The following is a 57,671-nucleotide window of genomic DNA, read 5'->3' as shown; positions in this document are numbered from 1 at the left end:
AAAAACAAAATATAAGGTCACTTTCAGCATTGCATGGATAAAGGGGATGATTCCTTCGTTGTTCGCATTATTGAATCGTGACAGTCAGCATGATAATTCATTTGTAAGAATTTGGAGTTTGTCATGTCTGAAGATAGTGATTTAGAACGTACGGAACCGGCTACGCCCAAGCGCATAGAGAAATCGCGGGAAGAAGGGCAGGTTGCGCGTTCTCAAGAATTGACCACATTCGCTTTATTAATGGTCGCTGCGGCCGGCATCTTGTTTCTGGGCGCCGATCTGATGGATAAGTTACTGAACATCATGAAAGTGGGCATGCAATTGGAACGAGAAATGGCATTCCAACCGGATTTAATGCTCACGCGCTTCTATGAGCTAGCTTTTGAAGGCCTGATCGCAATCGCACCATTACTTCTGTTACTGATCATCGTAGCGTTTTTTGCACCCATGTTATTAAGCGGTTGGATGATTAGCGCCAAGGCGCTGCTGCCCAAATTCGATCGTATCAATCCCATTAAAGGCTTCGGCAGAATATTTTCAATGCGCAGCTTGGTTGAGCTGGTAAAAGCAATTGCCAAAACCATCGTCATTGGCGGTGTTGCAGCGTTGATCATTTGGCACAACAAAGAAGAAGTGATGGCGCTATTGACAGTGCCAGTGGATTCCGGGATCCAGCGTACTGGCGAGTACTTGGTGATGAGTTTTCTGTTAACCGTTGCCGCAATGGCATTAATCGCCGTGATCGATGTGCCATTCCAGCTCTGGGAGCATGCGAAGCAACTGCGCATGACTAAGGAAGAAATCCGCAAAGAGCATAAAGAAGATGAGGGTGATCCTTTTGTGAAAGCGCGGATTCGTGGTTTGCAACGTGAAGCTGCGCGTCGTCGCATGATGGCGGAGATACCGAACGCGGATGTCATTGTGACCAACCCGACGCATTATGCGGTGGCGCTTAAGTATAAAAGTGAAACCATGCGTGCACCTACGGTGGTTGCAAAGGGCGTGCATTTGTTAGCGGCACGTATTCGCGAAGTGGCCGAAGAGAATCGCATACCGATTCTTGAAGCGCCGCCGCTTGCACGTGCTTTGTACTATCACGCCGAACTTGAAAGTGAAATACCTGAAAAACTGTATACCGCAGTGGCTGAGGTATTGGCCTACATATTTCAGTTAAAACGTTATAACGAATATGGCGGTGATGCTCCTAAACCGCCAACGGATGTGCCAGTGCCTGATGGATTGGATCAACCCAAGTACGCTGTTTAGTGGACACCAATAAGATGAATCATTTATCAACCGATTTCTCAATATAGGCGCTTAACTGCAAACGATATGAATAATGCAGCTACCTTATCATCGTTAGTCGATACGAATAATCTCAGGGCGCTTGCCGGTCCGATATTGATTATCATGATTCTGGCTATGATGGTGTTGCCTTTGCCGCCATTTGTGCTGGATCTATTATTTACCTTCAATATTGCGGTATCCATCATCGTACTGATGGTGAGCCTTTACACCAGGAATCCACTGGATTTTGCGGTTTTCCCTACCATACTGCTGATCACAACCTTATTAAGATTGTCACTCAATATTGCTTCGACCCGGGTGGTATTGCTGGAAGGACATACTGGTCCTGATGCAGCAGGTAAAGTGATTGAAGCGTTTGGGCACTTTCTGGTCGGTGGTAATTATGCCGTTGGAATAATCGTATTTATTATTCTGGTCATTATCAATTTTGTGGTGATTACCAAGGGTGCAGGGCGTATTGCAGAGGTGAGCGCACGTTTTACGTTGGATGCCATGCCTGGTAAACAAATGGCTATTGACGCCGACTTGAATGCCGGATTGATCGGTGAAGATGAAGCGCGTAAACGCCGGGCCAACATCTCACAAGAAGCGGATTTTTATGGATCGATGGATGGTGCCAGCAAGTTTGTGCGCGGCGATGCCATTGCCGGCATATTGATCATGCTGATTACCATTATTGGCGGATTGATTGTCGGCGTACTGCAGCATGATATGGAAATGGGTGCAGCAGCCAAGAATTATACGATGCTGACAATTGGCGATGGTCTAGTGGGACAGATTCCTGCGCTGATTATTTCAACAGCCGCCGGTTTGGTGGTGAGCCGTGTCACTACGGACGAAGATCTGGGTGAACAAGTTTTAAGTCAATTATTTAATCAGCCGCAAGTATTAGTGATTACTGCAGGCATTCTTGGTGTCATGGGAATGATTCCAGGCATGCCCAATTTTGTATTTCTGCTGATCGCTTCTATTCTGGGTGCGATCGCATACTTCAAGGGAAGAAGTGCAGCAAGTACTCAATTAACAACGGCGACTGCTGTTCCGGAAGCTCCGTTGGTCGAGAGAACGGATGCAAGCTGGGATGATGTAACTCCGATTGATACGTTGGGGCTGGAAGTCGGTTATCGATTGATTCCGCTGGTCGATAGAGCCCAACAGGGCGAGCTGTTAAAACGGATTAATGGCATACGTAGAAAATTTGCGCAAGAAATTGGTTTTCTACCGCCGGTTGTGCATATTCGCGATAACCTTGAGCTGCGGCCTAATGGTTATCGTATCACCCTAAAAGGTTCGGTCATCGGTCAGGGCGAATCCTATTCGGGGATGTATCTGGCCATCAATCCTGGACGAGTCACTATGCAATTGCCCGGCACTGTGACCAGTGATCCGGCATTTGGGTTGCCTGCCGTATGGATTGAAGCCTCTTTGCGAGAACAAGCGCAAGCCAATGGTTATACCGTGGTTGATGCCAGTACCGTGGTAACGACGCATATTAATCATTTGATCCATTTACATGCTGCTGAATTGTTAGGCAGACAGGAATTGCAAAAACTATTGGATCATTTGAGCACGCAATTTCCAAAACTGATCGAAGATCTGGTTCCAAAGCTATTACCTTTGTCTGCGGTACAGAAAGTCTTACATAACTTGTTGGAAGAAAGTGTGCATATCCGGGATATGCGTACCGTGATCGATGTGCTGACAGAGAACGCGGTACATACGCAGGATGCTAACGAATTGACTGCGGCTGTCAGAAACGCTTTAGGTCGTGCGATCGTCGAGCAGCATTTCCCTGCAGGTGCCGAGTTGCAGGTAATGAGTTTGCATCATGAATTGGAAAATATACTCGCGCAAGTGATGCAAACAGGGGGGGCACAGGGAGGTGCGGGACTAGAACCCGGACTTGCCGATACTTTGCTTAAAGAAGCTCGCAGTGCAGCGCAACAGCAGGAGAAGCTGGGGTTACCTATCGTGCTATTGGTACCCAGTGCGATCCGTTTCTTATTAGCCAAATTTTTACGGCGTGCATTGCCACAATTAAGTGTGCTTTCCCATTCAGAAATTCCAAGTTCCAGAAAAATCAAAATCACTGCTGTTATTGGAGGTAGCAAATGAAAGTAAAACGATATATTGCTCCCACGTCGAAAGAAGCATTACGTCAGGTTAAAGAAGAGCTTGGTGTTGATGCGGTGATACTTTCAAACAGAAAGACAAAGGATGGCGTAGAGATCATGGCACTTGCGGACTCCGAGATGTCCAGCCTCGTGGAAACGCCATCAACGGTACCTAATATTCCGCAGTATGAACACCATAAAGCGCTGGATACGACAGAATCGTATCCAAAATTATTGTCTTTGATTCATGAGCCGGCAGAAGCCCAAAAGGTATCTTCCGATGCCATGTCTGCGTCATTAGCGCATGACATCATTGCAGAAATACATGCCATGAAAAGTACGCTGGAAGACCAATTGGCCACCGTTGCATGGGGAAATTTTACGCAGCGCAGGCCGGAAAAAATGAAGTTATTGCGTGCCATGCTGGATGCCGGTTTTAGCCCTTCGTTATCACGCCGTCTGGTAGATAAATTAACCGTGGATTTTGATTATGAACAGAGTTTGAAACAAGCAATGTCGGCTTTGGCGTTTAATTTGCATACGGTTGCCAGTGATGAAATAGTGGAAAAAGGCGGGGTGTATGCATTGATCGGTCCTACGGGGGTTGGGAAAACGACTACCACCGCAAAGTTGGCAGCTCGATGTGTCATCAGGCATGGTGCGGACAAAGTGGCGTTACTGACTACCGATAGCTATCGTATCGGAGGTCATGAGCAATTAAGAATTTATGGACAATTATTAGGTGTTCCGGTGCGCACCATCAAAGATACGGATGATTTGCAACTTACGTTATCGGAGTTGAAGAACAAGCACATGGTACTGATTGATACCGTTGGCATGAGTCAGCGTGATCACATGGTGACACAGCAGATTGCAATGTTGAGTAATTGTGGCGCAGATGTAAAGCGCATGCTCGTCTTGAGCGCCGCGTCGAATGGCAAAACTTTGGATGAAGTGATTTCCGCCTACCAAAAGAACGGTATTTACGGTTGCATTATCACTAAAGTGGATGAAACGGCGAGTCTTGGAGTGGCTTTGGATGCAGTTATTCGTAGAAAGCTGATGCTGCATTATGTGGCAAACGGGCAAAAGGTTCCGGAGGATATTCATGCGGCCAATCCTCGCTATTTGTTACATCGTATTTTTAAATCATCTCCAGGGGATTCTGCGTTCACGCTGCAAGATGCTGAATTTGCTTTGATTATGGCAAGTAAGAATAACGCAGAATCATCGCGTACTGGCGAAAAATCATTAGCAGGATTCAGTCATGACTAAGATGATTACACAGGATCAGGCTGCTGGCTTACGTAATTTGGTGCCATTTCAGACGCATGATTCAGCACGTGTTTTTACCATTGCTGGCGGGAAAAGCCGGGTAGGAAAAACCAGTGTTGTGGTGAATCTTGCCGCAGCATTGGCTAGGAATGGCCAGCGCGTGCTACTGATTGACGAGAATTCGTGTCATAACAATATTTGCACTAACCTGGGGCTGCAAGCACGCTTTGATCTACTTCACGTCATCAACAGGGATAAGAAGTTACATCAAGTTCTGCTGCAAGGCCCTGAAAATATAACCATATTATCCGCTATGCGCGGTATTCATGCGCTTAATAAGCTGAATTCATTAGAGCAAGATTGGATTATCGAGAGTTTTTCAAAACTGACTGAATCTGTTGATGTTGTGCTGATTGATACCGCGATGACCGGTACTACGCATGTTCTGCCTTTAAGTTTGGCTTCAGAACAGGTGATGATCGTGATTTCAGGATCGGCTGCTTCACTGACTGGCGCTTATGCACTGATTAAGATCATGAGTCAGGAATATGCGAGACAGCATTTTCTCATTCTGGTGAATAAGGTGGAATCGGAGGCGGAGTCACTGGCCATTTACCAGAATTTACATAAAGTGGCGCGCCAATATCTTTCTGTGACACTTGAGTTTATTGGTTATATACAAAGCGATGAAAAATTACGTAGCGCCACGCAGCTGTGTAAATCTGTTATTGAAGCATTTCCTACTTCGCAAGCCGCACTGTGTTTTAAGCAGTTATCTCATGACATTTTTTGCTCTTCATGTCCGGATAAGTATAACGGGGGTACTGATAATTTTATGCAACGGTTGATTCGAACAAGCCATCTTAGTATGGCAAATTTTACGGTGTAATTGATTATGTATACTGCGACTGGAACTAAAACGATTGATAAAGAACAATTTGTTATCGAATTCACGCCATTGGTAAAGCGCATCGCTTATCACATGATGACCCGTTTGCCGGCGAGCGTACAAGTCGATGATCTGATTCAAGCCGGAATGATCGGTTTGTTGGATGCGATCAGCCGTTATGAAGGTTCATATGGCCGGCAATTTGAGAGCTATGCGGCGCAACGCATACGTGGTTCTATTTTAGATGAATTGCGCGAAGCAGATTGGTTGCCGCGCAGTATACGAAAAAAAATGCGTCGTATAGAAGCTGCTGTCAATTTATTAGAACAACGTAAAGGGTGCGCGCCGAGTGAACTGGATCTGGCGTGTGAGCTGGATATGTCGCTGGATGAATATCATGAGACATTACAAAGCGCACGAGGCGCCCAGTTAATTTATTACGAGGATTTCCAACAAGATGATGAGGAGCCATTTCTGGATCGCCTATTGGTGGATTCAGAGGGAGACCCGCTCAATACATTGCTGGATGAGAATTTTAGAACTCAACTGATTGCTGCCATTGATAATCTTCCACCTCGAGAAAAACAGGTGATGGGGATGCATTATGAGCAAGAAATGAATCTAAGAGAGATTGGCGAGGTGCTTGGAGTCAGTGAGTCGCGCGTTTGCCAGCTACATACCCAGGCAGTAGCGCGTTTACGCAGCCGCTTAAGAAATTCTTGATATGTTATTTATAAATCATCCATTGTAATGAAGCGATTTTTCGATGAATAAAAAATCAAAAATGGATTTGAATAGCGTTGTTGGTATTTCGTTGGCTTTTGTTGCAATCATTGGCGGACAGATACTTGAAGGCGGTCATGCGGGTTCTCTAATTCAAACTGCCGCATTTTTAATTGTCATGGGTGGTACTGTTGGAGCTGTTTTGTTGCAAAGTCCGGTCAAAATTTTTCTGAATGGAATCAAAATGAGTGCATGGGTGTTTTTTCCACCCGATAACTCGCCACAAGCCTTAATCAAACAAATCATTAATTGGTCCCATATTGCTCGGAAAGATGGCTTGTTGGCCCTTGAGTCGCATGTATCAGTGGTAAAAGATCCGTTGGCAAAGAAAGGACTGCAGTTACTTGCTGATGGGAGTACTGCAGAGAAACTGCGAGAAGTTTTGGAAATTGATATCTCAGCCTTAGAAATGCATCAGCGCCAATCTGCTCGAATTTGGGAAGCTGCTGGGGGGTACGCGCCGACAATTGGCATATTGGGTGCTGTATTGGGTTTGATTCATGTCATGGAAAATTTAACGGATCCCGAGCTTCTGGGGAGTGGTATTGCAGTTGCCTTTGTGGCAACAGTATACGGAGTAGGGCTGGCAAACTTGGTTTGTTTACCTATCGCTAATAAGCTAAAAAGCATAATTAATGAGCAAGTGGTTATGCAAGAGATTTTGGTTGATGGATTTGTAGCCATCGCAAGTGGTGAGAATCCTCGGTTTATTGAGAACCGGTTGGAAGGTTATTACATTTAGCACCAGCCTAAATTTAAGTATTGTTCTGATCTTTTGAGTATTTCATGTTAAAAAGAAGAAAATTAAGAAGTGATGAATCTACCGAGAATCATGAGCGCTGGCTCGTTTCATACGCGGACTTTATCACATTACTATTTGCATTTTTTATAGTGATGTATGCGATTTCTTCAATTAATGAAGATAAATATCGCGTTCTAAGCCATTCATTAGTTAGTGCGTTTAAAAGTAGTAATTCATCAAGTTTAATATCTGCACAATCCACGGAATTTACACCTATTCACATTCCACAATCGGAGCAAGTTAATTCAATCAGACCTATTGATGAGCTAAGTTCTAGTAAAGCGAAAAAGCAAGAAAAAATGCGCAGTATGGCTAAGAGTATTCTTCACGCGCTGGAGCCTTTGGTAAAGGATGGTCAAGTAAGAGTTACGCAGAGCTCGCTTGGAATCACTGTGGAAATTAACGCAAGTGTTCTTTTTTCCCCGGGGCAAGCTAAGCTTGCTGACAATTCTAGCTTGGCGCTACAAGCAGTTGCTCATGTTATAAAAGACCACGAGCATGAAATTCAGGTAGAGGGACATACAGATAATTTGCCAATACATACTGAAAACTTTCCGTCAAACTGGGAGTTATCAGCAGCTCGCGCGAGTAGTGTGATCAGATTGTTTGTAGAAAATGGCGTCGAAGCGAGTCGATTGACCGCTGTAGGCTATGGTGAGAATAGACCGATGGAGACTAATGAAACGCCTGAGGGTAGGAAAAGAAATCGGCGAGTTGCTGTAATGATCTTAGCAACTGATCCTGATAAAGTAACTGAAATACCGATTGGTAGAGATACTAAAAATTAGAAAAAATAAAAATTAAATATAAGTTTGACCTTTGGATCCATATAGGGAAACGTTTCCTGCTGCACAGTGCAATGCAGCAAAAGCACGCTGATTATTTTGAAGGTGAGTTGAGATAATTAAACCGTTTGAGTGGTTAATTTTTTGGGCTATCTGTGCCAACGCTAATAGTTCATTCCATAAAGTTTGTATTCCAGGTTGATTTAAGAGTTGTTTTTCTAACCAGTTACTTATACTACTTTTCTCTAAAGCAAGACCTTGATTTTTTAAATATTCGTTACGATGACCATCAATTTGTATCAATTTTTCGATCAGGCGTGATTTATTTGAGGAGAGATAATCAATTTCCTCTATTTTCCCTTGAACCAAAGCATCTTCTTCTTCTTTAAGAATTTCAATAAATTTTCCTAAAGTACTTTTTTCAGCCTCTAAAACTGAGGTAAAGTTTGATGAATGTAAAAATGATGTCATTAAACAGCATCCTTTCTAGATTGTATTAGTTCTTTAACGGTTTCGAGAAGTCGATCAGCGATAACTTCTGGATTTATCCGAAAATTACCTTCACTGATGGCTTGTTTGATTTCCTGAACTCGGACCGTATTTACAATTGAATCACCAGCCGAAGTACCGTCTATATTTTGTAGCTTTGTGGCATTCGGACTCAGGTGTACATTATTTTCTTGTGTTGTATTAGGGCTAGATACGAGATCAGTGCGCCTTTTTCCATCATTAACAGAGACGGTGGTTACTGACTGTAATGATTTATCTATTTTCATTTTCCTTCCTTCTTAATGGGCTTTATTAAATATTTAATCGACATTTTTATATAAAACTTTAGTACTTAAACTTACTTTCATCTATTGTTGTAATGGGTTTGATTTGATTGATTTTTTCAATTTTCGACAATAGAGGAAAGCGATATTGATTCATATGTATTTTTATAGATTTAATTACGGTAGATTGTCAAATTTATTTACGATGTAGTAGCTATCATCTGAATTTAACTTGTCATCAATTATGTTAGCTATTCTTCTCGCTGGATTAGGATTAGTAAAACAGAATAATATCGTAGATAATTGCCATTTTAAGATCAAATATATATTCTTACTGTGAACTCAAAATATGCCCTCTGTATTTAAAGCAATTGTAAATGCACTCAGAGACCTAATACGATTCAAGGTTGCTTGGATTATAGTTTGGCCAATTTTAGTTGCAACGCTTTTTTGGCTCACAATCGGTTACTTCTTTTGGGATAATTTCTCAGAATTAACTTATCAAGCCTTCAGTGAGATGGGTATTGGCGAATGGCTCAAGAATGTTGAGTCTGACTGGGTCGCTGTCAGTATTCAAAGCTTATTGCATATTATTATATTTGTTCCACTCATCATAATAACGACATTAGTTATTACAACAATTTTTGTGATGCCTGCACTTATAAAATTGGTTGCCAATCGTAATTATCCGGGGCTGAAACGCGAGCATGGGGGCAGTATCAGTGGAAGTATTATTAATGCGATGCTTGCTATCGGTATTTTTATTCTTATGTGGGTTGTTACCTTGCCATTATGGACAATCGGGGCAGGCATTATTATTCCTTTTGTGGCAGCAGCTTTTATGAATCAACAGTTATTTCGTTATGACGCTTTATCTGAACATGCCAGTAAACAAGAGATCAAAATAATATGTGCTTCTAATAGATTTTCACTATGGGGACTAGGATTGCTGACAGGTTTTATTCAATTTGTACCTGTTATTAATTTGTTAGCACCAATTTTTACGGCACTTGCATTCATTCACTTTGGACTTGCGCATTTAAAGCTTTTGCGCGCAGAAAGTGAGAAAAGCATTCGTGATATAGCTATAGATCAGTAAATCATATCGACTGATTATGAACATTCAGAGTTGGGATTCCAATTTTATGGATATTTCTCCAATATTTGGATCCTTTCGGCATTTAAAGGAATATGTTGCAGCCATGCAGTATTGGCCCGAGCTTTCTGATTTGAATAATTTAAGCATTCAACAAAAACAGCGGATTGTGACTCGATCAGGAAAGAAAGTCTGCTTCGTACCCATAACACGCGGAAAACAATGTGTTGAACAAAACTATGAATCTACAATTTATTTAACAGGCCAGGTGCAGACAAGAACTAAAAATTGGCATGACTTTTTTAATGCGATGGTATGGCAAATCTTTCCTCGCGCTAAGTCGGCACTCAATCAATTACATTATCAAACTCAGTTATTTGAATCAATTAATAAAATCAAACAGCGCAGTGTATTGAGGGATGCCGCAACACTTTTTGATGAATCCGGTGTTATCGTTGTAAGTAGCCAGAAAATATTAATACAATTATTAAGGAATTTTGAATGGAAGCAGTTGTTCTGGCGAGAACGTGAAGCGATATTGTCATCCATGCGTTTTTTTGTTTTTGGTCATGGATTGTATGAGAAAGCATTAAATCCCTATATGGGTATGACGGGTAAGGGGATTGTTTTTAATGTTGATGAAACATTTCTTGATCAAACCTTATTGGATCAGTTCCAATCGATTGATTTGATGTTAGAGTCTTTTCTATTAAAATCCTTGTCGTCAAACGCTGATCTGACGCCTATTCCACTTTTAGGCTACCCTGGTTGGGTTGAAGATAATAGTAAGGAAACCTATTACGAGAACAAGAAATATTTTCGTGATCGCCATTAATCCGATTCCATAGTCGATAAATCCTATCTGATTTAATAACGAAGTGCTTGTCTGGATAAGTTTTTTCAAATAAGCGGCTTGCTTATCGCTTGATACGGTATGTTTTTTCGAATTGAGTCTGTGTTTTTTGTTAAAATACACGATTAATTTACTAATTTATTGGAGTATTTGATGGCAATTGAAAAGACATTATCCATTATTAAACCGGATGCTGTGGCGAAAAATGTAATTGGAGAAATTTATTCTCGTTTTGAATCAAATGGTTTAAAGATCATTGCGGCTCGTATGATGCATTTATCACAAGCTGATGCCGAGCAATTTTATGCAGTGCATCGTGAACGCCCATTTTTCGGTGATTTAGTAAAATTCATGACATCCGGTCCAGTAATGGTGCAAGTATTGGAAGGGGATGAAGCCATAAAAAAGAACAGGGATCTCATGGGCGCTACAGATCCTAAAAAAGCGGAAAAAGGAACTATTCGCGCCGATTTTGCAGACAGCATTGATGCTAATGCGGTGCATGGTTCAGATGCACCTGAAACTGCTGCGGTTGAGATTGCTTGCTTTTTCCCAACATTGAATATCTATTCTCGTTAAATCTCATAACTATCACGATAGTGACTACCAATCTGCTCAATTATGATGTTAAAGGCTTAACCGATTTTTGTAAGGAAATCGGAGAGAAGCCGTTTCGTGCAAAACAATTATTGCGCTGGATTCATCAATTTGGCATGACTGATTTTGTCGCTATGAGTGATCTGGCGAAAGGCTTCCGTGAAAAATTGACGGCATTGGCCGTCATTGAGTCGCCGCAAATTATTTCTGATCATGTGGCAGCAGATGGAACACGTAAATGGTTGCTATCAGTTGGGGCCGGCAACGGCATCGAAACTGTTTTCATTCCTGAAGTGAGCCGTGGTACCTTATGTGTTTCCAGTCAGGTTGGGTGTGCTCTGGCCTGTACTTTTTGCTCGACAGGTAAGCAAGGTTTTAATCGTAATTTAACGGTTGCGGAAATTATTGGGCAATTGTGGATTGCAAATAAGACGCTCAAAAGTGATTCAAGTGCTGCCATCACTGACGCGAACCGAGTAGTGAGTAATGTGGTCATGATGGGGATGGGGGAGCCGCTGGCCAATTTCGAGAATGTCGTCATGGCACTGGATTTAATGTTGGATGATCACGCATATGGGCTGTCACGGCGTCGTGTTACGGTCAGTACGTCGGGCTTGGTGCCAGCGATGGATCGATTGCGTGAGCGCTGTCCGGTAGCCCTGGCGGTGTCTTTACATGCGCCAAATGATAATTTACGTGATCAGTTGGTGCCTATTAATAAAAAATATCCAATCAAGGAATTATTGGCGGCTTGTCAGCGTTATCTGGCAGTAGCGCCCAGGGATTTTATAACGTTTGAATATGTAATGCTGGATGGTGTGAATGACAGTATCGCGCATGCCCGCGAGCTCATAAAGTTAGTGCAAGACATACCTTGCAAATTTAATCTCATCCCCTTTAACTCCTTTCCCGGATCTGACTTTAAACGCTCTCCGTCGGAGGCTGTCGATATTTTTAGAGATATATTGATGCAGGCAGGATTTGTTACAACGGTCAGGAAAACTCGCGGTGATGATATTGCGGCTGCTTGTGGCCAACTAGCAGGTCAAGTAAAAGATAAAACACGCCGCACAGCAGCGCATGTAAAAATGGAAGCAGTGAAGTGAAAAAATATCGCTTAGTTTCTTTTATAGCGCTGCATCTTCTATGGTTAAGTGCTTGTGTACAGCAAACGATCGAAAACGGAATGTCCGAGCAGGCTAAATTAGAGCGAGCGCACCAAAGCGCTAAAATTCACACAGAATTGGCTGCCGAGTATTTCCATAGAAGGCAATTTGATGTTGCGATAGAGGAGGTGGCGGAAGCACTCAAAGCTCAATCCAATTATGCGCCTGCATACAATGTATTGGGTTTGGTGAATATGGCGATCAATGAGGATAATAAGGCACTGGATAACTTCGAGCAGGCAATTCGGCTTGCACCTAAGAGCTCTGAAATAAATAATAATTATGGATGGTTTTTATGCCAGCATATTCCACAGCGTATGGACCAGGCGATAGATCATTTTATGGTAGCAACACAGGATCCGCTTTATTTAACGCCGGAAATGGCATTTACCAATGCGGGTCTGTGCGAACTTAAGCGCCAGAGATATCATGAAGCACAAGTATTTTTCCAGAAAGCACTGTCAATTCAGCCCAATTATCTGTCTGCGTTGATTGGATTAGTTGATATCGATTTTCAACGTGGTAATTTAGCGAGTGCAAAATCAAAACTGACTGATTTATTGCAAAGTAACTCATCTACTCCTGAGAGTTTGTTTTTGGCAATACAGATTGAGCAGGCAAAGGGCGATCAATTGGCTGCTGATAGCTATATTTTTCAGCTGCAGAAGCACTTCCCTGATTCTAAAGAAGCAGTCGCTATTCGAGAAGGAAAAATCAGATAATGAACAATAACAATCAGAGCAATAACAATAATGATCAACTTTCAGATGATTCAGTTAATATCGATTTAAATACAGCGATGCGGAATCATTTGCCACATACTGCGCATGACAATGCGCAAGATAATATTCAGCAAGATTTAACGATGAGTCAAGACATGCTGGCATCAGAAGAAATAGATGTGAGGGGATCAAACACAGAACGGATGACTGATTCCGGCACATTTTTGATCAATCAGAACAATAATATTGATTCTGCAAGTATTGTGCAAAGCGTCGGGCATATATTGCGTAGGGCGAGAATCGCTAAAGGTATGAGTATAGACGATGTGTCCCGGCAATTACGTATTTCAGTACAACAAGTTGAAGCGATTGAGAAAGAAGATTTTGGAAAATTACCGGGGCGTACATTCTTGCGTGGTTTTATCCGTAATTATGCGAATCTTGTTCAATTGGATTCAACCCCGCTATTGCAAATGCTTCCTGAGTCGGTTCCAGTAATATCAACCTATGAACGAACGCCACTTACAAATAAACAAATATCGTTCTCTTCAAACCGGGAAGGCTCTGGTAACAATCGACTCATCATTATCATTATCCTATTCGCTGTTATTTTAGGGGCTTACTTTACTTCTGAGTATGGTATCTGGAATAAAGCATCGGATAGTAGTAGTGCGATGAACAATGAAATAAAGAAGACTACTGAGAAGGCATCCGTTGAAATTCAGTTGCCTTTATCGCCAACCATTAAAAATGCGCCCAATACCCAAACTAACAAGGCACCGGAACCGAGTATCCAAATAAATAATGAGAAATCCCAGAATATCGAATCTGGTGTAAAAACTGAGACGCTGGCTGTCGCGGCAGAAAACAAATCTATTGTGCAAGATATGGAGAAGCCGGCTGCTGCATCCAGTGACTTAGGTAATTTATATTTTAAATTTACTGCGGATTCATGGGTCAAAGTAGTGGACGGCAAGGGTGCTTCCGTATTTGAGCAACTTAAGAAGGGCGGTAGTGAGCAAATGGTCGTGGGTAAGCGGCCATTGTCGATTGTTTTGGGCAATGCATCGGGAGTCAATCTCACCTATAATGATCAGGAAATTAATATTCCTTCCTACAAAAAGCAAGACGGAACCGCACGCTTTACACTCAAATAAAATGTTTGTAATCTTTTGATCTATATATAACATAAATTATGTCAGAAAATAATTTCTCTATAAAGCGTCGATCCAGTGTGGGTGTCAGGGTCGGGACTGTCATGGTGGGTGGCGGTGCACCGGTCGTAGTGCAGTCGATGACTAATACCGATACGGTCGATGAAATGGCTACCACCGAGCAAGTTGCACAGTTAGCGCGCGCAGGATCTGAATTGGTACGGATTACTGTCAATTCAATGGAAGCGGCAAGTGCCGTACCGGGAATTCGTGCGCGCTTGGATGATATGGGGTGTCATGTGCCGCTGGTCGGTGATTTTCATTTCAATGGTCATAAATTACTGACCAGTTACCCGGAATGCGCAAAAGCTTTAGCAAAATTTCGTATCAACCCTGGCAACGTCGGACAGGGTAAAAAGCGCGATGAGCAATTTACCATCCTGATTGAAACGGCCTGCAAATACGATAAACCCGTGCGTATCGGTGTCAATTGGGGCAGTCTTGATCCGGAGATGCTGGCGCGTATTATGGATGAAAATGCAGCTTCCAGTGATCCACAGGATGCCAAATATGTGATGCGGGAAGCATTGATCACATCAGCGTTGGAAAGCGCAGCCAGGGCGGAGGAGATTGGTCTTAATCGCGATAAAATTGTTTTATCCTGTAAAGTAAGCGGTGTGCAGGATCTGATCATGGTTTACCGTGAATTGGCTGCGCGATGTGACTATGCATTGCACTTGGGATTGACGGAAGCAGGCATGGGCTCTAAAGGTATCGTGGCGTCGACAGCGGCATTGGCAGTGCTTTTACAGGAAGGCATCGGGGATACCATTCGCATTTCGTTAACACCGGAACCGGGTGGAAGCCGCTCGCGGGAAGTGATTGTCGCACAGGAAATTCTGCAAACCATGGGACTGCGTGCATTCGTTCCGCTAGTAGCTGCCTGTCCGGGATGCGGTCGTACCACCAGCACTTATTTCCAGGAATTGGCCGAAAGTATTCAAGCGTATGTGCGAGATGAAATGATCGTGTGGCGTGGGCAATATGAAGGTGTTGAAAACATGACATTGGCTGTGATGGGTTGTGTGGTCAATGGTCCCGGTGAAAGCAAACACGCCAATATCGGTATCAGCCTGCCGGGTTCCGGTGAGACTCCGGTGGCACCGGTATTTGTCGATGGGCAAAAAACCGTGACCTTAAAAGGCGACAATATTGCCAATGAGTTTCGTCAGATTGTTGATAAATACGTCAGCGAAAAATATCCGAGAAAAACTGTCTGATGGTGAACGGAGTTAAAGCAATTCGCGGAATGAATGATGTTCTGCCGGATGAATCTTACCGGTGGATACATTTCGAACAGATCATACATCAATGGCTTGCGGCGTATGGTTACCGGAATATTCGCACGCCCTTGGTCGAACAGACTGATTTGTTTATTCGGTCGATTGGTGAAGTCACTGATATCGTCGAAAAAGAGATGTATACCTTCATTGATCATCTCAATAATGACAGTTTAACATTGCGGCCAGAAGGTACCGCATCCTGTGTACGTGCTGTTATCGAACATAATCTGTTATATGCCGGCCCGCAAAGATTATATTATTCCGGCCCGATGTTCCGGCATGAACGACCGCAAAAAGGACGTTATCGGCAATTTCATCAGGTGGGTGTCGAAGCATTGGGATATGCAGGACCGGATATTGATGCAGAGCTGATTATCATGTGTTCGCGTCTGTGGGATTTATTGGGAATTCCTGGGTTACGCTTGGAAATCAGTACATTGGGTAATGCTGAATCACGTGCGTTGTATCGCACCCGGTTAATTAAATACTTTGAGCAGCATCACGACAAACTGGATGAAGACTCATTGCGGCGCTTACATACTAACCCACTGCGCATACTGGATAGCAAAAATCCTGGCATGAAGGAAATCATTGCAGGCGCACCTAAGCTGATTGATGATCTGGATGAAGAATCGTGCACTCATTTTGAATCATTGCAGCATATACTGCGCGAACAAGGCATTAATTTTGAGATTAATTTGCGCCTGGTAAGAGGGCTTGATTATTATAATCGTACGGTATTTGAATGGATTACCGACAAATTAGGCGCACAAGGAACTGTTTGTGCGGGTGGGCGGTACGATGGTCTGATTGAGCAAGTGGGAGGGAAATCTGCGCCAGCCTGTGGTTTTGCGATGGGTATTGAACGTTTACTTACGTTGATGCAGGAAAATGATAAGGAAATCAAGCAACCCGTACCGGATATCTATATTGTTCATCAAGGCGAACAAGCGATGGATTACGCTTGGAAATGTGCTGAGTTTCTTCGTAATGCAAGGCTGAGTGTGGTATTGCACTGTGGCGACGGTAGTTTCAAATCGCAAATGAAGAAAGCTGATGCCACGGGCGCACGGTATGCGCTGATTATTGGTGATGATGAGGTGAATGCACAAGAGGTTACGATCAAACCATTACGTGAACCCATCGAACAAGTAAGTGTGAAATTGACCGCAGTTGCTGAGTTAATCAGAAAATGATGTTCACATGATCACCTTACTGATGTTGAAAATTCACTCAATTTATTGAATCTTTATTTATTCAGGAACATACAATGGCAACTTATAACCTTGAAGAACAGGAAAAAATCGACGGATTCAAAACATGGTGGGATAAATATGGCAATGCCATCACTATTCTATTAACAGCGTTCCTTGTTACGCTTGGCGGTGCACAAGCCTGGAAGTACTACCAGCAGAAGCAAGCACACCAAGCAGCTGATTTATATATTTTGTTACAACAAGTTAAAACATCCGGCGGCGACGCGGCGAAAATCAATGACGCAGCCCAGTTGCTTACCACAGGTTTTCCATCCAGCGGTTATGCGCCCCGTGCTGCACTTATTACGGCACAAGCGGATGTCGAAGCGGGTAACAACAAACGTGCCATACAAAACCTGCAGTGGATAATCGATCATGCAAAAGAAGCAACAATGCACGATCTGGCGCGCTTAAGAATTGCTGGTATTTTGCTGGATGAAGAAAAATATGATGAAGCATTGAGAATATTGGATACACAGCATGGTGAGGCTTTTGCCGGTTTATATTTAGATCGTAAGGGTGACATATTGACAGCGGCAAAGAAAATTTCTGAAGCACGGCTCAGCTATCAAGCAGCTATTGATAAGTTAAGTAAAAATAACAATTACTACAATATTGTCCAAATGAAATTGGATGCATTAGGCGACTCTGATTAGTCATTAACGTGATCGTTCGGTTGAATTCTGCTAAGTCCTGGCAATTATCTCTATTTTCAATAGGCGTGGTTTCGCTGCTGGTTGGCTGCGGCAGCATGAATCCATTTGATATGCGTATTGTCGAATCGATGAGTACGCAACTTTCTGATTTGCTAGTGAAAGAAGAAGTCATCGTATATGACAAGGAAGAACTGGATGCTTTAAAGGCGACTGATCGTATTCCATTAAAATGGAAGCATAAAGTCAGTGAAAATCAAATCGCGTCCTTTTATACGGCTTACGATAGCGGCGCATTATATACAGCGGACGAAGAAGGAAAACTAACAAAATACGATGTGGCTACCGGTAAAGAGTTGTGGCAGATAAAAACTAAAAATAAATTTTCTGCCGGAGTTGGTATCGGTGAAGGGTTGATTCTGGTGGGAACATTCAAAGGGGAAGTGCTTGCTTACAATGAGTCTGGGCATATGCTATGGCAGGTGTCGGTTACCAGTGAAATTTTGAGCCCGCCGCAAATACAGAATAATATCGTAGTGGTACGCACGCTGGACGGTCGGATATTTGGTCTCGACGCCATCGATGGAAAACGGAAATGGGTTTACCAAGGCGCTACGCCTTCATTAACTGTACGCAGTACCGCTGGAGTCACCGTTGCGCATGGTGCCGTGTTTGCCGGCTTTCCCGGTGGAAAATTGGTCGCGATGAGTTTATTTAATGGCAATATCGGTTGGGAAGTTGCTGTTTCACATCCACGTGGCGTGACTGAACTTGAGCGCATGACGGATATCACCAGTTCTCCGGTGATCAATAACCGATTTGTTTGTGCGGTTGCCTACCAGGGGCGTGTGGCTTGTTTTGCGCTTAATGACGGTACGCAGATATGGGCACGAGAGTCTTCAAGCAGTGCCGGTCTTGCGATGGATAATGATTATGTTTATGTCACTGAAGAAAAAGGCGTCGTGGCTGCTTACGATTTACTCAGTGGTGCCAGCATGTGGAAACAAAGCAGGCTTGGCAGTAAGAAGCTAACCCGTCCCGTTATCGATGGACAATATATCGTGGTGGCAGATGATCAAGGCTATGTCAATTTATTACGAAATTACGACGGCGCATTGATTGCCCGTTCAGCAACCGATGGCAGTACGATTCAGAACGTCCCCAGTGTATTTCTGGACGGACTTGCGGTGCAAACGGCCAAGGGAGGAGTTTACACATTTAGTACACAATTTTAGTGATTGATGTAAGCCTTTCTGGATCTTAACGATTCACCTATACTGCAAAATTGGTAGTAATTTTTCCACTTCATGGCACTGAGCGTGTACAGCGCTAGCAGCAAAAATAATGAAACCCACACTTGTTCTGGTTGGTCGTCCGAATGTCGGCAAATCCACCTTATTTAATCGCCTGACTCGTACCCGCGATGCCATCGTTGCTGATATTCCGGGTTTGACGCGGGATCGCCATTATGGTCATGGCAAAGTGGGCGATAAGCCCTATTTGGTGATGGATACCGGTGGTTTTGAGCCGGTTATCAAAGAAGGTATTTTACATGCCATGGCTAAGCAGACGCTGCAGGCGATCGATGAAGCCGACAAAGTGTTGTTTATTGTCGATGGTCGTCAGGGCGTCACATCGCACGATAAAATCATTGCCGAGCAACTGCGAAAATCCGGACAAAATATTCTGCTTGTGGTGAATAAAACGGAAGGCATGGCGACAGCCGTTGTGACTGCAGAGTTTTATGAACTAGGATTGGGCGAACCTTGCGCGGTATCAGCCATGCATGGCGATAATATCAGGGAACTCGCCGATTGGGCATTGGCGGATTTTCCAGAGGTTGAAGAAGAATCACCCGAAAGCAAGTATCCTAAAATTGCCATCGTCGGTCGCCCTAACGTCGGTAAGTCCACGCTTATAAACACGTTGCTGGGTGAGGAGCGGGTGATTGCATTTGATCAGCCAGGCACGACACGGGATAGTATTTATATTGATTTCGAATATAAGGAAAAACACTATACCTTGATCGATACAGCCGGCTTGCGGCGTCGTGGGCAGGTGTTTGAAACGATAGAAAAATTTTCCGTCATCAAAACCTTGCAAGCGATCGAAGATGCTAATGTTGTCGTGCTGGTGCTGGATGCAAGCCATGAAATATCCGATCAGGATGCGCATATTGCAGGATTTATATTGGAAGCCGGGCGCGCGTTGGTCATCGCGGTAAATAAATGGGATGATTTGGACGACTATCAGCGCGATACCGTTAAACGGGAGTTGAGTCGCAAGCTGGCGTTCTTGAGCTTTGCACAATTGCACTATATCTCGGCACTGCATGGCAGCGGCATAAAGAATCTGCTGCCTTCGATTGACACAGCCTATGCCGCTGCCATGGCGAACTTATCAACACCCAAGCTGACACGCGCGCTGATGGCAGCGGTTGAGAAACATCCGCCACCGCGTGGTGGGATGTCGCGTCCCAAAATGCGCTACGCCCATCAGGGTGGTTCAAATCCACCGCTGATCATCGTGCATGGCAGTATGCTCAATCATGTCCCGGAAACCTATCGACGTTACCTGGAAAATACTTTTCGCGACGTTTTTAAACTGACCGGCACACCACTACGAGTTGATTTTAAAGTCGGCCATAATCCTTACGCTGACAAAAAACCCGCAGTACCGACTGAAGCTGAAGCCCGGCGCGCGCATAGTAAGCGTCGGCGTAATCGGAAGAAGTATGGTTAGGTTGGATATCTCTCCAAACCAGAAAAAATTCCGTAATGATAAGCTAGTATTTCTTTCTGAATCGCTTCTGGTTTTTCGGGGACTGTTTGGTTTGAGTCAAGCTACATCAGCTGGTTTCTTTAGTTGGTGTAGTATGCCATTTCGAATTCCGCTGGTGGGATATTGATGTATGCTGATTTTCAAGGAGTCCGAGGTTTCATAAAATGAAGTATAACAGTGGTCATTTTTGTCACATTTTATGCTTGCTTCATAAGAAATTCTTCTGCTTGTTCAACGGGTAGTGGCTTACTCAGAAAATAACCTTGTACCTCGTTACAGCACTTATTGCGTAGAAAATCCAATTGCGCATTAGTTTCTACACCTTCCGCAGTTACTTTCATATTCATGCTGTCGGCCATCGCTATGATCGCAGCGGCAATTGCGCCATTGTCTGAGTTTTGCTCTAAATTACGGATAAATGCCTGATCGATTTTGAGTCGATCAATGGGAAAATTCATCAGCCGGCTCAAACTGGAATAACCTGTTCCAAAATCATCAATGGCCAATTGGACGCCTACTTGCTTAAGCTGTTCCAGTATGTCAATAACGAGATCCACATCGTTAATCAATGCGCTCTCGGTGAGCTCTAGCTCCAGGATTTTCGGGTCCAGCCCGGTTTCCGTCAGTATTGCACCAACCAAAGCAGGGAAACCCCTATGGAGGAGTTGAACCGCCGAGACATTTACTGCGATGCGAGTAAGTGGAATACCGCGACTGCACCAGATATAAGCCTGACTGCAAGCTTTGCGCAGAACCCATTCACCGATATGAATGATTAGCCCAGTTTCCTCGGCCAAAGGAATAAATTCAGCCGGTGAAATTATTCCCAATTCTTTATTTTCCCATCGTAATAAGACCTCCACACCATTAAAGATTTTCTTGTCAATATCCAATTGAGGTTGGTAATGTAGATCGAACTCGCGGCGCTCAATAGCTTTGCGTAAATGGTTTTCCATCGTGAGCTTTCGTACTGCCATTTCCATCATATAGCTTGAGAAATAACAGTACATATTGCCACCCGAACGCTTGGCATAATACATAGCCAAATCAGCATTTTTCAACAAATCTTCAGCAGTTTCTCCATCATCAGGGTAAATAGCGATGCCGATGCTGGTTGTGGTGGTGAGCTCATGTTCGCCGTAAATGAGAGGTTGCGCTAAATTAATGCGGATACGTTCTGCTGCAATTGCTGCATCTTCATTGTGTTCGATGAGTGATAATAATGCGGTAAATTCATCGCCTCCTAAGCGGGCCAGCGAGACATTATTTTGATAGCTTCCAGTTTGGATGAATGAATCGCTGACGCGAATGTTCTTACGTAAACGTTCACTGGTTGCTTGCAGTACCAAATCACCCAAATGGTGACCTAGGGTGTCATTGATGCGCTTAAATCCATCGAGATCGAGAAATAATACGCCTAGTTTCAATTTTTTTCGGTGTGCCAAAGCGATCATTTGTTGCAGATTTTCCTGAAAGAAATGGCGATTAGGTAATTCAGTGAGATCATCAAAGTAAGCCATGTGGTGTAGACGCTGCTCACTTTTCAATAGTTGTTGGGTTGTGTAACTTCCTTTCAACATGTACCGGACTCTGTGACTGAGTAATGGAATATTAATCGGCTTAGTAATGAAGTCGGTCGCACCTAACTCGTAAGCTCGATTGATCGATTCCAAGTCTTCCAATCCGGTCATCATGAGAATCGGTACATGACGTCCTTCCGGAAGATTTCTTATTTCAGAACAAGTTGCATAGCCATCCATTCCCGATGGCATCATGACATCAAGTAAGATTGCATCTGCTTTTTTTTCTTTAAACAGTTGTAATCCTTCCTCACCACTTGCTGCTTCGATTGTATTTAAATTGGCTGCTTGTAGCGTCTTGCTGACTACCAATCGAATAAGCGGATCATCATCAATGATAATGACGGTAGACTGTTGTGACATATCAGTGTGTTCCTTTATTGATTGGCGATGAATCAAGGTAAGCTTTTAGTGTGATGCATGTTTGCATAAATTTTTGTTGTATAGCAATTAAAGCCTGACCTGAAATGTCATAACGGTACTCACGAGCGTCATTTTCCACATTACGGCAGAGCTCGGCCAAGCTATGCGCGCCAACTTGGCTACTGCTAGATTTGAGAGTGTGGGATACCATGCGAATAGCTTTGAGATCACCTGTACTCCATGCTTGTTCAAGTGCTTGCATCAACTTGTTGGCATTATCAAGATAAGTTTGGATGACTTGTCTGAGTAGTTCATCACCATAATCTGCTTCAAGCGAGCGAATCGATACTAATGCTTCCGGATCGATGGCTAATTCGCTGACTTGCTCTTTTTTCGGCACATTACTCGTATTGATAGTGTTTCTTGTTGAAGTGTGTAGCCACACTTGAAGCATGTGGAGCAAATCTTTTGCCTTAATCGGTTTGGTAAGATAATCATCCATGCCTGCGGCTAGGCATTTTTCACGATCACCTTCAATTGCATTAGCTGTCAATGCGATGATGGGAAAATAAGGAATTTCACCAGTTTCTTGACCACGCCTGATTTCTCTGGTTGCCTCATAGCCATCCATTTCAGGCATCATGCAATCCATCAATACTAAATCATAAGCTTTGTGTTTTACCGCTTCTACAGCCTCTAAACCGTTATGAGCGACTTCGATGGAGCAACCGAAATTACGTAGCATTCCCATGGCGACTTCTTGGTTGACTGGATTATCTTCAGCTAGTAGGAGGCGAACATTAAGTACAGAGGGTGTTGCAGCATTTTGATCTGTTATCTCTTGTGTAGGCTGACTAATCTTGTTGATGCTTGATGTCCGTACTTGTAAGAAGCATTGATACAAGTCTTTTTTCCGGATAGGCTTGGTCATATAAATGATGAATCCGGCTTTTTTTGCTTCAGCAGCTTCATCCTTGAAATGCGTTGAAGTTAGCATGATCAATGGTGTTTTTGCTAAATTGGGATCTGCTTTGATATACTGCCCCAATTCCAATCCATTCATATTGGCCATTTTCATGTCTACAAGAACAAGATCATAGGCTTTTTGATTTGCTGCGGCTTCGCGCATTTTTTCTAAGGCTTTTGAACCATTGGATACAGCGTCGACTTGCATGCCCCAGGAAAGTGTATAGGTACTTAAGATGTCTCGAGTGGTACTGTTGTCCTCAACAATTAGTAGTTTGATTCCGGTTAATTTAGAGATTGCTATCGGTGACTCTATTGACTCAATACACTTTCCTGCCAGGAGGGGTAGGGTAAACGAGAAAGTGGTTCCCTGACCAATACGACTATTGACACTTATTTTTTTTCCTCCCATCAGTTCTACTAGTTGCCTGGAGATTGCCAGACCCAATCCTGTACCACCATATTTGCGGGTAGTCGATCCATCCGCTTGTGAAAAAGCCTGAAATAAGCACGGTAGTGTAGTATTACTAATTCCGATACCGGTATCGCTTACGCTAAAACGTATCCAAATTGGATCATTATTATTCGTGAGAACTTGGTTATTTAAATTGGTTTCCAGATTGACGTCGACCACAATTTCCCCATGTTCGGTGAATTTAATGGCATTCCCAATCAAGTTACCTAATACTTGTCGTATTCGCGTTGGATCACCTTTAACCCATTCGGTTACACTGGGTGCGATACGATAATTTAATTCGAGCTGTTTACTGTGAGCTCGCTCGGAAAATAATTCAATGACATCCTCGATTGATTTATGTAGATCGAAGTCTATGTATTCTAACTCAAAGCGTCCGGCTTCAATTTTAGAAAAATCAAGAATATCATTGATAATAGACAGCAATGATTCGCCAGAGTTATGCAGTATATTGATAAGATGGAGCTGTTTCGAGTTTAATGGCGTATCCAGCAATAACTCCGCCATACCCAATACGCCATTCATGGGCGTGCGGATCTCATGGCTCATGGCAGCGAGAAACTGAGATTTGGCTAAATTAGCTGCTTCTGCCGCTTCTTTTGCTTGACGTAACTCGACTGTCCGTTCTTCAATTTTTTGTTCAAGATCGCTATAGTATTTTACAAGCTCTTGATCTCTAATCTGTATTTGTTCGAGCATGCTATTAAAAGCATCTACTAGCGCGCCTACCTCATCATTTTCGCTATGTCTGGTTACGCGAAATGAGTAATGTCTTGAATGCGAGACTTTTTGTGCTGTTGTCGATAAGTCATAGATCGGTTGTATCACTTTTGATGCCATGCGCCGTGCCAAGAATGTGGCGAACAGAAAGGCTGCGAGCACAGATAAAGCAGAAACGATAAGGTTCCAGCTTAATTGTATCCACATTGCTCCTAGTGCATAATGTACTTCCAGGTTGCCGACATGCTCTTCTCCTGCCATGACTGGTTGAATAATATGCAAATCTTGAAAAGATAGCCAGGCAGGAAGCCATATTTGTTTTTCATTACTAAAATTAGCTATTTCATGACCGTCCTGAGTACTAAGAGATGCTTTAGTGATAGCAGGGATCTGGCGTAGCGAATTCAGTGTTTCCTGGGCACTTTTGTTATCCAGAAACGCAAGCGAGGCCTGGGAGTTGTTAGCAGTTACTCGTGCCAAACCATTTAATTGTTCTTGTGCAATGCTGAGCGAGCTTCTAATTTCATTGATCGCCACTAAGACAAAAACTAACAGCATCGAACACGCTAAGCTGATGAGAATGATTAATAATAGCTTGTCTGCTATCGAACGATTATGGCGCGATATTTTTTTTGTCATGAGCTTATTAATAAAATTGTTTTTCTCAAGGTCTTGGATATCTGGATTATCGGTACAGTGTGAGCTATTTATAACAATTGTGTATTTAGTTTGAAGCCCGCATGCTGAATACACTCAAGATGACTGCAATATTTAAATTTTTTCCATCGTTTTATCAAAGTGATTATGCCACCCATATTGGCACCAATGCGCGCAACTTCCATACCAGGTGCCATTCGCAAGGCTTCAGGGATATTCGTCGCGCCAGAACGTTTGATATCGTCTTGTGTGATGACAAATACCGCAGACGCGACTTCAGTGAGTTTTTCCGAGCGCCGGGATGCCGTGGTAACTTCGAATTCTTCAATTGCCAGATCGAGAAGCAGATTATTCACATGCTTGCTACCAGCAAATGCAAAATTTGCACAACAGTAGAGGAAGAGGATTATGAATAATCCATGGTTTGTTTTTTTAATTAAGCGATTGTTAGAAACCATAAACAATTTGCTTTCAACGTAATTAACTAATCAGCTTACTTGGTTTCCATTATCTTGGGAATTCTGCCTTCTTCTTTTTAAGGTTTGCCATAATGAACTGTTGCAACGAACACTAATAAGCTGATTAAATACAATTTAAGTGATTTTATTGAATGAACAATCAATGAATATCGAACTATCAAAGAAATGATAATTTACAAAAATACATGTATAAGTCTGTTGCATTGCGTGTACCGATGGCCATTCTTAATTTTTTTGCATTTCATACATGCGGTTTTGTGGTGCACCATGTATTGATCTATTTAATATTATGATTTTTATGATTATTGTACAATAAGGCAAACGAAACCTAAGGAAAGCCGCATTCATTGCAGATGAACTGTGTGGAAGATACGACGTGCTGAGCACTCATTCTTTAAAAGAGCTTCTGCTGATCAATCGCGTCAAGGAATATTTATGATGAGGAGCACATCATGATTTTTGCCGATCGTATTGCAGCAGCCAGGAAGTTGGCAGAAGCACTTTCTGATTATCGCGATAAGCATCCGTTGATACTAGCAATTCCCAGAGGCGCTGTGCCGATGGCGAAGGTGATTGCGCAACAGCTGAATGGTGAAATGGATGTGGTGTTGGTACGTAAGCTACGTGCGCCTGACAATCCTGAGTTTGCAATTGGCTCCATTGATGAGAGCGGTTGGATTTATTTGGCTGATTATGCCGAGCGAGCGGGTGCGGATCAGGATTACATGAATCAAGAAGTGTCTGTTCAGATGGAAACAATCCGGCAGCGGCGTATGCAGTACACGCCCAATCGTCCGTTAGTTAACCCCGCAGGGCGTATCGTCATTGTCATTGATGATGGGTTAGCCACAGGTTCAACGATGATCGCTGCACTGCACGCATTGCGTGACAAGAGGCCGGCAGAATTGGTTTGTGCCATACCTGTAGCTCCGCCTGATACTTTGAAAAAGTTGCAAGGAAAAGCTGATCGAATTGTGTGCTTGTCATCTCCGCGCGATTTTTGTGCGGTAGGGCAATTTTATGCGGATTTTCCGCAAGTAACCGATGAAGAAGTCATGGCTTGCCTCACTGATTTAGCGTTACCCAAAATATAAAATAGCTGAGAGCGCTGATATACTGATTTTTGCCATGGTTCTGGATGTGTTGATGGAAGAATTTCTATGTTAGGGATAATCACTTACTCTTATTTGTTTGTAGAGAACGCTTGTAATCAAAATGAACCTTATCTAAGATTCTAAATCGAATCATCCATTAATATTGAGCTTACCATTTATTTTTACTGACGATATGTATCTCGATAAAATTTACAAATTGCAAACAGGCGTTAGTCTTAAAATTTCAACCATTGCTTTGCAAAAACTGATTGCAAATGCTATCGATCATTGCCAGTTATCAGAACTGGAAAGCATTCGTTGCACAGTAGATTTATATGCTTACCTGTCAGTTGTCGTCTATGAAGGCACCGAGGATTTAATAGCGCGGCGGCATCTCTGGATCAGTCCCAAAATCAAAGCAGACTTGATTGCGAGACAGCCGGTTTCTTTCAGTAGCTTTTGTAATCTCTTTTGGCGCAATCTTGATGAGGATGATCCAGATGGCGATGAGTGGCAACAGCTCATGGCAAGTGATCGATTCTATTCTCAATTGACTGTTTTGTTGAATAAGCTGCGTATCACTGAGCGTAATTTGCAACAATACACGAAAATTTCTGATCTGAGCCTGGAATCCGCATAAACAAACAGTTACGATGGAGCAATACTTGCCTTATTGCGTACTAATGAACAAATCCAATGTCAATAATTGCTTAGATTGACATTGGATTCTCACCTAGTAAAGTTTTACTGTGTACTAGTCTAACTATACTTATCCGCGAACGTGTGCACAATTTTCGGATCGAGATGGTTAATGGTGGCCATAATCTGATTCGGCTCGGATAAAGAAGCAGCCATACTCCAGCGGTTGAGCGCATCATTGCCAATACGAACCATTCCGGTGTGGTTCTCTTTCACATCATCAACTTTGGCATCACTATCAAAGAAACCGAGTCGATAACGAACTAATTCGATGTCTTCCGGCGCACCGGTCAGAAATTTCCAGCCAGACTTAATACCATAGCGTTCGGTGTATTGTCTCAATCCTCTCGGCGTATCCAGCTCGGGTTGCAGCGTGATTGAATACATAAAAACATCACGTCCGGCACGTTCGCCCAGCATCTCTTGCACTTGTAGCAGATTGGCTGTTGCTTTCGGGCAGATGCCAGCGCACTGGGCATACATCATGTTGATAGCGACAACTTTATCGCGAATCAGGTCATCGTAAAATTTGACGGCTTCTCCTTCATGCGTATAGAGTGTTACGTTTGGAAACTGGGTGGTGGCCAGCGCGGCCCTATTCTCGATAGCATTAAGCGCGGTATCGTCAAGACTTAGTTTTTTCCACGCGGTGTTTAATCCGATCAAACCCAATGTGGCCAAACCCATGCCAGCTAGTATTTCCCTGCGCGTATTCATATTAGTTTTTTCTTTATTCATGATAGCTTCCTTTTAAACTACAATATCCCAACGCACCATCATGGCGTGGTCTTCATGGATCATATTGTGGCAGTGCATCACATACTTTCCAGGGAAATCCCGGAAGCGCATAAATAGCCTTATACTTTCGCTTGGTCCCAGTACATAGACATCCTTACGCCCTTTTTCATGCGCGGGAACGGGCACTTCAACGCCATTTTTAAATCTTTTTAGGATATGGCCTTCTTCAAAGTGAATATGGACGGGATGGCTCCAGCCACCGGATGGATTTTGGAGTTCCCATATTTCCATGCCACCTGCAGCTATGCGAGCGGCGGGTGAATTGACATCGACAAATTTGTCATTGATGGACCACATGCTGTTTTTGCGTGAAAATATCCAAGTCCTCACAGGAGCCGCCGCGATTTCGGCCAAAGTTGGTCGGCGTATTGGACGTAAAGTGCTCGGTACGCGGCTGACATCCGGTTCGCTAGGCTCACGGTCGATAATAAATTTGAGCACTCGCATGCCGGGAGCCCTGACGTTGCCCGGTCCTCGTGTATCTGTTTGTATCAGCCGGTTAGCAAGATAAAGCTCAGTTCCCAGAGCGTACTTGGAGAAATCCACAACAATATCGCCACGCTCAGCCACGCCCAAGTGAACTTTGAACTGATTCAATAGTGGCTTGGGCAAAAGATTGCCGTCATTGGAGATATAAATGAAGCTTTGCACCTGATTTGCTTCATTAACCAGATGAAACTGATAAAAGCGCGATGGTCCCGCATTCAGCAGGCGAAAGCGATATTTACGGCGGGCTACTTTCAGCACGGGTTCGATTTTGCCATTAACTGTGATCTTATCGCCGAATGTGCCTTCTGGGCTAAGCTGATCGAATATTTGGATGCCATTCGCGTCGAAACGCTTGTCCTGAAACGCCAGCGGATAATCGTAAGGGCCACTCGGCAATCTCAAAGCGGCAGGATTGGGATCATGCTCGTCGCCCGAGTCGAGAGCGTCGTATATTAGGTAAAAACCTGCCAACCCGCGGCTTGCATTGGATGCAGTAAAATCCAAGCAGTGGTCGTGATACCACAGTGTACCCAATGCTTCACGTTTGTCGCCCCCAACAGGATTATTGGGGCCTTTGGGGAAATCATCGAGTCCGGCATAGACATTGGGATAAAACTGATCTTTATATTTGCCTGGTCCACTGAGCGTTGGTCCGGATTTTGTCTGGCTGAAATAATCGCCAGGGAAGCCATCGCTCTCTGAAGGAGTGTGCAGGTTATGAAGATGCATACTAATCTCGGGTGTTCCGAAACCCACATGATTATCAGGTAACTCGTTATACAACCGGACGATGACTGGACGTCCATAGCGTGCATGAAATGTGGGGTTGGGATAAGGATCACCATTTTCGAATTTCCCTATATAGTTCCACACAAGCTGTGGCGGATAATCTGGATGGAATACATGATCCATAACTTCTTCGGCTCTTAATTCATACGTATCCGCCTGATCATATTGAAGCTGTGGGTTACCAAAGAAATCTGCCCAACGTTGGTGTTTATCACGCCCGCATTCATCATATAAGGTATTCGCCTCCCCTTGCGGTATTAGATAGGAGTCCGTAAGCAGATCTGTTTGTGCTACCGGCTCAACGGTTTCAGGCAATTCTTCCAGCCATGGTGTGGTTGGCGGACTGGGTGGCAATATGATTGCTTGGGCTTCACTTTTTCGTGATGTTAGCACTAACGGCGCCGCCAGAATCGTAGCGCCAGTTGTTTTAAAGAAAGAGCGCCTTGATTCATTGGATGGCGCATCAGGAGTGCTGCCTTCTGGCATATCGTGAATGGTGTCTTGCTTAAAATCATCTTCGCTATGTTTCATGATAACCTCTTACACTTGTTTGATAGTTTGTATTTGTACTTATATGCTGCGCCGCACGATCATTTGATTGATTGTTGTTTTTTTGCTTGATTCCTTAAAACACATTGATGTTGCTAAGTTTCCTCGCCATATTGGTGTGTCGCGCTTAATATGGTAAGACTGCAGGTCTGCTAAGTAAATTAGCAAAATACTTGTTTTTATCTAAGCAATTACTTAGCAGTGTATTGATATTTATTCGCATTGATCTCGCCAGATTTAATTCTCTGCTTCTTGGAAGAAGGCTCATTGAAAATTAGCAGATTAAATAACGTAGTTAATACGTCTCTGTTTGCTGCGAGGTGTTTCATTAAAACTAGTTAAAATGCATAAATTGCTCAAAAATGGCGGTACGCTAAATCGGGTTTTTTTGCAACAATTTGATTCAATGAGTTTCAAGGGAGGCTGGAAATTGCTGTGATAACTCTGCTTACATAGCTTTAATAACAAAAGTGGGGTGTATTATAGGTAACAAATTGGTCTGCAATACTTAATATTTATAATACTCGTTGCAGGTAGTATGATGCTAACAAAATTTGCAAAAAAGGTGTGGGGTAGCGAATTTGATTTGACAGGAATTATTTTTTCAAACGATTGTTATTAAGCAAACCTTAAGTAGTCCACCTAATCCTTCATGTCTTATTTTTAGAAATAAGAATATTTCTGAAAGACTTTCGATTGACTGATCCAAAAACATTTTGTCACGGCGATGATGCTATACATTAAAAACAGATTTGCGAGTATTACCGCGTTACTTGTCATTATAACTCTAGGGTTAATTCAAAGCCCTACTGTTCTGGGAGGAGATCAATCCTTATTCGTGGTTATTGCGCAATTGTTAGATTCGGGTAAAACATTATATAAAGACTTATTCGATTATAAGCAGCCGGGTATTTATTTGTTTTATTTAATAGCAGGCAAAACTTTTGGTTGGAGTGATGTCGGTATTCATATTTTCGAATTAGGATATTGGATAGTTTTTTCCCTTTTTTTGATTTTCTCGATAAGAAAGTATTCTTTATTTCGTGCTGACTACTTTAACAGTCTTCTGCCACTATTTATTATTGGGGTGTATTACTGCAATGCAAATTTCTTGCATTTAACCCAATTAGAAGCACTCATTAATTTTCCCTTGTTTCTTATTGTCTGGTTATTGGATAGAGCATATAAAACAGAGAATGGGCTATTTGTTACATATCTGGCAATAGGTGCGCTCATAGGTATTGTTTTATTATGCAAACTAGTTTTTAGTCCCATAATTTTTTCCTTTCTCCTTATCCATTTTATATTTTTCTTAAAAAGAAAGAGTCTAGGCTATATCTTTATTAAACAAATAGTTCCATTAATATTGGGATTTGCAATACCCGTATCGATTTTCTTATTTTATGTTTTTATTCATCATATCGAAAATCTAGTTTTAGACATCTATTTTAAAATACCAACCAGCGTGATAGGTCTGGAAGATCAGATCGATCTCGAAAGATTATTTTCGTCCATCCGATGGTATGGCAAAAAAATGATTGTATTTCTAGCACTTGCTGTCATCGGAGTTTTCCTTATTTCCAAAAAAGAATCTCACTTTCTTAGCCTAATCTTGTCGTGGGCTATCGTGGGATTATTCGTGATATTAATGCAAAAAACTTCATGGTGGGCATATCATTTTCAATTATTGTATGTGCCGATTGGTTTATTCGCCGCAATGGGTTTAGATTTTATTTTTTATCATTCCCTACTGAGAATAAAACCCAAAGCACCACTATTAGAAGGTTGTCTAATTGCGGTGGTATTGTCTCTTGTTTTTTATAATCAACTGAATGCTGTTTGGAAAGGTCTTGCTTCACATAACTATACAAAATTATATAGCTATGACTATGCTAAAGACGATGTTACAAACTTACTTAAAGTTCTTAAGAAAGAAGATACGATTTTTGTATGTGGAAACCCGAGGATGTACGTACTCGCATCACGACTGCCTGAGTTAAGTATTAATGGCTGGATACTGGAATACTATCTAGATTATCAATGGGAAGAATTTTATTCTGAATTTAAAGATAACTCCCCCACTTATCTTTTTGTCAAAAATGATTATGACAGATTAATTGCATCAAAGAATAAGAAACTTTGGGAATTAATAACTAATGAGTATTCTGAATATGATTCTGTCGAGAATGGAAAATGGTATAAGAAAATATAAGTACTGGATGAGCAGAGTACTAGGACAAATGGTATGCAGAAAAGGACAAATGGCATACAGAAACAATCTGAATATGTTGTTAATATAATTTACATCTTATTTATACAGTAGTATTTAAAAATTCTATGACGATAAACACTCGATTTAAATGGATAATACTAGGTATCGTCATAGGGCTTATCTTTCTCTGGCTATCACTTCGTGGTACTGATATTCACTCGATGTTAGAGAGTCTCTCGACTGTTCAACTTTTGCCAGCCATAATAGTCTTAGTGGCTGGAATATTATTCATGTTGGTGAAAGCTTGGCGCTGGTCAGTTATTTTGGGACCAGTAGCACCTGTAAAAATGTCATTGTTGCACTCTGCAGTCTATATAGGCACTGCAGCTAATCTGATTGTGGCTCATTCAGGGGAAATTCTCAGGGCTGCATTGGTTGGACGCAGATCGCATGTTGCATCGAGTGCTATTCTCGCATCAATAGGAGTCGAACGAGTTTTTGACTTTATGGTAGTAGTAACAATGTTTGGAGTTCTTCTGATTATAAATCCAGAACTACCAGAGTATGTTGCTGCAGCTGGATTTATTGCTTTATTCATGGTAGTGGTAGGTTTGATAATAATCGTATCGATATTTATACCTTCGAAAACCCGAGGGCGCTTAGCAATGCTGGTTGTTCGTTTTTTGCCGGAGAAACTGTCGGAAATAATTATACGTCAGCTTAAACGTGGTCTTATAGGTTTTTCGGCTTTGGGAAGTGCATCTACATTGCTTAATACTTTCTTACTTTCTCTTTTACAATGGAGCTGTATTGTTGGTGCAATCTGGCTAAGTGCTATTTCAGTTGGTTACACGGCGACACTCTCAATGGTAATTACGGTATGGATACTCATGGTAATTGGTCTCACCTTGCCATCATCGCCAGCGCAATTGGGTACGATACAACTAGCTTTTACGCTAGGTCTCTCGTTTACACTTAGCGAGACACAGATCCCCTTCGCGGCTTCGGTTATTTACACTTGCTGCGTGAATATACCTTACATGATTATTGGTGCAGTATGCTGGTTAAGATCTGACGGAATCAACGTACGACCCAAAAAAGTACAATAAAAATCCTACTAGGAGAGGATTAGTGGTGACTATAAAATCAGCGCCTAATAACAAAGTTAGGACAATTCTCACGCTCTTTGGAACTCGTCCGGAGATAATTAAGTTGGCACCTGTTATTTGGGCTATTGAGCGACGTAAAGATGTGTGGCGAAGTGTTGCTGTTTCGTCTTCCCAACATACGGATCTGCTGCGTCCCTTTATACGCGAATTTAATATAAGCATCGACTACGATTTAGCAGTTATGACACCTAACCAGACACCAAGCTCTGTGTTGGCGCGGATTGTTGAAGCGATGGAGCAGTTGCTCTTAGCTAAAAGACCCAATTTGGTCTTGGTTCAAGGTGACACAACAACAGCAATCGCTGGTGCATTGGCTGCCTTCTATGCACGCATACCCGTGGCTCATGTTGAAGCAGGTTTGCGCACAGATAATCGCCATAGCCCATTTCCAGAAGAGATGAATCGTCGTCTTATTACTCAATTGGCGGATCTTCATTTCGCCGCCACTTCGAAAAATGTTGACATATTGCTTGCTGAAGGCGTTAAGAAGGAGTGCGTAGCACTGACCGGCAATCCGGTTGTTGATTCGCTTCAGCATGTCTTGCGGCGTTCAACCGCTTCTCCAAAGCTTTCTCAATTGCTTGATAGCATTTCAAGTAAGCATCTGATTGTACTCACGACACATCGCCGAGAAAATTTTGGGCAGGTGATGTCTTCACACTTGAAGGCTTTACGACGTTTTGTAAAGCGACATCGAGATGTTGAACTTGTTTTTCCGGTGCACCCGAATCCATCGGTGCGTGCCGCAGTCGATGCGGAGTTTTCTGGAGCTGAACGAATTCACTGTATTGAGCCGCTCGAGTACACTGATTTCTTACACCTACTTTCACGCGCATGGTTAGTGGTTTCTGATTCAGGTGGTGTGCAAGAGGAAGTGCCTTCATTGGGTAAGCCACTGTTAGTGCTGCGCGATACAACGGAACGACCCGAAGTGCTTGAGTGTGGTGTTGGACGACTTGTTGGTCACTCAGGGGAGCGTCTCGAAGAAATGCTCGAAACAGCACTTGTTGATCAAGCATGGTTTGATACCGTGCGTACAACAGAAAATCCATTTGGCAAAGGTGATGCTGGAGAACAGATAGCTTCAGCCATTGCGCAGTTTTTTGCTGCGGATAAAGGGGATACCTGATGACACGAACTTCCGTTATCCAGTCCGGAAAGCCATTGGCGAGTCTGTCGCTGGACTTAGATAATGAGTGGGCTTATCTGAAAACTCATGAGGATCCAGCCTGGGAATCTTATCCCTCTTATCTGAATGTCGTCGTGCCACGTATACTTCATGCACTCGAATGTCGCAGCTTGCGAATTACGGTATTTGTAGTTGGTCAGGATGCGGCTCTCGAACACAATCATGAAGCCTTAGCGCAGCTCGCGAGAGCCGGCCACGAAATAGGCAATCACTCCTTGCGCCATGAGCCTTGGCTGCACTTGTTTTCTGAGCAAGATCTTGAACAGGAGTTGGCAGAGGCTGAACAGCACATCCAAGTTGCGACCGGTCAGAAGCCGATAGGTTTTCGCGGTCCTGGCTACAGTCAATCAGTCACTCTGCTGCGCGTATTAGCCAGACGTGGTTATGCTTATGATGCCAGCTCATTGCCAAGCTTTATTGGCCCAATTGCTCGTGCTTATTATTTTGCTACCGGGCAATTTAGCCCAGAACAACGTGAGCGACTCAATCGTTTGTTTGGTAGTTGGAAAGATGGACTCCGGCCACTCAAACCTTATCGCTGGCATTTTGATGAGACTTCCTTGTTAGAGATGCCTGTAACAACTTTCCCAGTCTTCCGCATTCCCATTCATTTAAGCTATGTGATGTATCTGGCCGGGTTCTCGATAGCATTGGCACACATTTACTTTAACACAGCGTTATGGGCGTGCCGACTGTTTGGTGTAGAGCCATCGATATTGCTGCATCCACTTGATTTTCTGGGGGGAGAGGATGTGCCTCGATTGAAGTTTTTCCCCTCTATGAGGATGACCGGAGAACAGAAAATTGCTATTGTTGAGCGATGTCTCGATAGCATGGTACGCCTTTTTGATGTTCGGCCAGTTGGCGAACATGCGGCTGTTGTCGCTACTCGTAGCAATTTGATGGATGTCAGATTAAATGATTGATGACAAATTTATTGTTCAATGGCTAGGAGAAAAAATGCTGGATAAAAAAATTACAGTCATGATGCCTGCATACAATGAGGAAAGGGATCTTCCCGTATTACTGGATCGTATCAAGCATGCCTTGGAAGGATGGGCCAACTATCGAATTCTTATCGTCGATGATGGTTCGCGCGATAAGACAGCACAGATCGTATGTGATGCATCAGTGCAGATGCCGGTGGAATTAATACAACATCCGAGAAATATGGGATTGGGTGCAGCCATGCGCACAGGTCTTAAGGCCGCGGCACAAAGCAGCGATATCGTCATTACACTGGATGCGGATAACTCTCAGGATCCGGAATTGATGAAAAGTATGGTGGAACGGCTGGAGGAAGGTTTTGATGTAGTGATTGCTTCCCGTTTTCAGCCAGGTGCTCAGGAAGTTGGTGTGCCCCCATTCCGTGTATTTCTGAGTCATCTATCGAGTGCGGGAATTCGCACGATAGTTGGTTATCCAGGGGTGCGTGATTACACTTGCGGATTTCGTGCTTACCGCGGTGAGACATTGCGTAATTTGATCGACACATTTGGTGATGACAATTTCATTCGTGAAAATGGTTTTTCCTGTATGTTCGAGTTATTGTTGAATTTGCGGTCAATACGCGCTCGTATCTCCGAGGTACCACTTGTTCTTCGTTATGATCTTAAAGAAGGCGCCAGTAAAATGCGCATTCTGCGCACGATGTGGCGTTATGTAATTACACTGGGGCGCGGTTTGCTGCCAATCTCTTGGCGCGTAACATCAAGACATGAGTGACTCTTCAGTGTTAAAAGTGACTAGCGATACTGGCACTACCAATGTGTCAAAAACTGTTGGTGCGACATGGGATGTTGCGGTGATTGGTGGCGGAATCAGCGGGTTGGTGACAGCTTACTGGCTTGCCAAGACGGGTGCACGCGTGACCGTTTATGAAGCATCTGATCAGCTTGGTGGTTTAGGTACTTTCTTTCAGTATCGAAACGTTTTTCTGGAGCGGTTTTATCATTGCATGTTACCAAGTGATCGGCACCTGCTAGGTGTACTACGTGAGCTGGGGCTCGTTGATCAGGTATATTGGAAAGAGACTAGCTTTGGGTTCATGCGTGATGGAAGATTGTATGGTCTCAATACACCGCTCGAACTGTTGCGGTTCAGCCCTTTGTCCTGGGTTGATAGGATACGTGTTGGTTTGACTGGTTTGTGGGGAAGTATTTGCTCACCCAATGGATTGGATGATGTGACTTGTGTTGAGTGGTTAAGTCGGCTTTCCGGGCGTCGTGCCTTTGAGACCTTTTGGAAACCGATGCTGCAGGCTAAATTCGGCGATCGTTATCATGAAGTTCCTGCCCTTTGGTTTTGGACACGTTTCAATCGTGAAAAGGGGGGGAAGCGTGAGCGTAAAGGGTATATTCGTGGCGGTTATCGGCGCATTATAGAGGCCTTGGTCAAATCAATCGAAGCACATGGCGGTATAATTAGGCTACAATCACCTGTGGAGAAACTGGATCTCACAGAAAACAAACAGCTTGCGGTTTGTGTGTCACAAAGCGTCCCGCAGGTGTTTGATCGTGTTGTCGTTACGACTCCCATTTCCTTTCTACGCAAGGCAATGGCAGGTGGTCAACTAGCCAGTGTTGCTCAACAAATTGATGTTGGAATCGACATGCAAGGCGTAGTGAATGCCGTATTTATGTTGCGACGTGGATTTACAAAGCATTACTGGGTTGCGGCGATCGATGAAGAAATCCCATTCCAAGGTATTGTTGAGAGTACGACTCTACTTGAGAAAATCGATACTGCAGGTGTACACTTGGTTTATTTGATGAACTATGTGCATCGTACAGACTCGCGTTTTCACCAGAGTGATGCTGAGATTCTGGAAGCATACATGGCAGGATTAAAGCGGCTTTTTCCGGATTTTCAGGATGAAGATGTGATTGATCGATTTGTATTTCGGGCACCATTCGTGGAACCACTTTACACCACAGGTTATCAACAACGTAAACCGCCTACAGTTTTGCTTCCAGGAAAATTATACTTGGCTACGACTACTCAAGTCTACCCAGAGGTTACCTCTTGGAATGGTGCGATTGGCTTAGCCCGAGAAGTTGTTGATGAATTACTCAGCGAAATATAGCGAAGACTAATGGTGAGAATTGATTGGGTAAAGTAATCGAGCAAACTCTAATTGTTGTAGTTCAAGCTTAATAATGAAAATTCATTCCATAGCGTTCGTTTATAGAATTGCTGATAATTCAGTATATGCTTGATGGTAGTTGAAGTACATATAGATTTTTATCGCTGCGGTCATTATTCTTGTATATGGATAATGCAGTTATGATTCTTGGCGACGTTTGGTAGCTTAATCAAGATTATAATCTTACTGGTGTATTTGCTGTTCCCGCCAATGTATTTTTCCGGTTGAGTCGTAAAAATAAGTACATTAGGATGAATTGCAATATAAAATTCATCTATAACCAAAGATCGTTGGCAGCGACGCGATTTTTAAGATCATACGATTATTGTGCCCAGAGTAATCATAAATATCAATGCGCTATCTCCATTGTTGTATTTGTAAACATAGAGTCAAACTTGCTGATCCTGAAACTCATATTGATCGATCAAACGATCAAATTAGACCTAATCGGCAGGAGGAAGTTTTTTGAATTCGAATGGAAGCGCATCATTCTTCGGCACTTGCAGCCAGGAAGAATATTACTTTGAATCCCGAATCGCACTTGCACAATACTGACAAATTTAGCAAATTTTCAGCATGGTACTCGCCACGTACTTTCTGGATGCTGCCGATAGTATTTTTTATAGCACTGTTGTTTCATTTTGATTTGGCCCCACTTGAAGAGACTCATTGGGACGCACCGATCTACGTTCAGCTTTCCAAGCGAGCTGCAGAAACAAATATACTTGCTGATTATCGCGAACACGCTCAAGATATTCAACTTGGTCCAGGCGATGACGCGCATTGGTATTTCACCCGGATTGGTCACATTCTTTTACTCGGTGAGATTACTAAGCTATTTGGCACTACTGAAACTGCGCTTATAGCAATGCAATGGCTATATCGGGTTTTCATGGCTCTGGGTGTTGTGCTGTGTGTGGTACTAGGCTTGCGCTTGGTTAACTTTTTGCGACCCGAGAAACCAGATTCTATTTGGTGGATAGGGTACTTTATTGCAGCGGTTACCTATATTGCTTCCGATAGTTATCGTGGACTTCAAGGCCATTTGGTTAGTGAGCCTCCAGCATTTTTAACTTTAGTTTCCTTTACCTTGGTATCGCTGAGAGCTGTTGAGGATCGATCTTTAGTAGTTGGAGCTTGTGCTGGTAGTTTATTATTTTTACTGTTCTTTATTCGGATTGATGCGACTCTTCCAGGAATGATTTTCCTGATTGTATTGTTGACAACAATAGTACTACTGAGAAAATATGAAGCCTTACCAAGCATCATCGTTGCTGGTTTAGTTTCATTAGTTTTGTATTTGATGTATGCATGGTGGTTTTCTCCATTAGTTAATCCACAAACCTTGGCGAATTTTTCCTCTGCTGCAAAGGAAATGTTTCCTGGAGTACCAGCTAAGGGCTTGTTTGCCATTATAATTGCTGGCGGTTTGCTGTGGGTAGGAGCCTGCGTGGCGATACCGATGCTGTGGCGTGATCCTGTTGTTCGTTTTGCAACAATGTGGCTTGGATTGGCATTGTTGCCTTTGGTAATTGATAGTTTGAATGGACGCTCAATTCAAGCGCGCATGGCTTTTTTTGTTGTGTTGCCATTACTGATTCTGTCCGGTGAGGGGTGGACTTGGATTTTGAGGAGTTGTATAAAGCAACACAAGATTCGTTCCTTAGTAGTCGCTTTGGGAGTTGTGATAATACTAGCATTTGCTCCTTACTCGTTGATAATGCAAGAAGCCCGCAACTTTGCAATTAATCATCTGCCACCTGAGATTCAGAAATATCTATTCGTTTCGTTGGTAAAAAGTGGCGCTATTGGACCAGCCTTATATTATCAAGACCCAAAGCTGGGTTTGCTCGTTCGTCCGATGTATGAGCGCTGGACTGTGGAGTATTCAAAAGCGCGAGAAATAGGGGATTATCTGTATGATCCTGAGCGTCCCGCTTATTTACTATGGCCAAGAGCTCGATCGACCGGTCATCAGCATTCACTCCAAGGTTACATAAGATTGTTTCAGTATTTTGGTAAAGAACATACACAAGATGGTGATTTTATACTGACTAAGCTTCCGAACAAGGTTAGTGTTGAGTCTTGCACTGAGCAAATGCCAACAAAGCTAGAGCCGGTGATTTTTTGCTCAACCTTCGATCCAAGGGACTTGGATATTTTGCGAAGAAATAAAATTCCTTTGTATATTCTCGGCGCCGATGGTTATCCAATGCCAAATATGCCTCCGCTGAAACTTACAGTTTTATTATCAATACCGCCATTTGTACTGTATGAAATTGCTAGTAGCCGAGACGAGTAGATAAAAGTACCGAGTATAATTCGGAGAATTCCAGGGGTAATTCTCCCATTATTAACCGAAGTTAGAAGTAGAGGTTAACACCCTAATCCAACTCCCGATAAATACGGTAAACACGCTTGTGGTTCCAGGCAAAGCCCTCCACATTGCGCAAATACAGAAAGCATAAGCCAGAACCCCAATTTCGCTGATTGTGTGTCAACCGCAGCAGCCAATCAGCAATAATACGGTTATCAGCACTGAGCCCAAGCCGGTAACGATAGCAGGTTTCGCTGATACCATAGATATCGTAGGCTAGGCGGATACTGTCTTTCTTTGCTTACAGCCTGTTTAGCCATGTCGCGCCGCTGCCAGGGCGCTACCACTTTTTTCGAGCGCTTCCTTGCGTAACTCCGATTCTAACCGCTCTTCAGCATACTTATTTTGTATCAACAATCGGATTGGGTGGAGAGATGGTTAGGGAATACATCCGTAATCAAGAGAAGGAGGACAAACATTATGACCAGCTCAAACTTGGTAGCCGATGCTGCCTTTAGGTAGCATCGGCTTTCGCCTCTTTTTGAGGGGCTAACAAATATAAGCCTCCGGCTTTGCCGGAGGTGATTTAACTAAAATAGCAAAAAATGGATAAACGACGCACGATCCGTTGCAGAGCATAATCCTATCGCTGAATGGTTGAAAGTTTAACGCATAAGGCATATTGTTGTAATGTACCTATAAGCAGAGTGCATTGCACCGTATTTTTTATTTGGTAATCCGTAAGTTACCAGATAAATGATTAAGATATACTGCTAATATTGGCATGTGATCGACATACTGATAAGGATGTATTGATGAAAATTCACGAGTATCAGGCAAAAGAGATTTTGCAAAAATATGGGGTTGTCACACCGAAAGGCATAGCTTGTTTCAGTGTTGACGATGCGGTAAGCGCTGCGCAGCAACTGGGTGGCGGGGTATGGGTGGTCAAAGCGCAGATTCATGCCGGTGGGCGCGGTAAGGGTGGCGGGGTGAAAGTGGCCAAATCATTGGAGGAAGTGCGGCAGCGCGCGAGCGAAATTTTAAATATGCACTTGGTTACCCATCAGACCGGTCCGGAAGGACAGGTGGTGCATCGGCTTTTTATCGAGCAGGGCGTGCATATCGAGAAGGAATTTTACGTTGGTATGGTGGTGGATCGACGTCAACAGCGTGTGTGTTTGATGGCGAGTTCGGAAGGCGGCATGGAAATCGAAAAGGTGGCCGCTGAAACTCCGGAGAAGATTCATAAAGTGTTTATTGATCCGGTCGCGGGATTACGCGAGCAGGAAGCGCGAGACATTGCCATGAAAATCGGCATACCTGCACAAAGTTTGCCGCAAGCCACCTTGCTATTGCAAGGGTTATATCAGGCTTTTGATGAATCCGATGCGTCGTTGCTGGAAATCAATCCGCTGGCATTGACCGCTGAAAAACAGGTGATCGCGCTTGACGCCAAAATGAATTTTGACGATAGCGCATTGTTTCGCCATCCCGAGATTATCGCACTGCGTGATCTGGATGAGGAAGATCCGATTGAAATTGAGGCATCCGAGCACGAGTTATCGTATATTCCACTGGACGGCAATATTGGTTGCCTGGTCAATGGCGCGGGTTTGGCGATGGCAACGATGGATATCATCAAATTGTATGGTGGTAACCCAGCCAATTTTCTCGATGTCGGCGGCGGAGCGAACGCTGAGAAAGTCACTGAAGCGTTTAAATTGATGCTACGTAACACCAAGCTGCAAGCCATTCTGGTGAATATTTTTGGCGGTATTATGAAATGCGATGTCATTGCGCAGGGTGTGGTAGCGGCGGCCCGCGATGTGAGGCTCGCAGTACCGCTGGTGGTGCGGTTGGAAGGTACCAACGTGGATCTGGGCAAAAAAATTCTGGCAGACTCCGGTTTGACCATCACCTCGGCGGATAACATGGCCGATGCGGCACAAAAAGCGGTTAATGCCGCCAAAGTTTAATAATTTTAAGCGTGATTATCCATTGAAGGAGTAGTGGTCATGTCCATCCTGATCAACCGTAACAGCCTTGTCATGACGCAAGGCATTACCGGTAAAACCGGGCAATTTCATACCCGCATGTGCCGCGAATATGCGAATGGCAAAGCGTGTTTTGTCGCCGGCGTCAATCCGCGCAAACCGGGCGAGAATTTTGAGGGCATTCCGGTGTATGCGACGGTCAAGGAAGCCAAACAACAAACTGGCGCCAATGTTTCAGTTATTTATGTACCGCCGCCATTTGCTGCTGCAGCCATTGATGAAGCAGTCGAAGCCGAACTGGACTTGGTGATTTGTATCACCGAAGGTATTCCGGTGCGGGATATGATCCGCACTCGCTATAAAATGCAGGGCAAGAAAACCCGTCTGATTGGCCCAAATTGTCCGGGAATCATCACGCCGGACGAAATCAAGATCGGCATTATGCCGGGATACATCCATAAAAAAGGTCGTATCGGCGTGGTTTCACGTTCCGGCACGTTGACTTATGAAGCCGTGGCGCAGTTGATGGAACTCGGATTGGGGCAATCCACGTGTATCGGCATCGGTGGTGACCCGGTCAACGGACTCAAACATCTTGATGTGATGCAATTATTCAATGATGATGATGAAACCGATGCCGTGTTGATGGTGGGCGAGATTGGCGGCACCGATGAAGAGGACTGCGCACGCTGGGTAAAAGATCACATGCAAAAGCCGGTAGTCGGATTCATTGCCGGCGTGACAGCGCCGCCCGGTAAACGTATGGGGCATGCCGGTGCGATTATTTCCGGCGGCAAGGGCACAGCGCAGGAAAAATTGGAAGTATTGGCGTCATGCGGCATAAAGGTCACGCGTAATCCCGCTGAAATGGGCAAGTTATTGCAATCGGTTTTATAGTCTGGTCTCTGGATAATTTCTGAGGGTATTGAGCATGCGTTGTCGTTTATCGTTTTTTATCATCTTGGTCGCGCTGATTGTTTCTGCGTGTAGCGGAATGCCAACCAAACAGCCGCTCCCCGCTAAAAAACCGGAACGTCAGACAGGCCCGCTACCTGAAAGTGCAAAACCGAAATACAACCTGACCGGCTATCCGGTGAGTACCCAGCAAGGCTATATTGATGGCTGTGAAACCGCTAAAAGAACGAGTTGGGCTTTTAAGGACCTCAATCGCTATGACAAGGACGATCAATATCGCATGGGGTGGGATGATGGGTTTGCGATGTGCAAGTTGAAGAAATGATGAGCGCGGGGGTATTGTTTAGCGTGCCCCGGATTTATCAACATCTCGGTTCATTCGTTCTGTTGCTTGGATTCACGGCTGCCGCATGTGCCGGTGAATTGCCGTTCATAGTCAAACAAAAACTGCACCAGCTGGTCATTCCGGAAACCGCACTGGGTGTGTATGTTCAGGAAATCGGTGCAAGCCAGCCGATGGTGGCGGTCAATGCGGATGCGGCCATGAACCCTGCATCCGTGATGAAATTGCTGACAACGTATGCCGGGCTGGAGTTGCTGGGACCGGCGTATACCTGGCCGACCCTGCTATATGCCAACGGCAAAATGACTGACGGTGTTTTACACGGCGATCTGGTCATCAAAGGGTATGGTGACCCGAAGCTGGATCTGGAGAATTTCTGGTTGCTGATGCATCGTTTGCGTCAAACTGGGTTGTATGAAATCAGAGGTAATCTGATTCTGGATCCTACGCATTATGATATTCCCAACGATGATCCGGGCGAGTTTGACGGACAACCTTACCGTACCTACAACATCCTTCCGGAAGCGTTGCTGATTAATTACCGAACATCCACTATCCAACTGTCTCCGCAGCCTGAAAAGAATACAGTGCGTGTCGTGATTGATCCATTAGCGGATTCTTTGCGCGTACAGAATCATTTAAAACTCACGCAAGGCGCGTGTGGTAATTGGCGCGATTTGTTGGCGATTGACGTCATAGCCGATAAAGAAGACAAAAATAACGTTACGGTTGTTCTGAATGGGAATTTTTCCAGGCAGTGCGGAGAGCAATCGGTCATGCTGAGTCTGCAAGACAGCGCGGTGTATACCCGTGACTTGTTTAAGCGCCTATGGGCGCAGCAGGGTGGTCTGTTTCATGGTGACGTGGTTGTGGGCCAGGCACCGCAAGGCTTGACGCCGTTGAAGATTTATCAATCTCCACCGCTGGCGGATATCATCCGTGGCATCAATAAATTCAGTAATAACATTGCGGCACGCCAATTGTATTTAACGTTGGGCACAGGTGATGCGGTCATTAACAATGCTCCGGCTACGTTGGCCAAGTCTGATGCGGCAATCCGCAGATGGTTGGCAGGTAAGCAATTAAGTTTCCCGGAATTGGTGGTGGAGAACGGCTCCGGGTTATCGCGCAAGGAACGAATCAGTGCGCGCCACATGGGGCAACTTTTGCTGGCGGCTTTTGACAGTCCGGTGATGCCGGAATTTATGTCATCGTTGCCGATTGCAGCAGTGGACGGGACTTTAAAAAATCGTTTTATCGATTCGCCGGTTAAAGGCATGGCGCACATGAAAACCGGGGCGTTAAACAATGTTAGAGCGCTCTCCGGTTATTTGCTGGATCACAAAGGGCGACGCATGGTGGTCGTTTTTTTTGTCAATCACGATAAAGCCGGACAATCGCGGATTGCGATGGATGCGTTGGTGCGCTGGGTTTATGATCGGCCTTAGCTTATACCAGCAATGAATTGGAATATTTGGTTTGTTGCTTTTAGTTTGCTTATACCATTATTTTCGATCAGTTTAGTAAATGACCTTACGACCTTACTACTATCCCGTTACTTTCAAAGTAGAGACATCTGAATATTGGAGGCGTGATAAGGTTAGGTGGAGCACCTCGCAATAAAGCCATCAAGTCGCGTTTTTCAAATTCATCACGGCATTTTTGCGCGCTCCAATAAAAGATTTAATCTTCAGGTTTTGCTTAATCCATTTGAAGAACAATTCCACTTGCCAGCGTGCCTTGTAGATATCAGCGATGGTTCTGGCAGTGAGCTTAAAATTGTTGGTCAGAAAGATGTAATGTTTGTCTGTAGTGATATCCCGGTAACCGACACGGCGAAGTTGATTCGGACATTTCTTTGCTGCCTGGATACTTGTCAGTCTGATAGTTTGATCGCTGGTCAGGTCTTTGTTCTTCAAAACCGGTTTGAATCATATTCTGCTTCTCCAGTTTTAATTACCTTTGCGATCAGAAGTAATTCACCATTTAATATTTCTGATCGATAAGGCAATTAAGCAAAAATTTATTTACTATAAGGTGGTTATATATTTCAAGAAAGATTATTTATAACATTTGACCAGACTAAATGCATACATCGAAACAAGTGCAATTACACTTGAAATGACAATTGCTTCAGTTCTTATAACTACACCAAAAAGTGTAAGACCAAGACCTAATATACTCAGCGCAATGACTGAACCAAAAAGCACGCTGGAAAATACTCGGCAGATAAATTTTATGGGGCAATGGTGTTTCCAATATTGGATCAAGCCAGCACTTAAGACAATAGCGACAGTTAAAAACGGTAGAACAATATTTACCGAAAACAATCCAATGACAATCAAAGTAATCGCTACGCAAATAGCGATCATCCAACCTATTTCTGCATGACAGTCTTGATTGGAAGTGTTGCTAGAGCCATCGTCGGGTGCTGGTGTTCCAAAACCATTTGTAGGGAAACGATCACCAGGTTTCCACTGAATTGGGACGTAAGGTTTGCCTGTGCCATCTGGGTTTGGGTTTATATTTCGAGAATTTCCACCTAGAGCATTAACGCGTGCTGATAGGTGCGGAATCAGCCGTTTAAATAATGGGTACCAACGATCTGTAGGGCTTAGCGAGTTCGCAATATGTCCCATAAACGAGAGTTGTCGTTCCGCTTCCGGTAACAGAAACGATGCTTTTGAAACCGGCATCTCGATGGTGATGCTACCAATAATTCGGTTTGTTATGCCGCTCACTTGTCGTATCGTCGCACGATATATCTGACCTTCGACGATGCCTTCAGGGAGGATCACAGAAATTAATACAGGAATCCGTTTTTCTCGATCACCAGGAATCGGTAGCCATGCGCAGTCTCCAACATTAAACCGAATGGTTTTATCGTCAAGAATTGTAAACACTGGCGTACTGACACGTGTATGCAGCATCGCTTGAATATCGGCTGTATTAATATCGGAGAAGTACAGCGCGATTTGTGTATCACGTGGCAAATTATTCCAATCGAAAAACAACTCGTCGGGACGAATGGCATGTCGATGAACCGCAAAAGCATGATGATTTTCTCTCCATTCAAACAAAGGAACAATATCTTTTTTAGATATTCGCGACGGTGCAATTTCAAATGTATGCATAGCTGTACGTGAATCCTTTAAACCTGGGTTTTCAAGTCCAATAATTGCGAGATTCCGTTGAGCAAGGTTGTCACTATCTGATGGACCTGCACCAATACGAGTAGGATCTCCATCGAAATACACTTCAGCAACCAAACAGTTATGCCAGCTTCGTATTAAATCTCGAATAGCTAGTGATGAGCTTTCATCAAATGGCCCATTACCACTAGGAGATGCCGGAAAGCGCTTAGTTGGTAAATTAATGTCGAGGAAGCATCCAAAATAAGCTACCACCTCCGCACCAGATGAATTTGGGGTTATGGTTTGAATATCGTAGTTTGGATCTAAGACTTGAGAATCCATTCCATTAGCACCAGCTTGGCCATTAATCGTTTCTATACGAGGTGCATTGAAGAACGGAATACTAACAATTTCTCCGCCGGATATACCTAACAGAGGCACTGGTGATGGACCTAATGTTCGGCGATACAAGGTATTTTGATCGAATTCTAAACCTGTTGCTGCTACATTACACATTCGGAAGAAACAACGAACGTCTTGAGCCGCCGTGGTAATCGCTCGATATCGAACACGAGCGATGACGAAATTGAAAGAAGGTAGCGGAGGCGAGCCTGCCATATAGGCACCATCAAGAGTCGCATCTTCCCCATCAACTGGCAAAGAATCGAAACTTTCGGTACCGCTTCGCAAACGATTTATTGCTGTTCGAACAAAATCCCAAGGTCCTGTACCAGCTGAATTTAAACTCACTCCAAGTCGCGATTGTCCCATACGAACTTTGAATACTCGTACATCGGTTGATAACCACGCTGGATTTTGTATGACCGGGTTGATATCGATCATATATGGATTGGGTGATTTACTGAGCTCAATAATGCTTGTACAGCTATGTCTACCTAGTGAGAATCTAATGACTAGTTCGCGCCGAGGGTCAGGCCAACCTGAAAATACTCCCATTGTCTCAAAGATGATATCAAAGGCATAAGTAATGCGTGTGGGTATTTCCGGTTGCGGTGGATTTGTTTCGGTGTAACGCCTGGAAAACTGCAATCGAACTTGATTCGCTGGAAGTGTTCCACTTCCAGCACGCCATTCGATAGCATAAGTTGGTATCCCAGAAAGCTCAGAATCGATGAATCCATCGAAATCAACATACAGGGCATTGCTAAATTGAGCGTTATTACCACCACCAAGTGCTTGCACTTCCTCTACAGAAAATGTTGAGCGGTCCGCTATAACACGGCAGGATAAATGTGCTACGCGCAAAAATCGTGCGAGCTTGCATGGATGCCCATTGGTATCGATGATCCATAGCATATAGTAGCCAGGGGGAGCAACGTTACCGTGAGGTGGCATACGTAGACGTATAGTATTACCAGTATGTGAAATAATTTGTAGCCCAACATAACGCTGATCATTATCGGTAGAGTGTGTAACTGAGCTATTACGAATGATAGCTGCACGAGCTACGGTACCCGCATTCCGATCAATCCTAACTTCAAATTCTTCACCATAGCTAATCAATCTAGGTGCAGCTTGAATTTCAATGCGATTTGGTGCAGCGATGTAAGGGGGTTCATATAGTTCAATTTGTTTAATGCCCACAACATCTGGATTTCCGCTGCTGGCATTAACATTGCCCCCAGCAACCCAGACTTTACCATTCGGTAATAAAAGTGCTGTCGAATGGTAATTTCGCACATTAATTGCATTCGATGAGTCTGCCTGCCAAGTACCAGGGCCATTGCCATAAGTGTTATTGCTCCAATTAATATCCGGTGTATAAATTTCTGCTTGCAGGACTGGATCTTCTGGATTGATCACATGTACCCCTCCTACAAAGCAAACTTGGGCTGTTGGTAATAAAATTGCATTGCCATATGTTCTGCGCCGTGCTGCTAATGAAGCACTTCTCGTACCCGCATCTACCCACATTGGCGATGCAGCATCGGTGTCAATCCATCGTGGTATATTTTCGTTCCAATACATACATCGAGCATTGTACTGTCCATTACGGGGCAATAGAGGGAGTAAGACACCGGGATAGTCCCAATTCACATGAACTCCATCAGGAAGTGAAGCTCGTGGCGTTACGTATTGGGCGGTTGCCACATCAAATGCGGTTGAATAATGAGGCCCATCCGAACCATCCATTTGTGTAGTGAAATTTGTAGGTAATGGTGTTGATGAAAATATTTTACCGTTGGGTAATACATAAGCACGAGGAAAAAAAAGAAATCTACGTCCGTCTTTATTTGGTTCTCCTAGTTTCGCCATCTCACCAGGAAGGTTAATCCACTGCTGTGAATTAGGGAAGAATCGCTCAGGCAGAGTATTTCGATGGCGGGAGTCATCGCGGTCAAGGTGACCGAACATTGCAACAGCTGAGCCGTCTCCCATTGCAACTAATCCGGGATACCAACGCCCCCCAGAACGTGACACGCCCGGCTGTACCGGATTACGATTGAGTCGTGTCGTCTCAATCCACTCACGCTGGATATGATTATAACGCCAACAACGACTGTGCCCAAGAAATGGTAAGTCATGAGCATGGCCGTCATTATCTACTGGCCACTCGCTGGTACCACCCGCAATCAGTAGACGGCCATCACCAGTAAATACGTGATGCGCACAGAATACATCCGAATCTGGCGATTTAACCTGACCTGGCACAAGTAAGTGCGAGGCAACGTCATAGACACGAGTTTTTTTCCACGAGTTATTGCCAGTACTTTCTTGTTGTGCTGACCAATGCTCGTCGCCTCCAAACAAAACTACTTCACCTTGTAAGCCGTTTGGTACGAGTGCAGCATGAACTGCAAGGATCTCACTTGATATTTGATTCGGATTCCATGGCATAGCATACCTCCATTATAATTTGAGTGACAAATGTCTTTATATATGTACGAAATATGCTTTTCCTTTTAGAAAACGGTGCTTATATAAGTGTTTTGTTAATTTGCTCTTTAAATTCGTACCAAAAGAATCATATAGAATCAGAATAATTTTCGATGTGATAAAAATCACTTTGTGTGCTTCAGTGGTATATACATCACAAGACACCGATTTTGATCAATTTTCTTGGTTATGATCCTGTTAATTACAATCCTAATTCGATTGCTGAGTTTTTGTTAGCTAAACGGAGAGTGTTGGGGTGGAATCAGAAAATCACCGTCCGAAAATTAGGGATTGATCCTTGCACATGGTCAAATTGGGAGTGTGATGGAACGATTATGAGTCATAATCACCGATACCTAGTGGCTTTGTGACGGGAGCTTTGTTATATGATGCTGATGGTAGTGGTGCTACGGCCGCAGTACAGGTTGCAATACTCAGTGCTGGGTTGGTCATGACCAGCGCGGAGATTGTAGTAATTTAAGTTGATAGAATAAGGGAGGCCGTTGAAAAACTATCTGCGTTGCCGCTAAGGTGTTAAAAACAGGTTCAACAAATGCTCATTTGTTACGCATAAACTGCGCTTTCTCGCTTGTTTTTGCCTGGTATCGATTGCCTCGAAAACATTTCTCAAAGGCCTGTTAGCTGAGAAAAACCACATAGTAAGAAAAATTTTCTGGAATCTTTTTTATTCGCTTGATTTTCTATCAATCACGATCAGGCCGAACAATCCCGGGCTGCGATGGATGCGCTGGTGCACTGGATTTATGATCGGCCATGATCATTTCCCTACCGATGTCAGGCCTATTGATTCAAAATTCTTTTCAGCGTAGAGTGCCAGCTCAAGGTAGACGATCTATTTTGAAGTCGGGCGATTTCCTTCAACTCTAAATTGAGGAGTGCGTAACATGATGAATGAATATAAATCTCTTGCTGTACAGTATTTGGCGGGTACCGTACAGGTTTCCAAACCTGCATCGCCAAATTCGGTGACATTTGATTCACCCGCTTCTGAAGTGATGACTGATTTGCGTAAAATACAGGCAGCGGTCATCGCGCCAAGTGTCACAATGGAAATTGCCAATACCTACATGATGCAACGTGGTGTGCGCACATTGTTGGTGATGAATGATGACAATTCTTTGGCTGGAATTATCACGGCAACCGATATTCTGGGCGAGAAACCCATGCGCTTTATTCAAGAAAGAGGTGTTAAGCACAACGAGATTCTGGTGATGGATATGATGACATCGCTGAATAAGTTGGAAGCCATTCCGCTGGAGGAAGTGATGCATGCCAGAGTCGGTAATATTGTGGCCAGTTTGCGTGAAAGTGATCGTTTGCATGCGCTGGTGATAGACGATATTGCCATCGGGTTGCCCAGGATATGCGGTATTTTCTCCTGGACGCAAATCGAGAAGCAGCTTGGCACCGTTATCACACAGACAAATGTCGCCAAGAGCTTTGCGGAAATTGAATCTACATTAATCGCAAATTAGCAGTGAAACAAACAAGCCAGGTCGTGAATTCAATCACGACTGGCACGTTACCGCCAACAGTACTAGATCTTACTATCCAATCCATTCTCGGCAATTTCTGCAGCGCGCAGTAATGCTTTAGCTTTATTCTGCGTTTCAATCCACTCGTTTTGTGGGATCGAATCGGCGACGATTCCCGCGCCTGCCTGGACATGTAACTGGCCATCCTTGATTACGCCGGTACGGATTGCAATCGCCAAATCCATGTCGCCATTAAACCCGAGATAACCGACTGCGCCGGCATAAACGCCACGCTTGGAAATTTCAAGTTCATCGATGATTTCCATGGCGCGAACTTTGGGGGCGCCGCTGACGGTTCCTGCCGGAAACGTGGCGCGCAGCACGTCAATTGCACTGAGTTCGGGTTTTAATTTACCTTCCACATTGGAAACGATGTGCATAACATGCGAATAATTTTCTATTTGCATCTTTTCCGTTACTTTTACAGTGCCGGTTTGTGCGACGCGGCCAATGTCATTACGGCCCAAGTCCATGAGCATGACGTGTTCGGCGATTTCTTTCGGATCGGCCAACAGGTCCGCTGCCAGTTCGGCGTCTTGTTGGGGGTTTTTACCACGAGGGCGCGTACCTGCAATCGGACGAACAGTAACCGTATCACCTTCAAGACGCACCAATATTTCCGGCGAAGCGCCCACGACATGAAAATCATCAAAATGATAGAAGAACATATAGGGTGACGGATTGAGGCTGCGTAACGCGCGATAGAGTGCCAATGGAGATGCATTAAAGGGTTTGCTGGTGCGCTGAGACAGCACGACTTGCATGATGTCGCCATCAAAAATATAGCGCTTCGCTCGTTCAACCGCGGCTTTGAAATCCGCTTCAGGGAACTCGGAAACAGCGGCACTGGAAGCAACCGCTTGTTCTGTTGGAATTGCTATGGATTGGCGTAGTTTTGACAATAAAGTTTTTAAGCGATTGCGCCCGGATTGATAGGCATCTTTATCTTGTGGATTCACATAAACAATCAGATACAGCTTGCTGGAAAGATTATCCACTACCGCCAATTCTTCCGACAATAACAATAAAACATCCGGCGTGTTCAAGGTATCCGGCTTTGCGTGGCCTTTGAGCTTATGCTCGATATACCGTACGGTATCGTATGAGAAGTAACCCACTAATCCGCCACAAAAACGCGATATTCCTGCGGGACAAGGCGCTACCTTGAATTGCGCCAAATAAGATTCGATAAAAGACAACGTGTCGTCAACGATGATGGTTTCCGATTTATCGTGATTTATCGTGGTCACTGTGTTGTCGCGCGCTTCGATGCGTGTTGTTGCAGGTAAGCCAATGAATGAAAATCGACCGAAACGTTCCCCGCCTTGGACCGATTCCAATAAATAGGAATAGGGCTGGTTAGCCAGTTTTAGATAAATGGACAGGGGCGTGTCGAGATCGGCAAAAGTTTCCAGGACGACCGGAATGCGGTTGTATCCTTGTTGCGCAAGCTGGTTGAATTCCGCTTCGGTCATTTTGGGTGGCTGCTAAGCTAATCGTTGAATCAGCTTGGATGCATCCAACAGAGACTCCACAATCGCATCGCAATCAAGTTCGTATACATTGCGTCCCTCGTTATAGCCATAGGGCACGCAGAACACATGGCAACCGGCGGCTCTGGCGGCAATGGCGTCGTTCAGTGAATCGCCGATTAATAGCGCTTCATGCGGTTGTGCATCAAAGTGTTTACAGATATGCGTCAGTGGCATGGGATCCGGCTTTTTCTTCGGCAGGCTGTCACCGGATAGTACAATCTCGAATTGATCATGCAGTCCGGTTGCATGTAGCAACGGCAGCGTGAATGCTGCCGCTTTGTTGGTGATGCAAGCCAGCCTGAAACCTGCTTGTTTCATGGCTTTAATGCCTTCCACCACACCTGGGTACGGGCGCGTATTGACACTTAAATGGTCGGCGTAATGCTTTTCGTAAATGGGTAGCGCTTTGGCGAATAAAGCAGCATCGGGTTCACTGTCGAGTTGACCAGTTAATGTGCGTTTTACCAGCTTGTGGATGCCTTTGCCGATATAGGAACGGATCGTCGACGTTGATTGTTCCGGCATGCCTAAATCTTTTAACATCAGGTTTGCGGCTAATGCCAGATCTTCGGCCGTATCCAGCAGCGTGCCATCCAGATCGATCATGATCACTTTGACGGACAAAGGCAATTCAATATTTTTCACCGTGGTATTTGCGTTGCTAAAAGGACTATGGTTCATGTGAATAATGGGAAATAGCAATCAGCTTAAAGATTTTTCGGGTGAGTTATACCTTCGCTAATTCAGCGCGAAATGCCGTCAGTACGGTGTCATAACGATGCGGGTCAGTATCTTTGCCGGCTTGATAAATAGCCGATCCTGCGACAAACGTATCGGCGCCGGCGCGAGCGATTTCAGCAATATTATCCACTTTAACACCGCCATCAATTTCCAGCAGGATGTCTTTGCCGCTGGCGTCGATGCGTTTTCTAACCGCACGCAGTTTGTTGAGTGCTTCAGGGATAAATTTTTGCCCGCCGAAACCAGGATTAACCGACATTATCAGAATCAAATCCAGTTTGTCGAGCACGTGATCCAGATAATGCAATGGTGTCGCCGGGTTAAATACCAGGCCTGCTTTACAACCTTGCTCTTTGATCAATCCGATGGTGCGGTCAATATGATTGGATGCTTCCGGGTGGAATGAAATGATATTGGCGCCAGCTTTGGCAAAATCTGGAATAATACGATCAACAGGTTCAACCATCAAATGCACATCAATCATGGCATCGGTGACAGGGCGAATAGCTTCGCATACCAAGGGGCCGATGGTGAGATTCGGGACGTAATGATTATCCATGACATCAAAATGAATAATGTCTGCGCCTGAATCAATAACGGCGGTGATTTCATCGCCAAGTTTGGCGAAATTAGCGGAAAGAATACTGGGTGCGATGCGATACATGACAGCCTCTCAATGAGCAAAGCTGTTATTTTAACCGCAAATGGTGGATTGCGCGTAAAAGAGATAAAGATTTATCAGTAAATTAATCTTAAAGTACGCTTTTTCACTTTTTCTTGATACAGTACCCAAAAATAGCGTGAAATTAAAATATGACTGAAAATAAAAAATACGATATTGATATCAGTATCCGCACAATATATTTGCCCGACCAGTCTGATGAGGAGTCTGATCGGCATGTGTTTGCGTACACCATAACCATTGCAAACACGGGTACGGTGGCGTCTCAATTAATCAGCAGACATTGGATTATCAATAATGGTGATGGCACCATTCAGGAAGTGCGTGGATTAGGCGTTGTCGGTGAGCAGCCATTGCTTAAACCGGGCGATAGCTTTGAGTACACCAGTGGCACAGTGATCTCAACGCCGGTGGGATCTATGAGAGGAAGCTATCAGATGGCAGCAGAGGATGGCGTTCATTTTGATGTCGCCATACCGGAGTTTATTCTGAGTGCACCCAGAATTCTGCACTAATATACTTCTGCTTCGACGGGCTGTTATGCGCGATGCCTTAAGATTGCGGGCATTTCGATGACGGGCAAGCTGTATCTGATTCCGGCACCCATCAGTTCAGAAGATGTCGCATGGGTATTGCCGCTGGCAGTACAACAGCGTATTGCTGAAATTGCTTATTTCATTGTTGAGCATCCAAAAACTGCCAGGCAGTTTCTCAAGCAGATTAATTCTAAATATGCACTGCAAGAATTGCATATGCAGTCTTTGAACGAGCATACACTCGCTAAGGATTTGTTGGCTCTGCTGGATCCGTTATTGGCGGGACACGATGTAGGTTTATTATCTGAAGCGGGTTGTCCGGCAGTGGCAGATCCCGGTGCCGGGTTAATCCGGTTGGCGCATAAAAACAACATTACGGTGGTGCCACTGGTCGGACCTTCATCGATATTGCTGGCTTTGATGGCATCAGGTCTGAATGGCCAATGCTTTGCTTTTCATGGCTATTTGCCGATCGAGCATGAGGCGCGTGCAAGCAAAATAATGGAGCTCGAGAAATTATCGATTAGCCGAGATCAAACACAAATATTTATTGAAGCGCCTTATCGCAATCAAAAATTGTTAGGTCAGTTGATGTCAGTGTGTTCTGATAATACCGATTTGTGTATTGCAAGCCACTTAACATTCTCCAGTGAACTGATTGCTACCAAGCCCATTCAACAATGGCGCCGTTCTTTACCGGATATCAATAAGATACCAACCATTTTCTTACTGCATGGATAGCTTGAGAAAGTGTGTCACTGAACTGTGATTCGCACCTTTTTGAGATCAAACTGTTTTTTTCTGAATAAATTCTATTTTATAGCCATCGGGGTCTTCTATAAACGCGATGATCGTTGCACCGTGCTTCATCGGACCCGCTTCGCGCGTTACTTTTCCACCGAGCTTTTTGGTATTTTCACACGCTTGATAAGCATCATCCACTTCAATGGCAATGTGACCAAACCCTTCGCCAAGGTGATAGGAAGGAGTATCCCAATTGTGCGTTAATTCCAGAACAGTACCGTTCGCTTCGTCCTGGTAGCCCACAAAAGCAAGGGTAAATTTGCCATCGGGATAATCTTTGCGGCGCAGTAGTTTCATACCCAATACTTGCGTATAAAACGCCAAGGATTTTTCGAGATCGCCGACTCGAAGCATCGTATGCAAAATACGCATTTAAATTTTTACCATCTCAAAATCTTCTTTACGAGCGCCGCATTCCGGGCAGGTCCAATTGATCGGCACATCTTCCCAGCGCGTGCCCGGTGCAATGCCTTCGTCAGGAGATCCCAAGGCCTCATCATAGATGTAGCCGCAAATTAAACACATATAACGATTGTATTCGCGATTCTCTTCGGTAGGCATGATAGATAGCAATTTCCTTTTAGGTTAAAATGATATTTTACGGTATTAATGCATGTTACAGCCACCCCCAATTGTACTTTCTTTTGCAGCCAACGATCCCAGTGGCGGAGCCGGCCTTCAGGCTGATGTGCTCACCATTGCCAGTATGGGCTGTCACCCATTATCTATCGTGACTGCGATTACCGTTCAGGATACGGCTGGAGTGGATGACGTGATGCCATTGGATGCCGACTGGATTGTCGATCAGGCACGGGCGGTGTTGGAAGATATGCCCGTTCATGCGTTTAAAATCGGATTATTAGGCAGCGTTGAAATTATCGCTGCCATTGCAGAAATCATTTCTGATTATCCGCATATTCCTTTAGTGATGGATCCCGTGCTGACTTCGGGGCGAGGGGATGAGCTGGCTGACGAAGAAATGGTTGATGCGATGCGTGAACTATTATTACCGCAAGTCACGGTATTAACGCCTAATAGTCTGGAAGCTCGGCATCTCGCCCAACAAGAAAATGACAACCATGGCACCAAACTGGGTTTAAACTTGTGTGCGCAGCGATTGCTGAGCATGGGATGCGAATATGTGTTGATAACAGGTACGCATGAGAATACTGCCCACGTGACCAACACACTGTTTGCTGCAGATGGTGTTGTGCGTGCGGATGACTGGGAACGCTTGGAACATACTTATCATGGCTCGGGTTGTACGTTAGCGTCGGCGATAGCCGCTTCACTAGCCAATGGATTGTCTATCAGCGACAGCGTCATTGAAGCGCAGGATTACACTTGGCACACTTTGCAAGCAGGATTTCGTCCTGGCATGGGACAATATATCCCTAACAGACTTTTCTGGACTAAAGAGAATGAAGATGCCGCAAACGAAAATGCAGAGGTAGTCATTGAGAAACCCAACGATTAGCGGGTTGTATGCGATTACCCCGGATTTTGAAAGTACGGACGATCTGCTGGATAAAGTGCGGCAAGTACTCGAAGGTGGGGCACAGCTTATACAATATCGTAACAAATCAGCGAGTAGGGTTTTGTTGAGAGAACAAGCCGAATTATTATTGCAGTTGTGCAGAAAGCATCAAGTCCCTTTGGTTGTCAATGATCATGTTGATTTGGCAATGGAAATTGATGCGGATGGCGTGCATGTGGGGCAGAACGACGCAGCCGTTACTCATGCGCGGAAACAGCTGGGGCGCGATAAAATTGTGGGTGCGTCGTGCTATAACAGTGGCGATATGGCGCTTCAGGCTGAAAAACAAGGCGCTGATTATGTTGCTTTCGGTGCTTTTTTCCCTTCATTGACCAAACCGGACGCGCTATCTGTTACGTCGGATTTGGTGGCTCGCATCAGAAAGAAAATAGCGATTCCCATCGTGGGGATCGGTGGCATTCGATTGGCCAATGCCGCAGCGGTTATTCAAAGCGGATGTGCTGCAATCGCTGTCTGCAATGATTTGTTTCATACCGAGAATAGCAAAGTAAAGGCGGCACAATTTGCACAATTATTCGTAGCGACTATTTAACGTGTATACATCCTGTATTTTTATAAATTCTTATCATGAGTAACGCAATGACTTCACGCAATCATCAATTATTTGAACAGTCTCAGCACTATATTCCCGGCGGTGTTAATTCTCCTGTACGCGCTTTTAAATCGGTGGGCGGTGACCCCATTTTTTTTCAACGCGGGGAAGGCGCCTATTTTTGGGATGCGGACGGTAAATCGTATATCGACTATGTGGGGTCGTGGGGTCCTTTGATTCTGGGGCATGCGCATCCGGATGTGGTCAAAGCGGTTCAGATAGCTGCACAAAATGGCCTGACCTTTGGTGCACCGACTGAAGCGGAGCTGGAAATTGCAAAATTGATTTGTCAGCTGCTGCCATCCGTTGAGCAAGTCAGATTAGTCAGCTCCGGCACGGA

At 44.1% G+C, this 57,671-nt stretch carries 50 protein-coding genes and 2 pseudogenes (1 of these 52 cut by a window edge); 37 read left to right on the top strand and 15 right to left on the bottom strand.

Going from position 1 to position 57,671, the window contains the following annotated elements; all coding sequences use genetic code 11:
- The first annotated feature begins 123 nt into the window (after positions 1–123).
- The 7 genes from flhB to motD all read left to right on the top strand — a co-directional run bounded on the left by flhB (position 124) and on the right by motD (position 7,959).
- Positions 124–1,266 carry a flagellar biosynthesis protein FlhB gene (gene flhB / locus C8R34_RS01390; protein WP_110337092.1) on the top strand — a complete coding sequence of 381 codons (1,143 nt, stop codon included), beginning with the start codon at positions 124–126 and terminating at the stop codon, positions 1,264–1,266.
- 66 nt (positions 1,267–1,332) lie between these two features.
- The gene (gene flhA / locus C8R34_RS01385) at positions 1,333–3,423 is read left to right on the top strand and encodes a flagellar biosynthesis protein FlhA (protein ID WP_110337090.1); all 2,091 of its coding nucleotides are present in this window, start codon (positions 1,333–1,335) and stop codon (positions 3,421–3,423) included.
- Positions 3,420–4,697 (top strand): flagellar biosynthesis protein FlhF, encoded by a 1,278-nt coding sequence (gene flhF, locus C8R34_RS01380; protein WP_110337088.1) that lies wholly within the window; start codon positions 3,420–3,422, stop codon positions 4,695–4,697. The genes flhA and flhF overlap by 4 nt, the downstream gene beginning before the upstream one ends.
- The gene (locus tag C8R34_RS01375; RefSeq protein WP_110337086.1) at positions 4,690–5,586 is read left to right on the top strand and encodes an AAA family ATPase; all 897 of its coding nucleotides are present in this window, start codon (positions 4,690–4,692) and stop codon (positions 5,584–5,586) included. Before flhF ends, C8R34_RS01375 begins: the two co-directional genes overlap by 8 nt.
- Positions 5,587–5,592: 6 nt before the next feature.
- Complete coding sequence (locus C8R34_RS01370; protein WP_110337084.1) at positions 5,593–6,309, top strand: RNA polymerase sigma factor FliA; 717 nt, start codon at positions 5,593–5,595, stop codon at positions 6,307–6,309.
- Positions 6,310–6,352: 43 nt separating this feature from the next.
- Positions 6,353–7,111, top strand: coding sequence for a flagellar motor protein (locus C8R34_RS01365; protein WP_258364301.1), 759 nt, complete (start codon positions 6,353–6,355; stop codon positions 7,109–7,111).
- Between the two features lie 44 nt (positions 7,112–7,155).
- A complete protein-coding gene (gene motD, locus C8R34_RS01360) occupies positions 7,156–7,959 on the top strand; it encodes a flagellar motor protein MotD (RefSeq protein WP_110337082.1) in 804 nt (267 codons plus the stop codon).
- Positions 7,960–7,971: 12 nt separating this feature from the next.
- On the opposite strand, the gene C8R34_RS01355 is transcribed toward motD, so the two are convergent.
- Together C8R34_RS01355 and flgM are read right to left on the bottom strand one after the other, a co-directional pair.
- A complete protein-coding gene (locus C8R34_RS01355) occupies positions 7,972–8,427 on the bottom strand; it encodes a flagella synthesis protein FlgN (RefSeq protein ID WP_110337080.1) in 456 nt (151 codons plus the stop codon).
- Entirely contained in the window at positions 8,427–8,732 is a 306-nt protein-coding gene (flgM, locus tag C8R34_RS01350; RefSeq protein ID WP_110337078.1) for a flagellar biosynthesis anti-sigma factor FlgM, read from the bottom strand. Before flgM ends, C8R34_RS01355 begins: the two co-directional genes overlap by 1 nt.
- A 346-nt stretch (positions 8,733–9,078) precedes the next feature.
- On the opposite strand from flgM, the gene C8R34_RS01345 reads away from it, so the two are divergent.
- From C8R34_RS01345 to der, 11 genes are all read left to right on the top strand, one after another.
- Complete coding sequence (locus C8R34_RS01345; protein ID WP_110337076.1) at positions 9,079–9,828, top strand: EI24 domain-containing protein; 750 nt, start codon at positions 9,079–9,081, stop codon at positions 9,826–9,828.
- 103 nt (positions 9,829–9,931) lie between these two features.
- Positions 9,932–10,660, top strand: coding sequence for a DUF3025 domain-containing protein (locus tag C8R34_RS01340; protein ID WP_258364300.1), 729 nt, complete (start codon positions 9,932–9,934; stop codon positions 10,658–10,660).
- Between the two features lie 171 nt (positions 10,661–10,831).
- Positions 10,832–11,257, top strand: coding sequence for a nucleoside-diphosphate kinase (ndk, locus tag C8R34_RS01335; protein ID WP_110337072.1), 426 nt, complete (start codon positions 10,832–10,834; stop codon positions 11,255–11,257).
- A gap of 20 nt (positions 11,258–11,277) precedes the next feature.
- The gene (gene rlmN, locus C8R34_RS01330) at positions 11,278–12,381 is read left to right on the top strand and encodes a 23S rRNA (adenine(2503)-C(2))-methyltransferase RlmN (RefSeq protein ID WP_110337070.1); all 1,104 of its coding nucleotides are present in this window, start codon (positions 11,278–11,280) and stop codon (positions 12,379–12,381) included.
- Positions 12,378–13,163: a type IV pilus biogenesis/stability protein PilW gene (pilW, locus tag C8R34_RS01325; protein ID WP_110337068.1), complete on the top strand. Its 786-nt coding sequence runs from the start codon at positions 12,378–12,380 to the stop codon at positions 13,161–13,163. Before rlmN ends, pilW begins: the two co-directional genes overlap by 4 nt.
- Positions 13,163–14,320: a RodZ domain-containing protein gene (locus tag C8R34_RS01320; RefSeq protein WP_110337066.1), complete on the top strand. Its 1,158-nt coding sequence runs from the start codon at positions 13,163–13,165 to the stop codon at positions 14,318–14,320. The genes pilW and C8R34_RS01320 overlap by 1 nt, the downstream gene beginning before the upstream one ends.
- 38 nt (positions 14,321–14,358) lie before the next feature.
- A complete protein-coding gene (ispG, locus tag C8R34_RS01315; protein ID WP_110337064.1) occupies positions 14,359–15,597 on the top strand; it encodes a flavodoxin-dependent (E)-4-hydroxy-3-methylbut-2-enyl-diphosphate synthase in 1,239 nt (412 codons plus the stop codon).
- A complete protein-coding gene (gene hisS, locus C8R34_RS01310; protein ID WP_110337062.1) occupies positions 15,597–16,856 on the top strand; it encodes a histidine--tRNA ligase in 1,260 nt (419 codons plus the stop codon). Before ispG ends, hisS begins: the two co-directional genes overlap by 1 nt.
- 74 nt (positions 16,857–16,930) lie before the next feature.
- Positions 16,931–17,572, top strand: coding sequence for a tetratricopeptide repeat protein (locus tag C8R34_RS01305; protein WP_110337060.1), 642 nt, complete (start codon positions 16,931–16,933; stop codon positions 17,570–17,572).
- A gap of 8 nt (positions 17,573–17,580) precedes the next feature.
- Complete coding sequence (gene bamB, locus C8R34_RS01300) at positions 17,581–18,804, top strand: outer membrane protein assembly factor BamB (protein ID WP_309146167.1); 1,224 nt, start codon at positions 17,581–17,583, stop codon at positions 18,802–18,804.
- Between the two features lie 109 nt (positions 18,805–18,913).
- Positions 18,914–20,311, top strand: a complete 1,398-nt coding sequence (gene der / locus C8R34_RS01295) for a ribosome biogenesis GTPase Der (protein WP_110337058.1) — start codon at positions 18,914–18,916, stop codon at positions 20,309–20,311.
- Positions 20,312–20,547: 236 nt separating this feature from the next.
- Here the strand turns inward: der and C8R34_RS01290 are convergent, their stop codons facing one another.
- From C8R34_RS01290 to C8R34_RS16790, 3 genes are all read right to left on the bottom strand, one after another.
- Positions 20,548–22,293 (bottom strand): EAL domain-containing protein, encoded by a 1,746-nt coding sequence (locus C8R34_RS01290; RefSeq protein ID WP_110337056.1) that lies wholly within the window; start codon positions 22,291–22,293, stop codon positions 20,548–20,550.
- Position 22,294: 1 nt separating this feature from the next.
- Positions 22,295–25,093, bottom strand: coding sequence for a response regulator (locus C8R34_RS01285; protein WP_110337054.1), 2,799 nt, complete (start codon positions 25,091–25,093; stop codon positions 22,295–22,297).
- Between the two features lie 68 nt (positions 25,094–25,161).
- Positions 25,162–25,467, bottom strand: a complete 306-nt coding sequence (locus tag C8R34_RS16790; protein ID WP_258364299.1) for a TonB-dependent receptor plug domain-containing protein — start codon at positions 25,465–25,467, stop codon at positions 25,162–25,164.
- Positions 25,468–26,042: 575 nt separating this feature from the next.
- Here C8R34_RS16790 and C8R34_RS01275 point away from each other — a divergent pair.
- Positions 26,043–26,684, top strand: a complete 642-nt coding sequence (locus tag C8R34_RS01275) for a phosphoribosyltransferase (RefSeq protein WP_110337052.1) — start codon at positions 26,043–26,045, stop codon at positions 26,682–26,684.
- A gap of 163 nt (positions 26,685–26,847) precedes the next feature.
- On the top strand, positions 26,848–27,324 hold the full coding sequence (locus C8R34_RS01270) for a hypothetical protein (RefSeq protein WP_258364298.1): 477 nt from the start codon (positions 26,848–26,850) through the stop codon (positions 27,322–27,324).
- A 119-nt stretch (positions 27,325–27,443) separates the two neighbouring features.
- Here the strand turns inward: C8R34_RS01270 and C8R34_RS01265 are convergent, their stop codons facing one another.
- Together C8R34_RS01265 and C8R34_RS01260 are read right to left on the bottom strand one after the other, a co-directional pair.
- The gene (locus C8R34_RS01265) at positions 27,444–28,121 is read right to left on the bottom strand and encodes an SCO family protein (RefSeq protein ID WP_207896420.1); all 678 of its coding nucleotides are present in this window, start codon (positions 28,119–28,121) and stop codon (positions 27,444–27,446) included.
- Between the two features lie 12 nt (positions 28,122–28,133).
- Positions 28,134–29,990, bottom strand: coding sequence for a multicopper oxidase family protein (locus C8R34_RS01260; protein WP_258364297.1), 1,857 nt, complete (start codon positions 29,988–29,990; stop codon positions 28,134–28,136).
- A gap of 745 nt (positions 29,991–30,735) precedes the next feature.
- On the opposite strand from C8R34_RS01260, the gene C8R34_RS01255 reads away from it, so the two are divergent.
- The 7 genes from C8R34_RS01255 to C8R34_RS01225 all read left to right on the top strand — a co-directional run bounded on the left by C8R34_RS01255 (position 30,736) and on the right by C8R34_RS01225 (position 40,025).
- Positions 30,736–32,220, top strand: a complete 1,485-nt coding sequence (locus tag C8R34_RS01255; RefSeq protein WP_132467043.1) for a hypothetical protein — start codon at positions 30,736–30,738, stop codon at positions 32,218–32,220.
- Positions 32,221–32,345: 125 nt separating this feature from the next.
- Positions 32,346–33,329 carry a lysylphosphatidylglycerol synthase transmembrane domain-containing protein gene (locus C8R34_RS01250; protein ID WP_110337046.1) on the top strand — a complete coding sequence of 328 codons (984 nt, stop codon included), beginning with the start codon at positions 32,346–32,348 and terminating at the stop codon, positions 33,327–33,329.
- A 22-nt stretch (positions 33,330–33,351) separates the two neighbouring features.
- Positions 33,352–34,518, top strand: coding sequence for a non-hydrolyzing UDP-N-acetylglucosamine 2-epimerase (gene wecB / locus C8R34_RS01245; protein WP_309146166.1), 1,167 nt, complete (start codon positions 33,352–33,354; stop codon positions 34,516–34,518).
- Positions 34,518–35,504, top strand: a complete 987-nt coding sequence (locus tag C8R34_RS01240; RefSeq protein ID WP_110337043.1) for a polysaccharide deacetylase family protein — start codon at positions 34,518–34,520, stop codon at positions 35,502–35,504. Before wecB ends, C8R34_RS01240 begins: the two co-directional genes overlap by 1 nt.
- Positions 35,497–36,303, top strand: a complete 807-nt coding sequence (locus tag C8R34_RS01235) for a glycosyltransferase family 2 protein (protein ID WP_110337041.1) — start codon at positions 35,497–35,499, stop codon at positions 36,301–36,303. The genes C8R34_RS01240 and C8R34_RS01235 overlap by 8 nt, the downstream gene beginning before the upstream one ends.
- Complete coding sequence (locus C8R34_RS01230; RefSeq protein WP_110337039.1) at positions 36,296–37,663, top strand: NAD(P)/FAD-dependent oxidoreductase; 1,368 nt, start codon at positions 36,296–36,298, stop codon at positions 37,661–37,663. Before C8R34_RS01235 ends, C8R34_RS01230 begins: the two co-directional genes overlap by 8 nt.
- A 535-nt stretch (positions 37,664–38,198) precedes the next feature.
- Positions 38,199–40,025 (top strand): hypothetical protein, encoded by a 1,827-nt coding sequence (locus C8R34_RS01225; protein ID WP_110337037.1) that lies wholly within the window; start codon positions 38,199–38,201, stop codon positions 40,023–40,025.
- Positions 40,026–40,110: 85 nt separating this feature from the next.
- Here C8R34_RS01225 and C8R34_RS16785 read toward each other — a convergent pair.
- Positions 40,111–40,451: pseudogene (locus tag C8R34_RS16785) on the bottom strand (IS3 family transposase); the annotation flags it as partial.
- Positions 40,452–40,855: 404 nt separating this feature from the next.
- Between C8R34_RS16785 and sucC the strand changes: the two are divergent.
- From sucC to dacB, 4 genes are read left to right on the top strand one after another with little or no spacing between them, the layout of a single operon-like run.
- Positions 40,856–42,019, top strand: a complete 1,164-nt coding sequence (sucC, locus tag C8R34_RS01220; RefSeq protein WP_110337035.1) for an ADP-forming succinate--CoA ligase subunit beta — start codon at positions 40,856–40,858, stop codon at positions 42,017–42,019.
- A gap of 39 nt (positions 42,020–42,058) precedes the next feature.
- Complete coding sequence (gene sucD / locus C8R34_RS01215) at positions 42,059–42,934, top strand: succinate--CoA ligase subunit alpha (protein WP_110337033.1); 876 nt, start codon at positions 42,059–42,061, stop codon at positions 42,932–42,934.
- Between the two features lie 34 nt (positions 42,935–42,968).
- Positions 42,969–43,277 (top strand): hypothetical protein, encoded by a 309-nt coding sequence (locus C8R34_RS01210; RefSeq protein ID WP_110337031.1) that lies wholly within the window; start codon positions 42,969–42,971, stop codon positions 43,275–43,277.
- On the top strand, positions 43,259–44,743 hold the full coding sequence (gene dacB / locus C8R34_RS01205; RefSeq protein ID WP_258364296.1) for a D-alanyl-D-alanine carboxypeptidase/D-alanyl-D-alanine-endopeptidase: 1,485 nt from the start codon (positions 43,259–43,261) through the stop codon (positions 44,741–44,743). The genes C8R34_RS01210 and dacB overlap by 19 nt, the downstream gene beginning before the upstream one ends.
- Before the next feature lie 201 nt (positions 44,744–44,944).
- Here the strand turns inward: dacB and C8R34_RS01200 are convergent.
- Positions 44,945–45,208 (bottom strand): annotated as a pseudogene (locus C8R34_RS01200) (transposase); the annotation flags it as partial.
- Positions 45,209–45,355: 147 nt separating this feature from the next.
- Positions 45,356–49,288, bottom strand: a complete 3,933-nt coding sequence (locus C8R34_RS01195; protein WP_110337025.1) for a galactose oxidase early set domain-containing protein — start codon at positions 49,286–49,288, stop codon at positions 45,356–45,358.
- Positions 49,289–50,232: 944 nt separating this feature from the next.
- Between C8R34_RS01195 and C8R34_RS01190 the strand changes: the two genes are divergently transcribed.
- Positions 50,233–50,823: a CBS domain-containing protein gene (locus C8R34_RS01190; RefSeq protein ID WP_110337023.1), complete on the top strand. Its 591-nt coding sequence runs from the start codon at positions 50,233–50,235 to the stop codon at positions 50,821–50,823.
- A gap of 62 nt (positions 50,824–50,885) precedes the next feature.
- On the opposite strand, the gene trpE is transcribed toward C8R34_RS01190, so the two are convergent.
- The 3 genes from trpE to rpe are packed head-to-tail and all read right to left on the bottom strand — an operon-like array spanning position 50,886 to position 53,823.
- A complete protein-coding gene (gene trpE / locus C8R34_RS01185; protein ID WP_110337021.1) occupies positions 50,886–52,358 on the bottom strand; it encodes an anthranilate synthase component I in 1,473 nt (490 codons plus the stop codon).
- A 12-nt stretch (positions 52,359–52,370) separates the two neighbouring features.
- A complete protein-coding gene (locus C8R34_RS01180) occupies positions 52,371–53,099 on the bottom strand; it encodes a phosphoglycolate phosphatase (RefSeq protein ID WP_110337019.1) in 729 nt (242 codons plus the stop codon).
- 46 nt (positions 53,100–53,145) lie between these two features.
- A complete protein-coding gene (gene rpe / locus C8R34_RS01175; protein WP_110337017.1) occupies positions 53,146–53,823 on the bottom strand; it encodes a ribulose-phosphate 3-epimerase in 678 nt (225 codons plus the stop codon).
- Positions 53,824–53,972: 149 nt separating this feature from the next.
- On the opposite strand from rpe, the gene apaG reads away from it, so the two are divergent.
- Both apaG and C8R34_RS01165 read left to right on the top strand, forming a co-directional pair.
- Positions 53,973–54,356 carry a Co2+/Mg2+ efflux protein ApaG gene (gene apaG / locus C8R34_RS01170; RefSeq protein WP_110337015.1) on the top strand — a complete coding sequence of 128 codons (384 nt, stop codon included), beginning with the start codon at positions 53,973–53,975 and terminating at the stop codon, positions 54,354–54,356.
- Between the two features lie 57 nt (positions 54,357–54,413).
- Positions 54,414–55,118 carry an SAM-dependent methyltransferase gene (locus C8R34_RS01165; RefSeq protein ID WP_110337013.1) on the top strand — a complete coding sequence of 235 codons (705 nt, stop codon included), beginning with the start codon at positions 54,414–54,416 and terminating at the stop codon, positions 55,116–55,118.
- A gap of 45 nt (positions 55,119–55,163) precedes the next feature.
- Here the strand turns inward: C8R34_RS01165 and gloA are convergent, their stop codons facing one another.
- Both gloA and C8R34_RS01155 read right to left on the bottom strand, forming a co-directional pair.
- Positions 55,164–55,553 (bottom strand): lactoylglutathione lyase, encoded by a 390-nt coding sequence (gloA, locus tag C8R34_RS01160; RefSeq protein ID WP_110337011.1) that lies wholly within the window; start codon positions 55,551–55,553, stop codon positions 55,164–55,166.
- Positions 55,554–55,742: a rubredoxin gene (locus tag C8R34_RS01155; RefSeq protein ID WP_110337009.1), complete on the bottom strand. Its 189-nt coding sequence runs from the start codon at positions 55,740–55,742 to the stop codon at positions 55,554–55,556.
- 52 nt (positions 55,743–55,794) lie between these two features.
- Between C8R34_RS01155 and C8R34_RS01150 the strand changes: the two genes are divergently transcribed.
- The 3 genes in view from C8R34_RS01150 to hemL are tightly spaced (at most 47 nt apart) and all read left to right on the top strand, a layout consistent with a single transcriptional unit that may run on beyond the window.
- Positions 55,795–56,658, top strand: a complete 864-nt coding sequence (locus C8R34_RS01150; protein WP_110337007.1) for a hydroxymethylpyrimidine/phosphomethylpyrimidine kinase — start codon at positions 55,795–55,797, stop codon at positions 56,656–56,658.
- Positions 56,639–57,271, top strand: a complete 633-nt coding sequence (gene thiE, locus C8R34_RS01145; protein ID WP_110337005.1) for a thiamine phosphate synthase — start codon at positions 56,639–56,641, stop codon at positions 57,269–57,271. The genes C8R34_RS01150 and thiE overlap by 20 nt, the downstream gene beginning before the upstream one ends.
- 47 nt (positions 57,272–57,318) lie before the next feature.
- A protein-coding gene (hemL, locus tag C8R34_RS01140) for a glutamate-1-semialdehyde 2,1-aminomutase (protein ID WP_110337003.1) crosses the window boundary here: on the top strand, positions 57,319–57,671 show its 5' portion. The gene runs 928 nt beyond the window's last position; only the first 353 of its 1,281 coding nucleotides appear in the window; it begins with the start codon at positions 57,319–57,321; its stop codon lies beyond the right edge, outside the window.

This window comes from Nitrosomonas sp. Nm84 (genome assembly GCF_003201565.1).
In the GTDB taxonomy this organism is placed as follows: Bacteria; Pseudomonadota; Gammaproteobacteria; order Burkholderiales; family Nitrosomonadaceae; genus Nitrosomonas.
The sequence above is the reverse complement of the archived record's forward strand: the minus strand, read 5'-3'. Positions and strand labels throughout refer to the sequence as shown.

Excerpts from the sequence above, each read along its gene's own strand:
- C8R34_RS01210 (WP_110337031.1), top strand. The coding sequence starts at position 42,969 with ATGCGTTGTCGTTTATCGTTTTTTATCATCTTGGTCGCGCTGATTGTT.
- trpE (WP_110337021.1), bottom strand. The coding sequence starts at position 52,358 with ATGACCGAAGCGGAATTCAACCAGCTTGCGCAACAAGGATACAACCGC.
- C8R34_RS01305 (WP_110337060.1), top strand. The coding sequence starts at position 16,931 with ATGGCAACTTATAACCTTGAAGAACAGGAAAAAATCGACGGATTCAAA.
- C8R34_RS01250 (WP_110337046.1), top strand. The coding sequence starts at position 32,346 with ATGACGATAAACACTCGATTTAAATGGATAATACTAGGTATCGTCATA.
- C8R34_RS01365 (WP_258364301.1), top strand. The coding sequence starts at position 6,353 with ATGAATAAAAAATCAAAAATGGATTTGAATAGCGTTGTTGGTATTTCG.
- C8R34_RS01150 (WP_110337007.1), top strand. The coding sequence starts at position 55,795 with ATGTTACAGCCACCCCCAATTGTACTTTCTTTTGCAGCCAACGATCCC.
- flhB (WP_110337092.1), top strand. The coding sequence starts at position 124 with ATGTCTGAAGATAGTGATTTAGAACGTACGGAACCGGCTACGCCCAAG.
- ndk (WP_110337072.1), top strand. The coding sequence starts at position 10,832 with ATGGCAATTGAAAAGACATTATCCATTATTAAACCGGATGCTGTGGCG.
- C8R34_RS01370 (WP_110337084.1), top strand. The coding sequence starts at position 5,593 with ATGTATACTGCGACTGGAACTAAAACGATTGATAAAGAACAATTTGTT.
- C8R34_RS01345 (WP_110337076.1), top strand. The coding sequence starts at position 9,079 with ATGCCCTCTGTATTTAAAGCAATTGTAAATGCACTCAGAGACCTAATA.
- C8R34_RS01260 (WP_258364297.1), bottom strand. The coding sequence starts at position 29,990 with ATGAAACATAGCGAAGATGATTTTAAGCAAGACACCATTCACGATATG.
- motD (WP_110337082.1), top strand. The coding sequence starts at position 7,156 with ATGTTAAAAAGAAGAAAATTAAGAAGTGATGAATCTACCGAGAATCAT.
- C8R34_RS01165 (WP_110337013.1), top strand. The coding sequence starts at position 54,414 with ATGACGGGCAAGCTGTATCTGATTCCGGCACCCATCAGTTCAGAAGAT.
- C8R34_RS01190 (WP_110337023.1), top strand. The coding sequence starts at position 50,233 with ATGATGAATGAATATAAATCTCTTGCTGTACAGTATTTGGCGGGTACC.
- C8R34_RS01235 (WP_110337041.1), top strand. The coding sequence starts at position 35,497 with ATGATTGATGACAAATTTATTGTTCAATGGCTAGGAGAAAAAATGCTG.
- C8R34_RS01285 (WP_110337054.1), bottom strand. The coding sequence starts at position 25,093 with ATGACAAAAAAAATATCGCGCCATAATCGTTCGATAGCAGACAAGCTA.
- rpe (WP_110337017.1), bottom strand. The coding sequence starts at position 53,823 with ATGTATCGCATCGCACCCAGTATTCTTTCCGCTAATTTCGCCAAACTT.
- C8R34_RS01355 (WP_110337080.1), bottom strand. The coding sequence starts at position 8,427 with ATGACATCATTTTTACATTCATCAAACTTTACCTCAGTTTTAGAGGCT.
- C8R34_RS01230 (WP_110337039.1), top strand. The coding sequence starts at position 36,296 with ATGAGTGACTCTTCAGTGTTAAAAGTGACTAGCGATACTGGCACTACC.
- C8R34_RS01275 (WP_110337052.1), top strand. The coding sequence starts at position 26,043 with ATGATTTTTGCCGATCGTATTGCAGCAGCCAGGAAGTTGGCAGAAGCA.
- C8R34_RS01195 (WP_110337025.1), bottom strand. The coding sequence starts at position 49,288 with ATGCCATGGAATCCGAATCAAATATCAAGTGAGATCCTTGCAGTTCAT.
- C8R34_RS01255 (WP_132467043.1), top strand. The coding sequence starts at position 30,736 with ATGATGCTATACATTAAAAACAGATTTGCGAGTATTACCGCGTTACTT.
- C8R34_RS01225 (WP_110337037.1), top strand. The coding sequence starts at position 38,199 with ATGGAAGCGCATCATTCTTCGGCACTTGCAGCCAGGAAGAATATTACT.
- der (WP_110337058.1), top strand. The coding sequence starts at position 18,914 with ATGAAACCCACACTTGTTCTGGTTGGTCGTCCGAATGTCGGCAAATCC.
- sucC (WP_110337035.1), top strand. The coding sequence starts at position 40,856 with ATGAAAATTCACGAGTATCAGGCAAAAGAGATTTTGCAAAAATATGGG.
- C8R34_RS01155 (WP_110337009.1), bottom strand. The coding sequence starts at position 55,742 with ATGCCTACCGAAGAGAATCGCGAATACAATCGTTATATGTGTTTAATT.
- ispG (WP_110337064.1), top strand. The coding sequence starts at position 14,359 with ATGTCAGAAAATAATTTCTCTATAAAGCGTCGATCCAGTGTGGGTGTC.
- C8R34_RS01320 (WP_110337066.1), top strand. The coding sequence starts at position 13,163 with ATGAACAATAACAATCAGAGCAATAACAATAATGATCAACTTTCAGAT.
- C8R34_RS01340 (WP_258364300.1), top strand. The coding sequence starts at position 9,932 with ATGCAGTATTGGCCCGAGCTTTCTGATTTGAATAATTTAAGCATTCAA.
- gloA (WP_110337011.1), bottom strand. The coding sequence starts at position 55,553 with ATGCGTATTTTGCATACGATGCTTCGAGTCGGCGATCTCGAAAAATCC.
- C8R34_RS01375 (WP_110337086.1), top strand. The coding sequence starts at position 4,690 with ATGACTAAGATGATTACACAGGATCAGGCTGCTGGCTTACGTAATTTG.
- flhF (WP_110337088.1), top strand. The coding sequence starts at position 3,420 with ATGAAAGTAAAACGATATATTGCTCCCACGTCGAAAGAAGCATTACGT.
- C8R34_RS01180 (WP_110337019.1), bottom strand. The coding sequence starts at position 53,099 with ATGAACCATAGTCCTTTTAGCAACGCAAATACCACGGTGAAAAATATT.
- apaG (WP_110337015.1), top strand. The coding sequence starts at position 53,973 with ATGACTGAAAATAAAAAATACGATATTGATATCAGTATCCGCACAATA.
- flgM (WP_110337078.1), bottom strand. The coding sequence starts at position 8,732 with ATGAAAATAGATAAATCATTACAGTCAGTAACCACCGTCTCTGTTAAT.
- C8R34_RS01265 (WP_207896420.1), bottom strand. The coding sequence starts at position 28,121 with ATGAATAAAGAAAAAACTAATATGAATACGCGCAGGGAAATACTAGCT.
- C8R34_RS01240 (WP_110337043.1), top strand. The coding sequence starts at position 34,518 with ATGACACGAACTTCCGTTATCCAGTCCGGAAAGCCATTGGCGAGTCTG.
- flhA (WP_110337090.1), top strand. The coding sequence starts at position 1,333 with ATGAATAATGCAGCTACCTTATCATCGTTAGTCGATACGAATAATCTC.
- sucD (WP_110337033.1), top strand. The coding sequence starts at position 42,059 with ATGTCCATCCTGATCAACCGTAACAGCCTTGTCATGACGCAAGGCATT.
- hisS (WP_110337062.1), top strand. The coding sequence starts at position 15,597 with ATGGTGAACGGAGTTAAAGCAATTCGCGGAATGAATGATGTTCTGCCG.
- C8R34_RS01290 (WP_110337056.1), bottom strand. The coding sequence starts at position 22,293 with ATGTCACAACAGTCTACCGTCATTATCATTGATGATGATCCGCTTATT.